At 59.4% G+C, this 54,978-nt stretch carries 59 protein-coding genes (1 of these 59 only partly in view); 29 read left to right on the top strand and 30 right to left on the bottom strand.

The window, feature by feature from the left end; translation table 11 throughout:
* Positions 1-427, bottom strand: the 5' portion of a protein-coding gene (locus ACP15K_RS17430; RefSeq protein WP_424991128.1) for a hypothetical protein. The gene continues 320 nt to the left of window position 1, outside the view; only the first 427 of its 747 coding nucleotides appear in the window; it begins with the start codon at positions 425-427; the stop codon falls past the left edge of the window.
* A gap of 149 nt (positions 428-576) precedes the next feature.
* Here ACP15K_RS17430 and ACP15K_RS17425 point away from each other — a divergent pair, with 149 nt between their 5' ends.
* Positions 577-1,218 carry a hypothetical protein gene (locus tag ACP15K_RS17425; protein WP_424991127.1) on the top strand — a complete coding sequence of 214 codons (642 nt, stop codon included), beginning with the start codon at positions 577-579 and terminating at the stop codon, positions 1,216-1,218.
* Here the strand turns inward: ACP15K_RS17425 and ACP15K_RS17420 are convergent.
* From ACP15K_RS17420 to ACP15K_RS17405, 4 genes are all read right to left on the bottom strand, one after another.
* A complete protein-coding gene (locus ACP15K_RS17420; RefSeq protein WP_424991126.1) occupies positions 1,215-1,730 on the bottom strand; it encodes a disulfide bond formation protein B in 516 nt (171 codons plus the stop codon). The two genes, ACP15K_RS17425 and ACP15K_RS17420, sit on opposite strands and share 4 nt — an antisense overlap.
* A 101-nt stretch (positions 1,731-1,831) precedes the next feature.
* Entirely contained in the window at positions 1,832-2,173 is a 342-nt protein-coding gene (locus ACP15K_RS17415) for a copper-binding protein (protein ID WP_227364362.1), read from the bottom strand.
* A 33-nt stretch (positions 2,174-2,206) separates the two neighbouring features.
* Positions 2,207-5,389: an efflux RND transporter permease subunit gene (locus ACP15K_RS17410; protein ID WP_424991125.1), complete on the bottom strand. Its 3,183-nt coding sequence runs from the start codon at positions 5,387-5,389 to the stop codon at positions 2,207-2,209.
* Positions 5,386-7,809: an efflux RND transporter periplasmic adaptor subunit gene (locus tag ACP15K_RS17405; RefSeq protein WP_424991124.1), complete on the bottom strand. Its 2,424-nt coding sequence runs from the start codon at positions 7,807-7,809 to the stop codon at positions 5,386-5,388. Before ACP15K_RS17405 ends, ACP15K_RS17410 begins: the two co-directional genes overlap by 4 nt.
* Positions 7,810-7,989: 180 nt before the next feature.
* Here ACP15K_RS17405 and ACP15K_RS17400 point away from each other — a divergent pair, with 180 nt between their 5' ends.
* The 3 genes from ACP15K_RS17400 (at position 7,990) to ACP15K_RS17390 (ending at position 11,832) form a co-directional block, all read left to right on the top strand.
* The gene (locus ACP15K_RS17400; protein ID WP_424991123.1) at positions 7,990-9,186 is read left to right on the top strand and encodes a DsbA family protein; all 1,197 of its coding nucleotides are present in this window, start codon (positions 7,990-7,992) and stop codon (positions 9,184-9,186) included.
* 101 nt (positions 9,187-9,287) lie between these two features.
* Positions 9,288-9,701 carry a rhodanese-like domain-containing protein gene (locus ACP15K_RS17395; protein WP_424991122.1) on the top strand — a complete coding sequence of 138 codons (414 nt, stop codon included), beginning with the start codon at positions 9,288-9,290 and terminating at the stop codon, positions 9,699-9,701.
* A gap of 16 nt (positions 9,702-9,717) precedes the next feature.
* Positions 9,718-11,832, top strand: coding sequence for a protein-disulfide reductase DsbD family protein (locus tag ACP15K_RS17390; RefSeq protein WP_424991121.1), 2,115 nt, complete (start codon positions 9,718-9,720; stop codon positions 11,830-11,832).
* A gap of 5 nt (positions 11,833-11,837) precedes the next feature.
* On the opposite strand, the gene ACP15K_RS17385 is transcribed toward ACP15K_RS17390, so the two are convergent.
* From ACP15K_RS17385 to ACP15K_RS17365, 5 genes are all read right to left on the bottom strand, one after another.
* Positions 11,838-12,491, bottom strand: a complete 654-nt coding sequence (locus ACP15K_RS17385; protein WP_424991120.1) for a DUF3047 domain-containing protein — start codon at positions 12,489-12,491, stop codon at positions 11,838-11,840.
* Between the two features lie 8 nt (positions 12,492-12,499).
* Positions 12,500-13,267, bottom strand: a complete 768-nt coding sequence (locus ACP15K_RS17380) for a MauE/DoxX family redox-associated membrane protein (protein ID WP_424991139.1) — start codon at positions 13,265-13,267, stop codon at positions 12,500-12,502.
* Positions 13,268-13,283: 16 nt separating this feature from the next.
* Positions 13,284-14,222 (bottom strand): DUF305 domain-containing protein, encoded by a 939-nt coding sequence (locus ACP15K_RS17375; protein ID WP_424991119.1) that lies wholly within the window; start codon positions 14,220-14,222, stop codon positions 13,284-13,286.
* 68 nt (positions 14,223-14,290) lie between these two features.
* Entirely contained in the window at positions 14,291-14,692 is a 402-nt protein-coding gene (cueR, locus tag ACP15K_RS17370) for a Cu(I)-responsive transcriptional regulator (RefSeq protein WP_424991118.1), read from the bottom strand.
* A 12-nt stretch (positions 14,693-14,704) separates the two neighbouring features.
* A complete protein-coding gene (locus tag ACP15K_RS17365; protein WP_424991117.1) occupies positions 14,705-17,215 on the bottom strand; it encodes a heavy metal translocating P-type ATPase in 2,511 nt (836 codons plus the stop codon).
* Positions 17,216-17,421: 206 nt separating this feature from the next.
* On the opposite strand from ACP15K_RS17365, the gene ACP15K_RS17360 reads away from it, so the two are divergent.
* Genes ACP15K_RS17360 through ACP15K_RS17350 form a run of 3 tightly spaced genes read left to right on the top strand, consistent with a single transcriptional unit; the run spans position 17,422 to position 18,257 of the window.
* Positions 17,422-17,715: a DUF2933 domain-containing protein gene (locus tag ACP15K_RS17360; RefSeq protein WP_424991116.1), complete on the top strand. Its 294-nt coding sequence runs from the start codon at positions 17,422-17,424 to the stop codon at positions 17,713-17,715.
* A gap of 51 nt (positions 17,716-17,766) precedes the next feature.
* Complete coding sequence (locus ACP15K_RS17355) at positions 17,767-17,979, top strand: heavy-metal-associated domain-containing protein (protein WP_299784433.1); 213 nt, start codon at positions 17,767-17,769, stop codon at positions 17,977-17,979.
* Between the two features lie 8 nt (positions 17,980-17,987).
* A complete protein-coding gene (locus ACP15K_RS17350; RefSeq protein ID WP_424991115.1) occupies positions 17,988-18,257 on the top strand; it encodes a hypothetical protein in 270 nt (89 codons plus the stop codon).
* Between the two features lie 34 nt (positions 18,258-18,291).
* On the opposite strand, the gene ACP15K_RS17345 is transcribed toward ACP15K_RS17350, so the two are convergent.
* The 10 genes from ACP15K_RS17345 to ACP15K_RS17300 form a co-directional block, all read right to left on the bottom strand.
* The gene (locus ACP15K_RS17345) at positions 18,292-18,960 is read right to left on the bottom strand and encodes a L,D-transpeptidase (protein ID WP_424991114.1); all 669 of its coding nucleotides are present in this window, start codon (positions 18,958-18,960) and stop codon (positions 18,292-18,294) included.
* 54 nt (positions 18,961-19,014) lie between these two features.
* The gene (locus ACP15K_RS17340; RefSeq protein ID WP_424991113.1) at positions 19,015-19,743 is read right to left on the bottom strand and encodes a DsbA family protein; all 729 of its coding nucleotides are present in this window, start codon (positions 19,741-19,743) and stop codon (positions 19,015-19,017) included.
* A gap of 10 nt (positions 19,744-19,753) precedes the next feature.
* On the bottom strand, positions 19,754-20,230 hold the full coding sequence (locus tag ACP15K_RS17335) for a c-type cytochrome (protein WP_424991112.1): 477 nt from the start codon (positions 20,228-20,230) through the stop codon (positions 19,754-19,756).
* On the bottom strand, positions 20,227-21,612 hold the full coding sequence (locus ACP15K_RS17330; RefSeq protein ID WP_424991111.1) for a multicopper oxidase family protein: 1,386 nt from the start codon (positions 21,610-21,612) through the stop codon (positions 20,227-20,229). Before ACP15K_RS17330 ends, ACP15K_RS17335 begins: the two co-directional genes overlap by 4 nt.
* Positions 21,609-22,475, bottom strand: coding sequence for a copper resistance D family protein (locus tag ACP15K_RS17325; protein ID WP_424991110.1), 867 nt, complete (start codon positions 22,473-22,475; stop codon positions 21,609-21,611). The genes ACP15K_RS17330 and ACP15K_RS17325 overlap by 4 nt, the downstream gene beginning before the upstream one ends.
* Positions 22,476-22,478: 3 nt before the next feature.
* Positions 22,479-22,823 (bottom strand): copper resistance CopC family protein, encoded by a 345-nt coding sequence (locus tag ACP15K_RS17320; protein WP_093454949.1) that lies wholly within the window; start codon positions 22,821-22,823, stop codon positions 22,479-22,481.
* 26 nt (positions 22,824-22,849) lie between these two features.
* Positions 22,850-23,164 (bottom strand): c-type cytochrome, encoded by a 315-nt coding sequence (locus ACP15K_RS17315; protein WP_259650590.1) that lies wholly within the window; start codon positions 23,162-23,164, stop codon positions 22,850-22,852.
* Positions 23,165-23,289: 125 nt separating this feature from the next.
* Positions 23,290-23,862 (bottom strand): L,D-transpeptidase, encoded by a 573-nt coding sequence (locus ACP15K_RS17310; protein ID WP_424991109.1) that lies wholly within the window; start codon positions 23,860-23,862, stop codon positions 23,290-23,292.
* Between the two features lie 121 nt (positions 23,863-23,983).
* A complete protein-coding gene (locus ACP15K_RS17305) occupies positions 23,984-25,435 on the bottom strand; it encodes an ATP-binding protein (RefSeq protein WP_424991108.1) in 1,452 nt (483 codons plus the stop codon).
* The gene (locus tag ACP15K_RS17300; protein WP_424991107.1) at positions 25,435-26,163 is read right to left on the bottom strand and encodes a response regulator; all 729 of its coding nucleotides are present in this window, start codon (positions 26,161-26,163) and stop codon (positions 25,435-25,437) included. The genes ACP15K_RS17305 and ACP15K_RS17300 overlap by 1 nt, the downstream gene beginning before the upstream one ends.
* Positions 26,164-26,675: 512 nt before the next feature.
* On the opposite strand from ACP15K_RS17300, the gene ACP15K_RS17295 reads away from it, so the two are divergent.
* From ACP15K_RS17295 to ACP15K_RS17285, 3 genes are read left to right on the top strand one after another with little or no spacing between them, the layout of a single operon-like run.
* Entirely contained in the window at positions 26,676-27,335 is a 660-nt protein-coding gene (locus ACP15K_RS17295; RefSeq protein ID WP_424991106.1) for a TVP38/TMEM64 family protein, read from the top strand.
* 1 nt (position 27,336) lies between these two features.
* Positions 27,337-28,359 (top strand): cation diffusion facilitator family transporter, encoded by a 1,023-nt coding sequence (locus ACP15K_RS17290; RefSeq protein ID WP_424991105.1) that lies wholly within the window; start codon positions 27,337-27,339, stop codon positions 28,357-28,359.
* Positions 28,346-28,795: a DUF411 domain-containing protein gene (locus ACP15K_RS17285; protein WP_424991104.1), complete on the top strand. Its 450-nt coding sequence runs from the start codon at positions 28,346-28,348 to the stop codon at positions 28,793-28,795. Before ACP15K_RS17290 ends, ACP15K_RS17285 begins: the two co-directional genes overlap by 14 nt.
* Here ACP15K_RS17285 and ACP15K_RS17280 read toward each other — a convergent pair.
* Positions 28,792-29,355 (bottom strand): Crp/Fnr family transcriptional regulator, encoded by a 564-nt coding sequence (locus ACP15K_RS17280; protein ID WP_424991103.1) that lies wholly within the window; start codon positions 29,353-29,355, stop codon positions 28,792-28,794. The genes ACP15K_RS17285 and ACP15K_RS17280 overlap by 4 nt on opposite strands.
* A gap of 76 nt (positions 29,356-29,431) precedes the next feature.
* Here ACP15K_RS17280 and ACP15K_RS17275 point away from each other — a divergent pair, with 76 nt between their 5' ends.
* Both ACP15K_RS17275 and petA read left to right on the top strand, forming a co-directional pair.
* Positions 29,432-29,956, top strand: coding sequence for a hypothetical protein (locus tag ACP15K_RS17275; RefSeq protein ID WP_424991102.1), 525 nt, complete (start codon positions 29,432-29,434; stop codon positions 29,954-29,956).
* 90 nt (positions 29,957-30,046) lie between these two features.
* The gene (petA, locus tag ACP15K_RS17270) at positions 30,047-30,622 is read left to right on the top strand and encodes a ubiquinol-cytochrome c reductase iron-sulfur subunit (RefSeq protein WP_424991101.1); all 576 of its coding nucleotides are present in this window, start codon (positions 30,047-30,049) and stop codon (positions 30,620-30,622) included.
* Between the two features lie 361 nt (positions 30,623-30,983).
* Here petA and ACP15K_RS17265 read toward each other — a convergent pair whose 3' ends face one another.
* From ACP15K_RS17265 to ACP15K_RS17250, 4 genes are all read right to left on the bottom strand, one after another.
* Positions 30,984-31,901 (bottom strand): cation diffusion facilitator family transporter, encoded by a 918-nt coding sequence (locus ACP15K_RS17265; protein ID WP_416616956.1) that lies wholly within the window; start codon positions 31,899-31,901, stop codon positions 30,984-30,986.
* Entirely contained in the window at positions 31,891-32,646 is a 756-nt protein-coding gene (locus ACP15K_RS17260; protein WP_424991100.1) for a transglutaminase-like domain-containing protein, read from the bottom strand. Before ACP15K_RS17260 ends, ACP15K_RS17265 begins: the two co-directional genes overlap by 11 nt.
* A gap of 95 nt (positions 32,647-32,741) precedes the next feature.
* A complete protein-coding gene (locus tag ACP15K_RS17255) occupies positions 32,742-33,320 on the bottom strand; it encodes a cation transporter (RefSeq protein ID WP_037941752.1) in 579 nt (192 codons plus the stop codon).
* A 103-nt stretch (positions 33,321-33,423) separates the two neighbouring features.
* Positions 33,424-33,852, bottom strand: coding sequence for a MerR family transcriptional regulator (locus tag ACP15K_RS17250; RefSeq protein ID WP_424991138.1), 429 nt, complete (start codon positions 33,850-33,852; stop codon positions 33,424-33,426).
* 207 nt (positions 33,853-34,059) lie between these two features.
* Here ACP15K_RS17250 and ACP15K_RS17245 point away from each other — a divergent pair, with 207 nt between their 5' ends.
* From ACP15K_RS17245 to lnt, 10 genes are read left to right on the top strand one after another with little or no spacing between them, the layout of a single operon-like run.
* A complete protein-coding gene (locus ACP15K_RS17245; RefSeq protein WP_038008468.1) occupies positions 34,060-34,626 on the top strand; it encodes an SCO family protein in 567 nt (188 codons plus the stop codon).
* 5 nt (positions 34,627-34,631) lie between these two features.
* On the top strand, positions 34,632-35,054 hold the full coding sequence (locus ACP15K_RS17240) for a disulfide bond formation protein B (RefSeq protein ID WP_009573598.1): 423 nt from the start codon (positions 34,632-34,634) through the stop codon (positions 35,052-35,054).
* The gene (locus ACP15K_RS17235) at positions 35,051-35,710 is read left to right on the top strand and encodes a DsbA family protein (RefSeq protein WP_038008353.1); all 660 of its coding nucleotides are present in this window, start codon (positions 35,051-35,053) and stop codon (positions 35,708-35,710) included. Before ACP15K_RS17240 ends, ACP15K_RS17235 begins: the two co-directional genes overlap by 4 nt.
* Before the next feature lie 23 nt (positions 35,711-35,733).
* A complete protein-coding gene (locus ACP15K_RS17230) occupies positions 35,734-36,201 on the top strand; it encodes a copper chaperone PCu(A)C (protein ID WP_038008351.1) in 468 nt (155 codons plus the stop codon).
* Entirely contained in the window at positions 36,201-36,827 is a 627-nt protein-coding gene (locus tag ACP15K_RS17225; RefSeq protein ID WP_038008350.1) for an SCO family protein, read from the top strand. Before ACP15K_RS17230 ends, ACP15K_RS17225 begins: the two co-directional genes overlap by 1 nt.
* Positions 36,824-38,197 (top strand): M23 family metallopeptidase, encoded by a 1,374-nt coding sequence (locus ACP15K_RS17220; protein ID WP_038008349.1) that lies wholly within the window; start codon positions 36,824-36,826, stop codon positions 38,195-38,197. The genes ACP15K_RS17225 and ACP15K_RS17220 overlap by 4 nt, the downstream gene beginning before the upstream one ends.
* Positions 38,198-38,200: 3 nt before the next feature.
* On the top strand, positions 38,201-38,656 hold the full coding sequence (locus ACP15K_RS17215) for a DUF411 domain-containing protein (RefSeq protein ID WP_038008346.1): 456 nt from the start codon (positions 38,201-38,203) through the stop codon (positions 38,654-38,656).
* Positions 38,657-38,668: 12 nt separating this feature from the next.
* Positions 38,669-39,451, top strand: coding sequence for a ZIP family metal transporter (locus ACP15K_RS17210; RefSeq protein ID WP_038008344.1), 783 nt, complete (start codon positions 38,669-38,671; stop codon positions 39,449-39,451).
* Between the two features lie 28 nt (positions 39,452-39,479).
* Positions 39,480-39,938, top strand: a complete 459-nt coding sequence (lspA, locus tag ACP15K_RS17205; protein WP_018001715.1) for a signal peptidase II — start codon at positions 39,480-39,482, stop codon at positions 39,936-39,938.
* The gene (lnt, locus tag ACP15K_RS17200; RefSeq protein ID WP_038008340.1) at positions 39,905-41,512 is read left to right on the top strand and encodes an apolipoprotein N-acyltransferase; all 1,608 of its coding nucleotides are present in this window, start codon (positions 39,905-39,907) and stop codon (positions 41,510-41,512) included. The genes lspA and lnt overlap by 34 nt, the downstream gene beginning before the upstream one ends.
* On the opposite strand, the gene ACP15K_RS17195 is transcribed toward lnt, so the two are convergent.
* Positions 41,493-42,005: a L,D-transpeptidase family protein gene (locus tag ACP15K_RS17195; protein WP_038008338.1), complete on the bottom strand. Its 513-nt coding sequence runs from the start codon at positions 42,003-42,005 to the stop codon at positions 41,493-41,495. The two genes, lnt and ACP15K_RS17195, sit on opposite strands and share 20 nt — an antisense overlap.
* A gap of 63 nt (positions 42,006-42,068) precedes the next feature.
* Positions 42,069-44,423: a heavy metal translocating P-type ATPase gene (locus tag ACP15K_RS17190; RefSeq protein WP_038008337.1), complete on the bottom strand. Its 2,355-nt coding sequence runs from the start codon at positions 44,421-44,423 to the stop codon at positions 42,069-42,071.
* A gap of 182 nt (positions 44,424-44,605) precedes the next feature.
* On the opposite strand from ACP15K_RS17190, the gene ACP15K_RS17185 reads away from it, so the two are divergent.
* The gene (locus ACP15K_RS17185; RefSeq protein ID WP_038008335.1) at positions 44,606-44,890 is read left to right on the top strand and encodes a hypothetical protein; all 285 of its coding nucleotides are present in this window, start codon (positions 44,606-44,608) and stop codon (positions 44,888-44,890) included.
* Positions 44,891-44,915: 25 nt separating this feature from the next.
* On the opposite strand, the gene ACP15K_RS17180 is transcribed toward ACP15K_RS17185, so the two are convergent.
* Both ACP15K_RS17180 and ACP15K_RS17175 read right to left on the bottom strand, forming a co-directional pair.
* Positions 44,916-45,581, bottom strand: a complete 666-nt coding sequence (locus ACP15K_RS17180; RefSeq protein WP_038008334.1) for a L,D-transpeptidase — start codon at positions 45,579-45,581, stop codon at positions 44,916-44,918.
* Positions 45,582-46,111: 530 nt separating this feature from the next.
* Entirely contained in the window at positions 46,112-47,182 is a 1,071-nt protein-coding gene (locus ACP15K_RS17175) for a hypothetical protein (RefSeq protein ID WP_038008333.1), read from the bottom strand.
* Positions 47,183-47,409: 227 nt separating this feature from the next.
* Here ACP15K_RS17175 and ACP15K_RS17170 point away from each other — a divergent pair, with 227 nt between their 5' ends.
* From ACP15K_RS17170 to ACP15K_RS17145, 6 genes are all read left to right on the top strand, one after another.
* The gene (locus ACP15K_RS17170; protein ID WP_424991099.1) at positions 47,410-48,294 is read left to right on the top strand and encodes a recombinase family protein; all 885 of its coding nucleotides are present in this window, start codon (positions 47,410-47,412) and stop codon (positions 48,292-48,294) included.
* A gap of 30 nt (positions 48,295-48,324) precedes the next feature.
* Positions 48,325-48,774: a DUF4143 domain-containing protein gene (locus tag ACP15K_RS17165; RefSeq protein WP_424991098.1), complete on the top strand. Its 450-nt coding sequence runs from the start codon at positions 48,325-48,327 to the stop codon at positions 48,772-48,774.
* 524 nt (positions 48,775-49,298) lie between these two features.
* Positions 49,299-50,483, top strand: a complete 1,185-nt coding sequence (gene repA / locus ACP15K_RS17160) for a plasmid partitioning protein RepA (protein ID WP_203199954.1) — start codon at positions 49,299-49,301, stop codon at positions 50,481-50,483.
* Entirely contained in the window at positions 50,483-51,454 is a 972-nt protein-coding gene (gene repB, locus ACP15K_RS17155; RefSeq protein WP_267160402.1) for a plasmid partitioning protein RepB, read from the top strand. Before repA ends, repB begins: the two co-directional genes overlap by 1 nt.
* Positions 51,455-51,694: 240 nt before the next feature.
* Positions 51,695-52,990, top strand: coding sequence for a plasmid replication protein RepC (gene repC, locus ACP15K_RS17150; protein WP_424991097.1), 1,296 nt, complete (start codon positions 51,695-51,697; stop codon positions 52,988-52,990).
* Positions 52,991-53,134: 144 nt separating this feature from the next.
* Positions 53,135-53,881, top strand: coding sequence for a Fic family protein (locus ACP15K_RS17145; protein ID WP_424991096.1), 747 nt, complete (start codon positions 53,135-53,137; stop codon positions 53,879-53,881).
* A gap of 23 nt (positions 53,882-53,904) precedes the next feature.
* On the opposite strand, the gene ACP15K_RS17140 is transcribed toward ACP15K_RS17145, so the two are convergent.
* Entirely contained in the window at positions 53,905-54,915 is a 1,011-nt protein-coding gene (locus ACP15K_RS17140; RefSeq protein ID WP_424990000.1) for an IS30 family transposase, read from the bottom strand.
* Positions 54,916-54,978 lie beyond the last annotated feature (63 nt).

Below are 54,978 nucleotides of genomic sequence, written 5' to 3'. Positions count from 1 at the left end.
CAAGCTGAAGGGCCCTATCAGCGAGAACGAGGTCATTAGGTGCTTCTGGAGTGCGCCAAGCAGCTTCAATCGGTGTAGCGGCACCGCCTGCTGGATAAGATTGTCGCGGTCCAGTGCTGTTGTCCTGGAAAAACGCTTCATAGATGCGGTCTACGCTGTTTGATGAAGGAGAGGTCTTATAGGACGCGCCCATAGGACAGCGCCAGATTTGTAGCGGCGGTTCCACCGGCCACGGCGTAATTCGTCGGATGAATTCGGCGCGGGCTCTGGCGCATGGCACGGAAGCAGGCCAGCCACCAGAAAGGCACAGGAGGATCGCGCAATCGATCGGGTATGTCTGCGCGCGGGCGGGCATCGGCAGCGAAGAACTTGTCACAGTCAAAGCGACTGCGACCGAGGGGAGGAGTTTCTTGAGTAGATGACGCATGCTGAGGACCCTCTGTGATAGAGTTCAGCATACATACGATAATATACTATCGCAACACTAAGTATGTCGGCGCATAATGAAGTTTATGTAAAATTTTAACGTTCGCGGAGAAAGTCGACTGTTGCCTCCCGACATGCCAACCTGCTCATATGCAACGGTTCTTCTCAACCAAGATGCCGGGCGTGAAATTTGTAATGAACGTCTTGGTCTTCAGCCTGATCGGGCTCCTACCGGTCTTGCTCGTTTATGTCATGCGTGCGCCTGGATTTGCTTCTGCGTTGATGGACAGTGGACCGGCATTATCACGATTTCTCAGACAGGTTCTGACGAATGGGCTACCGGTCATCTTTATCGTCAACTACGTCGGCTTCTTCCTGTTTGCGGTGTTGAATGCGAAAGACACCAATAGCCGTGATCCGGCGGTATTCATTCTCTTCGATGTGATAACTCGCGTCGCTCTTTTTCTCGTTCTCCACGCCTTCATTTACGTGCTTTCCGCCAGTTGGTTCGGCTCTTTTGGAGGCAGTCGGGCGACGGCTCTTTCAGTGGTTGCGCCCACACTGGCGCGGTCAGCACTCTTTGAAAACATATCCGGAGTCTACCTGTACGCCACTTTGGTAAGTGCACTGCCGCTCTATGTTACGGCAGCCGGAAAGTCGGCAATCCTGAGACCATTCGTTGATCTCTTCCCAAGGAAAATGGGCGCGGTTTCGGTTGCTCTCCTCGCTTTTTTGTCGGCCGCTGTGTGTCTGACGGCTATTGCCGTCGTCATCCTGCGTCTTCAGAGCTAGATTGCCGTCGCGCTCTCACGTGAGCGCGACGCGCGCCATGCTTTGGCAAAGGCCAGAACCCAGAGCCCTGCAAGAAGGAAACTCCAAAGCGCGTTCCAACTCGCCATAGACAGGCTGAAGAACTCCCAGGCGACTTGGTCGCACATGACCAAGGCTGACGGCGCGGATGATGCAGAGGGCAGAAGGTCCGCACCGGACAAGTTCGACATATCAAGACCAGAGCCGGTGCACGCCGTCGGACCTTCCCACCAACCCCGTTCGACGCCGGTGTGGAAAATCCCGATGCCTGCTGTCGTGAACGCTGCGGCAGCGCCTGCCATCAGTAGTAGTAAGATGGGCAAACCAACCATGAGGAGCGCGCCAATAGCGATGGCGATCGCGTGAGGGTATCGCTGCCAAATGCACATCGCGCATGGTGCGTAGCCCGCTGCCTGAAACAAGAAGGCAGCCAGCAAAAGAACGGCCGATCCGCCGGCAGCGATCAAACCAAGTTGTTTCGAAGACAGCGGCATTCACTTTCCTTTCGCCTACACGCAGCTCGGCGGTCGAACTCGGTGTACCTCTCCAAGTACGCGCCGCAGTTGCCGATTTCTCGGCAACTGCGCATTCGTGATCAGTTCGGCATTATGGCCCCGATTGCGTACATGCCATCCTCGCCCTTGACGAGCATCAGGGTCACCTCGTCACCATCGGTCACCTCGCCCATCATCTGCGCGTTTTCCAGAACCGTCATATCCATCGTCATTGCAGGCCAGCCGATCTCGGGAATCGGGTCATGGCTCACATTTGCAGTGCCGTCGCCGATCGAATTGATCACGGCCTTCGCGTGAACTGCGCCCTCCATTTGTTCAGCGGACATCGGCATGTTCGAATGATCCATATTGTGGTTCATTTGCGCGATAGCCCCTGTCGCAGACAGGGTCAGAAGTGCGAGACTTGCAGTCAGTATCTTCATGAGAAGCTCCATTCTTGAGGTTTGTGCGTTCGATTATTCGGCAGGCAGTGCTGCATCGACGGGCTGCTGAATTGGGGACGTGATTTCGCGGTTTACGCGTTTCAGCGCGAGCCGTTTCCAAATCACGAATATGGAAGGAATGACAAAAAGCGTCAGCAGGGTCGCTGTCACCATACCGCCGATCATCGGTGCAGCGATGCGTTGCATGATCTCCGAGCCGGTGCCGGTGCCATACATGATCGGTATCAGCGCCGCGAAGATGGTGGCCACGGTCATGACTTTGGGTCTCACCCGAAGAACAGCTCCCTCAAAGACGGCCTCCTCGATATCGTCTTGTGTCAGCTTGCGGCCTTCGGATTGACCGAGTTTGCGTCGCTTTTCCCAAGCGAGATTGAGATAAAGCAGCATGACGATGGCTGTTTCGACGGCCACGCCGGCCAGGGCAATGAAGCCAACGAGGACGGCGATCGAAATGTCGAAGTTGAGATACCACAGAAACCAGACACCGCCTGCCAACGCGACAGGAAGCGCGGCGAGAATGATGCCAACTTCGATCACCCTATTGAACGCCATGAACAACATCAGCGTGATGATCATAAGCGTGGCGGGCGCGACGATCGCCAGCCGGTCCTGCATCCGCTCGATGTATTCATACTGCCCAGACCATGTCAGAGAATATCCGGCCGGCAGGCGCACCTGATCGGCCACGACCCTCTGCGCCTCGGCGACATATCCGCCGAGGTCTCGTCCTGCGATATCGATAAACACGAACCCCGTGCGCCGCGCGTTCTCTGATCGGATCATGCCCGGACCATCGACAATTCGGACATCGGCCAAGGCGGTCAACGGCACATGAGCCCCTGATGGGGTGACAACGGGCAAGTTTTCGAGGCGTTCGGGGCTGTCGCGCCACGCCTGCGGATAGCGCAGGTTAATCGGAAAGCGCTCCAGCCCTTCAACGGATTCCGATACCTGCATCCCACCGATGGCGGTTTGCACCACATCCTGAACATCCCGCACGCTCATCATGTATCGCGCTGCGGCGTCGCGCTTGACGTCGATTTCTATGAAGCGCCCGCCTACCGGGCGCTCCGCATAGGCGGAGGCAGTGCCCTCGATATCCGACACGGCCCGTTCCACTTCGATCCCGATGTCTGTGATCACGTTCAGATCAGAACCCGAGATCTTCACACCAACCGGCGTTCGTATCCCGGTGGCAAGCATGTCGATCCGGTTCTTGATCGGCTGGATCCAGACATTGGTCACGCCCGGGATCTGCACAGTCCGATCAAGCTCATCGCGAATTTTTTCCATGGTCATGCCAGGGCGCCACTCAGCTTCTGGTTTGAGTTGGATCGTGGTTTCCACCATCGTGAGTGGTGCAGGATCGGTCGCTGTCTCTGCGCGCCCCACTTTGCCGTGCACAGTTTCAACCTCTGGGATTGTAGCGATCAGGCGATTGGTCTGCTGCAAGACCTCGCGCGCCTTACCGATCGACACTCCCGGGTAGAAGCTTGGCATGTAGAGGAAGTCGCCCTCATTCAGCTCGGGCATGAACTCGGACCCGAGCCGTTGGTAGGGATACCACATTGAAGCCACGAGGGCACCGGCAAGCAAGGTTGTCGCCCACGGCCAGGCGATGGCTGCGTCCAGAAAGGGACGATACAGGAAGACCACCAATCGGTTCAGTGGGTTTTTGCGCTCGGGCAAAATCCGGCCCCGGACAAAGTATCCCATCAAGACCGGAACCAGTGTGATTGATAGGATCGCGGCGGCGGCCATCGCGTAGGTCTTTGTATAGGCCAGCGGGGCAAAAAGCCTCCCCTCCTGATTTTCCAGCACAAAGACAGGCAGAAAGCTGACCGTGATGATTGCCAAGGAGTAAAAGAGGGCCGGACCGACCTCAGAGGCGCATTCCTGCACGATCCTCCACCTGTTTTCTGCGGTCAGCTTTTCCTTCTCCAGCCGCCTGTGCATCGCCTCGATCATCACGATCGACGCATCGACCATGGCTCCAATGGCAATCGCGATGCCACCAAGCGACATGATGTTCGCATTCACGCCCTGCGCTTTCATCAGAATGAAGGCAGCGAAGATGCCGAGGGGCAACGACAGCAGGATCACCAGTGATGAGCGCAGATGCAGCAGAAAGGCCGCACAGACGAGGACGACGACAACGAATTCCTGCGTCAGCTTCTTCTTGAGATTGTCGATTGCGCGTTCGATCACGCCGGACCGGTCATAGGTCGTGATAATCTCGACACCTTCCGGCAGGTTTGGCCGCAACTCTTCGATGCGGGCCTCCACCGCTTTGATGGTCGCAAGGGCATTGCCACCCCATCGCATGATGACCACGCCGCCAACGGCATCGCCCTGCCCGTCAAACTCTCCGACGCCGCGGCGCAATTCCGGTCCTAGGCGAATGTCAGCAACGTCGCCGAGGGTCAGAGCAGCTCCACGCTCGTTGATCATTAAGGGTGCGCTGGATAGATCAGAAAGCTCATCGATGTATCCGGACGAGCGGATCATGAATTCTGCTTCGCCCATCTCGATCACGCTTCCGCCGGTCTCTCGATTGGCCGCCTGAATCGCGTTCCTGAGTTGTGTCAGCGTGATATCGTAGGCCCGCAATTTGTTCGGATCGACGACGACCTGATACTGTTTGACCATGCCGCCAATCGTTGCGACTTCAGACACACCGTCGACAGCCTGCAGTTCGTATTTCAGAAACCAGTCCTGCAGCGTTCTCAGTTGCGCGAGATCGTGTGTGCCGGTTCTGTCGATCAACGCATATTGGTAGATCCATCCGACCCCGGTGGCATCCGGGCCAAGCTGAGGGGACACTCCGTCCGGCAGGCTCCCGGTGATCTGCCCAAGATATTCGAGGACGCGGGATCTTGCCCAATACAGGTCCGTGCCATCTTCGAAAACGACATAGACAAAACTGTCACCAAAGAAGGAAAAGCCGCGTACATCCTGTGCGCCAGGTACCGCCAGCAACGATGTGGCGAGCGGATAGGTGATCTGGTTTTCGACCACTTGCGGCGCCTGCCCCGGATAAGGGGTGCGGACGATCACCTGCACATCGGACAGGTCCGGTATCGCATCGACCGGTGTCTCGCGGATGGCCCAGATGCCTGCGACACCCATCATGACGGCAAGGACCAGAATGACAAACCTATTGGCCAGCGAGGCGCGGATGATCGCCGGGATCACTGGGTAACCCTCCCGTCACGGACAACATCGATCAATGTCATCGAGAAATCCGGGTTGCGCCGCAGGATGAGCGTGACGTCCGTTCCCAATGTGAGTTGGGAAATCTCGAGCTCCTCAGCCAAGGGAAAATCCATTGTCATTCCGGGCATGCCGATATCGGTCATCGGCCCATGGGTGATGTTCGCCGTCCGTGATTGAGCATCGATGGAGTTGATTTGACCTGAAACCTGCATGGGCGGTGCCACAGGTTCGGCCGCTGCCAGCACCATGTTCATGCCGTCCGGGCGCGCGAAAGTGAGCACCATCTCCACATCTGTCATCAAAGCGGCAGCGTCGAGTGACGGATCAATATCAAAGGCCATGGTCATGCCAGGCATGCCGATATCGGTCATCGGTCCATGGGTGATCGTGGCCTTTGAGGCGTCTGTATCGACACTATCGATCGTGCCTGAGACCACGATGGGCGGTGCCGCAGCTGCCTCAAGCTCGACATCAGACAAGATCATGTTCAAGCCATCCGGCCGTGCAAATGTGAGGGTCATTTGGACGCCGGTTTTCAGCGATGCCATGTCCAAGCCCGGATCGATGGGGAAATCCATGGTCATGCCTGGCATTCCGATCTCAGCCATGGGCCCGTGGGTGATCGTTGCGGTTCCGGAATTCAGATCCAGGTCGTCGATGGTGCCGGACACCATGATCGGCGCTGCGGCATTTGTTTCAGCCGCTTCCACCTCTTCGGGATCGGTGCCCTCGGCGCGGACCGCGACTACGGAGAAAAGGCCGCCATCACCTGCCGTGAGATCGAATTCGATCGGCGCATCGAGAGGCACGGCCTCAAGATCAACCCCCAACACCGGCAGGTCCATCGTCATTGCGGGCCAGCCAAGCTCTGGGATCGGGCCATGCTCCAGCGTTAGCTTGCCATCCGACGTCACCGCGCGTGCAATCCCAGTGCCGGTACCGGCAATTCCATCATCTGGCGCAAGTTCGGTGAGGCTCAGGAGTCCATCTGCGCCACGGGCCACGAGAAACGCGACTGCCTCCCCCTCCTTTAGCCGATCCAGGGGAACATCGGCTCTCACCGGGAAGTCGGATGTCATCGCTGGCCAGTCCAGGCTTTCCAGGGCGTCATGCTGCACGGTTGCCACCCGACTCTGTGGATCGAGAGCAACGAGAACACCGCTGCCCCGCGCCGGGTCGGCATCCGTTGGCGCCATGCGCGTGAAGCCTGCGCTCAAAGCGCTTTCGCTGTCGATCAGGAACTGTGCGGAGGCAACGACCTCTTCACCCGGACCCAGGCCCTGAAGAATTTCTGTCCGCCCGCCTTCTCCGAAACTGTCCCGGAGACCGGCAGTCACCAATCTCGGTCGGAAGGTCCCCTCCCCTGTTTTCAGGATGACGCGCTCAGCCGACCCTGTGCGTATTACGGCCTCAGATGGCACTGTCAGGACTGTACGGCTTTCGTTGGGCGTGAGACTGACACTTCCGAACATTCCGGGGCGGAGCACGCCATCGGAATTGTCAAACCTCAGTCGAACAGGAAGCGTTCGTGTTTGGGGATCGAGTTCGGGATAGATGTAGTCGATGTCGCCTTCAAACACGCGCCCTGGCAAGTGTTCGAACCGAGCGATGGCCCGCATATCCTCAGACAGCCGGGCAATATCACGTTCAAAGACATCTACAATGAGCCAGACCTTCGACAAGTCAGCGACGGAGAAGGCAAGCGTTCCAGGTTGCAGATACATGCCATCGGCCGCATTCAGGGCGATGACCACGCCGTTCTGTGGTGCTTCGATCTCGATGTTGCGAACCAATTCGCCGCCTGCCTCGATCTCCGCAACCTGGCGGGCGGACATACCGTGGCTCATCAGCTTGTTGCGCGCCGCATCCAGAATGCGGGGGTCACCATCTTCGACAGCGCGAACAAGATCACCCGTCGCGGCTGCGATGAGTGGAGAAAAGAGCTCGAAAAGAACCTGCTCCCCGGCAACGCGGTCTCCGACCGCTCGGACCTTAAGCCTTTCGACCCAACCTTCTACCCGCGTATGCACATGACTGGTCAGATGTTCGTCATACCCCACGAAACCCACAGTCTCGATCCGAGGTTGCACTTCACTCATGCGGGCGACCGCCGTGCGTACGCCGATTGCGTTGATTTCGGCCGCGTTCAGTGTGACCTCGGCAGGATCACCAGATGGTTCCTGTCCGGCATAGACGGGAATAAGATCCATCCCCATGGGCGACTTGCCCGGTCCTGGTTGACGGAAATTTGGGTCCATGGGCGCAACCCAATAGAGAATCTCGGGGCCTTCAGATCCGCCTTGCACCGCTGGATTCAGGTACAACCGCTCAACGTAAACCCCACCGCCAAGGCCGGCCGCCAAGGCAAGAACTGAAAGTGCCGCGTATCTTCCACGCATAAACATCGTCTCCTGACGGCTGCATTGGATGCAGCGATCGATTGGTCAAACAGCCCATATGCGGGCACCGAAATGTCAGGAGTGTCGGGGCGGGCGATCGGGCACGAGGGGCTCACGGGATATATGAGCCCTTGAGAATGCGGCCCGTGTTGGCGCCGTAAACGCGGTTTCTTCAGACCGATGATCCAGATGTTGCTGGTAGTCCATGACACAGCAAAGACCGGTGTGGCACCCGTCGCCGTGTCCTGCGTGAGCGTCCGTTTGCCGCTCGCCATTGTTTTCGGGGTGGTGCGCGTGAATGTGATTGGACACTTCTCCCACAGAAGCGATGTACAGGCCGCGCTCCACGCCGCTGATCTCTCCATCAAACGGCATTGCCTGCGTTCCGACGACGGTGATCGTCAGACACACACAGGCAAGACATGCCGATCGCAGGAAAAAGAACGCGTTCCAAACCATATGCGAGAAATAGCGCTCTTCAGAAGTTGCGGCAATTGGAGCGGGGCTGAAAGATTGTATCAGTTTGTAAAGTTGACCTTTTCCAAGGCTTCACACTACGAACTTAAGGGGGGACACGGTGAGATCAGGCTTCAGATGGATTCCAAGAAACGGTCAACGCTTCTGACGATCGGTGCGATCATCGCAGGGTATGCCGCCCTGCGCACAGTTCCCTCATTGTTGCCGGAAAAACTGGAATTGCAGGCGCTCGATAGACCAGAAGGATTTCGTAAGTTCGTTGCGGGTGAGACGTCAGGCGGCTTCGATCCTTTTGTAGGCTTGGGCACGGCGGACAGCACCGAAGTGGCGGCGCAGAAAGCCGCAGCCTTCGAGCGCGTCTCCGAGAATATTTGTTCGGCCCTTTACGGTGGTCTGAGTCCCACGCCTACCCAGGTCCCGATGGCGTCGTTCTCGGACTACTATTGCCCCTTTTGCAGGGTGCAAACCAAACGATTGGCCGACATGACGAGCGAGATGCCAGACAAGATCGCAGTGGCGTGGCACGAATTGCCGCTCCTCGGCGACAGCTCAAATCTTGCGGCCAAGGCAGCTCTGGCGGCGAAACGGCAAGACGCATACGTCGCGTTCCACGAACGTTTGATGACAACGCCATTCCAAGCGTCGCCAGAATACCTTGCCCGCCTCTCCGATGACATCGGCGTCGATAGCAAGAAATTGATCGCCGACATGGAGAGTGCTGAGATCACGCGCGAGCTGGAAGACAGTGCAGCGCTTGCACGCGTGTTCGCCCTTGTCGGCACGCCGGCCCTCGTGATCGGCCGTACTGTCGTCCAAGGTCAGATCAGCGACAGAATGGTTCGGGAAATCATCGAGTTGGAGCGCGAAGAGGGTTGGCGAGATGTCTGTACGGCTGCATAGGTTGCAAGTCTCGCCCCGGGAAGTCTTGGCGTTTCTCGTCAATCGACTATGGATGCAATATGGATAGGCGGTGCTTCATCCTGCTTGTTTCTTCGTGGGTCATGGAGCCCCAGGTCGTTGCGGCCGCGACGCGCGAAATCTGGTCGGCTGCCGAGACGGCCGACGCATTGTCGCGGAACAGGATATCCCTGATTGATGTTCGATCGCGCCCTGAATGGGTGGAAACGGGCGTCGCAAAAGAGGCATGGCCGATCAGTATGCACGAACCCGGGTGCGAGCAGCGCTTGTTCGCCGCACGCGATTTTTCAGGCGAGAAACCCATTGCGCTGATCTGCGCCACCGGCGGGCGCAGCGGTCGCCTTTTGAGCGCCTTGAAACGAGCCGGTTACACGGGCTTCATCGATGTGTCGGAAGGCATGCTGGGATCACCGAAGGGGCCAGGCTGGATCGCACGCGGACTGCCAGTGACGAATCTCGAGGCGGCCTTGGCAAGCCTGCCTGGCGCTTTGCGTTGACCGGATGCTCATCCAAATGACCGTCCGGGTTTCTCACCTCGGGGCTTGGCTTCCGCTCTTCCTTCTCGGTTGCATGGGCATCTTTCTTTCCGATGCCGCCAAGGCTGCCGAATCCGAGAGCTTTTCAAACCCCGCCGTCACGGCGCGTCTGATCTCGGCCGAAGACGGGATTGCGCCAGATGCCGCCTCCGTCTCACTTGGATTGGCGTTGGAGTACGGCGAGGGCTGGAAGGGATACTGGCGCACGCCCGGCGAGGTCGGTTTGGCACCGAAACTCGACTGGGCTGGTTCGACCAATCTGAAATCCGCCAAGCTCCTCTGGCCCGCGCCGGAACGTTTCGAGGCCTTCGGGATCGAGAACTTCGGCTATTCAGGTCAGGTTGTCTTGCCGATCCGCGCGAGACTTGAGGACGCCGGCCACCCTCTGGAACTGCGTGCCCGCGTGTCCTTGCTGACATGTTCGACTGTCTGTGTGCCCCATGACTTCGAACTTTCGCTCGCCCTACCGCAAGGCGTCGGGATCGATACAAACTCGGCTGGCCAGATTGCTACTTACGCCGATCGCGTTCCCGCGGTACCCGAGAACAGCGACATCAGGATATCGGTCACGGCCCTAGATACGCGCGACTCGGCTCTCATCGTTGTGGCAAAGAGCGACACACCGTTCGGTGAGGTCGACGTGTTCCCGGAATTCGGACCCCTTGTGACCTTTGGCAAACCAGATATCCGGTTGGATCGCGATAGAACGGAACTCTGGGCAGAAATACCGATCAACGCCTGGACCGAAGAGCATTCAGAGCCTTCGGTGACGATCACAGACACCGCACGTGCAATCACGGCGCCGATCACGCTTACCTCAGATCCCCCTGCCCCACCGTTTTCAAGCGCGAACCCTCGAACGAGTGTGCTGAAGGTCGTGGCGGTGGCCGCCATCGCCTTTCTCGGTGGTCTGATCCTGAATGTCATGCCCTGCGTGTTACCCGTTTTATCGATCAAGCTCACATCCGTTTTGAAGGCAACCGGTCAAACCCGGCAGATGACGCGCAACGGATTCCTGTTTTCAGCCTTGGGGGTACTGACATTTGTCTGGGCGCTTGCGGCTGCCTTAGTGTTTCTTCAATGGATCGGAGTATCCGTCGGCTGGGGTATACAATTCCAAAATCCGGTCTTCGTGACGCTGATGTTCATGGTCATCGTCGTCTTTGCCGCCAATCTCTTCGGTGCATTCGAGATAACCCTGCCCGCGGCCCTTCAAGACCGCCTGGGTGCCAGCAATGCCAGAGCCGGGTACATCTCAGACTTTGGCACCGGACTGCTTGCGGCCATCCTCGCTACGCCGTGTTCCGCCCCGTTCCTCGGCACCGCGATCACCTTTGCGCTCGCGGGTACACAACCGGACGTGATAGTGATATTCACGGCGCTCGGTCTTGGACTGGCCCTCCCCTACCTGGTCATTGCCGCACGTCCCGAGTTGGTCACGCGACTGCCCCGGCCCGGGCGATGGATGCTTCTGGTCAGGATCCTTCTTGGCGGTCTGTTGCTGGCAACAGCCGCATGGCTCTTGTTCGTTCTTGTCGGCGTGACGGGTGGGCGTGCAGCTGCCTTCATCTCGGCACTCACAGCTGTGTTCATCGTCGCCGCATCAATCCCACAGGCAAACCAATGGGTACGGCGTGCGGTTCTCAGCGCCTGTGTTTTTCTGGCGATTTTCGGGGCAGGTCTCACCTCAACCCCTGACCGCACCACAGCAGGGGTTGATGCGACGTCCCACTGGCAGGATTTCGAACCCCTCGGCATCGCGCGCCGCGTCTCTGAAGGCGAGACGGTGTTCGTCGATGTGACCGCGGATTGGTGTCTGACCTGCAAAGCCAACAAGTCTCTCGTGCTTGACAGGGATCCAGTGCGTGCGCGGTTGCGCGGCGGTTCCGTGATCGCCATGCAGGCGGATTGGACCCGCCCGGATGACAACATCGCGCGGTTTCTCGAGCGATATGACCGCTACGGCATTCCGTTCAATATCGTCTTCGGGCCAGGGTCGCCTTCCGGCATCGCTCTCCCGGAAATTTTGACGCCACAGGCAGTTCTTGACGCTCTCGACACAGCGTCTGTTCGAAGTGTCGCGTCGGAGTAACGCGTTTAATCGAGCTGAAGATCGGAAATCGACGCAACGATTCTGCCCTTGGTATCATCGCTGTCGGCCGACACGGCCAATCCAATCAGGGCACCCGGCTCGATCCCGAACGCAGTGCGATGATCTGATGCGAGATCGACCTGCTCACGATACTGCCCGATCTCTGAAGGGCGCAGGACTTTGCTGCGCAACCGGGGCGAATAGGGGCTGGGCAATATCGCATTGGTCGGGTGCGCACCGCCCCACACGTAGATCAGGGCGCGTGCGCTGTCCTCTTGAAGAATGCGCCGCGCGCTCTTTCCGCTCAGAGCGTCCACCCTCTCCGGATCGACGAACACGAAGTAGATCGCCAGATTTCTGTCGTCACCACCTTTGATCGTAAGATCGGTCGGTCGGACACCCTCGTGGACCCGCCAGACCCAACGCGCAGACTCAGCCGAACGATTGAGGTCCTCAACGGGGCGCCAGAGCAACGAGACCGTACCGTCCGAAACGATGTCCAACTGGCGTCCCCGTTGACCAAAATCGTTCGAGAAAAGGCGCAAGAAGCCCTGCTCTTTCCAGCTGCCGTCAAAAGAAATGACCTCGTTGGCGGTGCCCGCGGCTGGTGCAAACACGGCGCATGTCAGCAAGGTCAGAACTTTGGCGACATGGACCATTGCTCGTCCTATATCCAACCGAGTGCGCGCGCGGGCATCCAGACCCCCATAAAGATCATCATCAGATTTTCGGTCAGCGACACAAATCCCAGTGGCACGTTCGACCCGCCACCAACGCAAGCGCATTTCAAATCTCGCCCGTCGATATAGACCGCCTTGAACACGGAAACCGCCCCGATGGTCCCGATCACGAGGGCAATTGGGGCGCTGATCCACACTAGTGCGCCCGCGACCATGAGAACGCCCGCGATGGCTTCACCAAAGGGATAGATGTAGCCGTAACGCACCCAGCGTTGCGCGAGCAGATCGTAGTTCAGGAACATCGTCGAGAAGCCTTCGATATCCTTCAGCTTCTGGACGGCAAGGAAGCACATGGAGATCGCGATAAACCACTCGAAAGCACGGAGCGTAAGTATCGACCCAGAGAACGCCCAGCTGAGACCAAGGGCCATGAGAAACGACACCGAGAAGATCGCGATGACCGGCTGATAGGTTGTCTCGTCCGCGTCCTTAACCTCTTTCCCGAAGTGCTCGCGCAAGGCGTCATAGCCGCCGATGCGCGTACCGCTGATGAAGGTCTGGGGTGTTGTCGATACGTCGTGTTCCGCCTTGAACGCGTCCGTCTCTTCGCGCGTCGTCAGATGATGATCTTCGACCTCATACCCTTCGCGCTCCAAGAGATCTTTCGATTTCAATCCATAGGGGCAGAGGTGGTCTTCCATGACCATGCGATAAAGAACAGCCTTTCCTGCGGCCTGGTTTGTATCTTTCGGCATCATGTCCTCCATTGGTCTAGCTGTTGCAGGTCCAGTATCCCATGAAGCCAACCGCGAGCGGGGTTTCACCGGTCAATTCGAACAGAAGGGTAGAGCCTTCTCCGTTGTCAGCATCGCTCATCGCGACGGTCATCTGGCCACCATCGGCCATCAGAACACCTCCAGGGGCCACATTGCCGGTCGCTTCGAATTGCACCAGCGACCCGGAGACTTTCGCGATACCCTGCCCGTTTCCATCGGTCGCCAATACGGGGTCGGCGTTGACGGCGCGAACGAACGTACACATCGGCTCGGTGCCGAGCCCGCTCTCGATCTCCGCGTCCGAAAGAGGAGCAGGACGGATGCCTGCAATAACCGGCGTCGAGATTGCCTGCGTCAGGCTTGCCAAGCTTGCAGGTCCATCGGATTTACCCAATGGCCATTCTGGCCCAGCTTCGCCATTTGCTTCGATGTCGGCAAGCAGGAAGCGCATCTCCGCAATTTCCCGATCTTGGGCAACGACAATTTCTTCGGCGAGCGCTCTGACGCGTGGGTCAGTGATTTCCGCCCTCTTGCTGGTCATGATTGCAATCGAATGGTGCGGGATCATTGCACTCATCCAGCTTTCATCCTGCACGGATTCCTGGCTGCGCACGAGCCAGAGAGCGCCGGCGAACAGGACTGCCGAGCCTGCAAGAATGGCGACATTGGCGACGAGGTTTTTGTACATGCCCCACATGAAAAGGAGCATCACAATAGCCATCGTCGCACCCATGACAAAGGTCATATAGAACCGTGTCTCGCTCCAGTAGACATGTTCGAGAGCATAGGTGTTCAGATACATCAGACCGAACATGAGGGCCGTCGACGTTCCAACCATCGCGATGAAGCGCCCGTAAGAAGACTTGCCGTGACTGTCCGATTTGACGGAAACAGCAGAGTTGCGTTCATAATGAGATATTTCTGAATCTGACATGTGAACTCCTTTCGCTTTCCTCTGGAACGAGATTCCAGCGCTGGAGGGTTCCGAAATAGAACGCGTTTTCAGCGGATGTTCTTCAGGTCACCAGAAAGATCCTTCAAGATCGGGCAATCCGGTCGGTGGTCTCCGTGACAGGCCTTGACGAGATGGGACAGGGTCTCGCGCATCTCCTGAAGCTGAGCGATCTTGTCGTCGATTGCGCTCAGGTGCTCTTCAGCGATGGTCTTCACCTGGGCGCTTTCCCGCGTTTCATCCTCGTAAAGGCTCAAGAGATTGCGGCAATCCTCAATCGAGAACCCGAGCGCACGCGCGCGACCCAGGAATGCAAGCTTGTGCAGATCGGTCTCGCGAAACGCGCGGTATCCATTGCCGCTGCGCTGCGGTCTAACCAGGCCAATATCCTCGTAGTAGCGGATGGTTTTGGGCGGGATGCCGGACCGCTCTGCAACTTCTCCAATGTTCACGACACGATCCTCCTATTCTGCGGGTTGGGTCTGTGCACTGATCCGTGGTGCGGTGATGTCTCTGTCTTCACGCAAGGCTGGCGCGATGCGGCGCAGACGCAGGGCGTTTGTCAGAACCGATACCGACGACAGGGCCATCGCACCCGCCGCGAAAACCGGGGAAAGAAGCAGACCAAAAGCCGGATAGAGAACCCCGGCGGCGACCGGGATCAGCGCAACATTATACCCGAAGGCCCAGACGAGGTTCTGGCGAATGTTCGACATGGTGCGCCTGGAAACCTCGACCGCATTCACCACGCCGCGCAGATCGCCTGACATCAAGACCACATCGGCGGATTCGATGGCGACATCGGTTCCGGTGCCGATGGCGATGCCGACATCCGCATGGGCCAGGGCCGGTGCATCATTGATGCCGTCGCCGACGAAAGCAATCTTTTGGTCTCCCGCGCGCAGATCGTCGAGAGCTGCGACCTTGCCATCCGGCAGGACTCCCGCGATCACGTGGTCGATTCCGGTTTCGCGCGCGATGGCCTCCGCCGTCTCGCGTTTGTCTCCGGTGATCATCGCAACCTTGAAACCGCGCGCGTGCAGGGCTGCAACGGCTTCCTGGCTGGCGGGTTTTACGGGGTCCGCCACGGCGATCACGGCGGCCAGTTTGCCGTCGATCGCCGCATAAAGCGCTGTCCGGCCCCGCCCAGCCAGCTCGGCTTCGGTTTTGGCCAAAGCGGTGATGTCGATGCCTTCGCGGGACATATAACGGTCCGCGCCGACCATCACCTCCTGACCTTCGACGGTCGCGGCGACACCGTAACCCGTAATAGACCGGAAGCCCGTGGCATTCGCGACGGCGATTCCTTCGACCCGCGCGCCGCGAACAATGGCTTCGGCGATGGGATGCTCAGACTGGGCCTCGACGGCAGCGATCAGGCTCAGCACCCTGTCTCGGTCGAAACCGTCGGCGGTGACCAGATCGGTCAGCGTCGGCTGACCTTCGGTGACAGTCCCCGTCTTGTCGAGTGCGATGACATCGACTTCGGACAGGGCCTGGAGCGCATCACCCTTACGGAACAGCACCCCCATCTCTGCGGCGCGCCCCGTTCCCACCATAATCGACGTGGGCGTGGCCAAGCCCATGGCGCAGGGACAGGCAATGATCAGAACCGAGACGCCGGCCACCAGCGCAAAGGTCAAAGCTGGGTCCGGTCCGAAAAGCAACCAGACCGCCACCGTAAGCGCGGACAGCACCATGACCGCAGGCACGAACCACAGGGTCACGCGGTCAACAAGGCCCTGGATGGGCAGCTTGGCGCCTTGCGCCTCCTCGACCATGCGGATGATCTGTGCGAGCGTGGTATCCGACCCGACCCGTGCGGCCTTGAACGTCAGGCTCCCGGTGCCGTTGACGGTCCCGCCCGTTACGGCGGCACCTGCTGCCTTCTGCACGGGCACAGGCTCTCCGGTAATCATGCTCTCATCCACATTGCTGGATCCCTCGGTCACCTCGCCGTCCACAGGGATCCGCTCACCCGGGCGGACCAGGATCACATCGCCGACGGCGAGTGCATCGACATCGACCTCTACCGTGTCACCACCCCGGACGACGCGCGCGGTGCGGACCTGCAGGCCCAGCAGAGCCTGAATCGCAGCGCCGGTGCGGCCCTTGGCGCGTGCCTCGAGCCATCGGCCAATCAAAATAAGGACGACGATGACCGCAGCGGCCTCGAAATAGACCGCGCGCACACCCTCTGGCAGAAGTCCGGGAAGAAAGGTTGCGACCACCGAATATCCCCAGGCAGCGCCGGTGCCGACGGCGACGAGGCTGTTCATGTCCGGGGCGCCCTTGAAAAGCGCGGGAAACCCCTTGGTGTAGAAATGGCGTCCCGGCCCGAAGAGGACGAGTGTTGCGAGGACGAACTGGATGATCCAAGACGTTTGGAGACCAACCGTCGTCATCACCAAGTGATGAAATGCCGGAATAAGGTGGGAGCCCATTTCAAGGATGAAGACCGGAAGCGTTAGAATTGCTGCCAAAAGGACGCTGCGGCGCAGTCCGTCGGCTTCTTCTGCCTTGCGTGCGACGCGAGACTGGCTCGCCTGCGCCTCTGCAATCTCGGCCGGATAACCAATCGCCGCCGATGCCGCCATCAAATCGCCCAAGGACACGGCGCCCTCGAAATACTCGACCGTCGCCGTTTCTGCCGCCAGGTTCACGCTAACGGAAAGCACTCCGGGCACGTCCGCCAGTGCCTTGTCCACCCGCCCGACGCAGGATGCGCAGGACATGGACGCAATGTTCAAGGTGACCTTGGATGTCCGCGCGGGATAACCCAAGGAGGCAAGCGTCTGCGTGGCGTCGGCAAGCCGAGACGGATCATCCAGCGAAAGGCGCGCCGTTTCGGATGCGAGGTTGACGGCGACTTCGGAAACCCCGTCGAGCCCCGCCAAGGCCTTTTCAACACGCCCCACGCAGGATGCACAGGTCATGCCTTCGATGCTGAGCGTTGTTTGTCTGGTGTCGGTCATGGCATGTTCCCTCGATTGCGTACTCGAGGCAGATATAGGGCTTCCAGTCACTGGAAGCTCAAGGAGTTTATCGGAGATTTCTTTTTCAACCGGCACAGCATCAACCTACAGTCTCTCTAACCCCCTGTTTCCGATTGAAATGTATCGATTTGTAAACTTGTCGCACGAGCGATTGGTGCGCTATCTCCGAGGAAGGAGTATGTTCGATGAATATGTCAGATCAAGAAAAGCAGCCGCAGAATTCAAAGATGATGCACGTCGGCATGTGGGTATGCTGCGCGGTGATGCTGCTTCCGCTGCTTGTTTTCTTTGTCCGAGGCGGCTCATTTTTTGGATTGCAGGACAGTTTGGGCGTTCTGGCACCAATCGCCCTTTGCCTCGGCGCACATGGCGTGATGTTCTTCTTCATGGGGAAGTCCTGTCATGGAGGCAGCAAGTCATCGAATAGCAACGCTCCCGTCGCCATAAAAACCCCAGTTCCAACATCGACGGACGCTTGACCTTCCACCAACTGGAATCCCTATTTCCAATTGGTGAGAAAAGGATGCGCCATGAAATTTCACGTCCCAGAGATGAGCTGCGGCCATTGCGTCGCTGCAATCGAAAAAGCGGTAAAAGCCGCAGACCCGTCAGCAACCATCCGGACGGATTTGGCTGCACACGCGACAGAGATCGACTCGACAGTCTCCACGGCTGCCCTGCTTCAGGTTCTTGCGGAAGCTGGTTATCCGGCGATCGCTTTGGGAGAAGGTTCGGAGGATTGAAAATCCGGATGAACGGGACCTCTAAGGCGTTGGGCCTGATTTTTGGTGCGTATCTGTTGACCGGATGTTCCACGACACCCGTGGTCGATGCGGACGGTGCCTTCACCGAATTGCCTGAACCACTCGTCGGTCTCGCTGCGCCATACCAGAACCTCAACAAGGTACGGCTGGATCCGAATGACAGTTGCTTCTGGTATTTGCACAACGGCCCGGTCGAAGCGACCTGGTTGCCGCTCAGAACGTCACAAGGCAATCCAATCTGCCAGGCGGTAAGCTAGGTCAAGACGCTTTGAGCAACATCAAGGTGCCCATTTAGCCGCCGATCGCATCTTCGGGCGGATACAGGTGAGCGGTCTTGCGCGTTTCCACGTTGGGATAGAGATCGTTGATATGTGCCATGATCATGCGCACGCACCCTGAACTCGCACGACCTCCGATCGAACGCGGCTCAGGCGATCCATGAATACGCAGATAAGTGTCCCGGTTCCCCACGTAGAGATAAAGCGCACGGGATCCCAATGGGTTGGTTGGCCCCGCGTCCATCCCCTCCGCATGCTGTGCATATAGGTCCGGGTCGCGTTCGATCATGTCGTCCGTTGGACGCCAAGTGGGCCACTTGGCTTTACGCCGGATCGTGTAGACACCCGGCTCGTACAATGTCCCGCGTGCGATGGCCACGCCATAGCGCATCGCCGTGTTGCCGTTCGGCTCGATATGATACAAGTAGCGCGCAACGGCATCGACATGGATGTCACCCGGCACGAGGCCCGCCTTTGCCTCCACCCGAACCGGTAGGAACCGCGGATGAACCCCCCACGGATTGGAAGTTGAGGGGTCATAACCCGGAGGTGTGACTTGCGCATCCCAGACATCCCACATCGCGCGCGGGGACGTGGGCGCTGCCGATATCGACGTGGCGAGCGGCGCCGAAAAGAGCATTGCAGACCCTACCACAAAGTGCCGACGCGTCAGTTTGGCCATCAAAGTACCTCTTTCACTCGTTTTGACTGTGTCCGTTCGCCCATTGTCAGGAAACTATTGACCTGCGGCGCGTGCTTCCTGCGCAAGACGGATCATCTGATCTGCCTCGATGACCCCCGGAACCAGCGCGTCTCCGATCACAAAGGATGGCGTGCCATTGAAGCCGAGCGCGCGGCTCATCTCCATTGACGCCGCGATATGGGCATCGATCTCAGGCGCCTGCATGTCCCGTCGCAGCTGCGCAATATCCAAACCAATTTCCTGCGCGACCTGGATGACGGACGCTTCCTCGGCTCGGCCCTGCATGCCCATCAACGCCCAGTGAAATTCCTCGTATTTGCCCTGCTCTCGCGCGGCCAATGCGGCGCGCGCGGCAAAAACCGAGCCGTCTCCGAGGATCGGCCACTCTCGATAGACCAGCCTCACATTGGGATCTTCGTCCAAGAGCGCTTCGATATGCGGCTTCACGCGACGACAATAGGGGCAGTTGTAGTCGAAAAACTCCACGACCGTGACGTCGCCTTCAGGATTTCCGAGAACCGGTGCGTTCGGGTCGTTCTCGAGGAGATCGCGGTTTTCGGAGAGGACACTCGCCGCCGCGGCCGCCTGCCGTTCCTGTTCACGCCGTTCAATGATCTGAACCGCCTCGAGGACAATTTCCGGGTTTTCGCGGATGGCCTCCAGAACCAATTCCTTGACCCGGTCTTCGCTGAGCGCGTCAGCATGAGACGCGAGTGGTGCAAGCAGAAGGGCGACCAGAGACATTGCCATTGCGATCTTCATGAGAGTTCTCCTAGTTCACCGGCACGCCATTGGTGCGCGCGGCTTGCATATCCTGTATTTCCTCGGGCCAGGTCGACTTGATGTACCCGAGTATATTCCAGATTTCCTGGTCGGACAGTTGGTCGCCGAAACCGGGCATACCGCTGTCGAACTCCATGCCCTGAGCGGCCATCACCTCTCGGCCCCCAAGCTTTGTATAGTCGAACAGCACCTGGTCGGCATGATGCCAGGTGTGACCGGTTTCATCATGGGGAGGTGCCGGCAGCCGACCGTCCGCGCCCGGACTCCGCCAGTTCTCCTGACCCTCCAGATTGGCCCCATGGCACGCAGCACAGGTCTCGACATAGAGCGCTTCGCCGGCCACGAGATCGACGCTTTCCGGCATCACCCCGCTTTGGACATCACCGACAGACCCGGTCCAGACATAGGCTGCCGCCCCGAGCGCCGCCAGGACACCAATCCCGAGGATGGCAGCCATCGCTCTCATGCCACATTGACCCATGTCATCATGCCGGACGCCGCGTGTGACAGCATATGGCAATGCAGCAGCCATTTTCCTGGGTTGTCTGCCACGAAGGCAATGTCGCGCACTTCGCCCCGGTCGAGCAGCGTGGTGTCGCGCAGCGCGCCGAGGCTGCCATCGGGTGCGATCTCGTGAAAATGCATGCCATGAAGATGCATGGCATGCGGAAACGACGTGTCATTGGTGATCTTCAGCCGAACGGTTTCGCCACGCGACAGTACCGCCAGTGCTGGACCATCCATGCCACCCACCGCGCCATTGAAGGCCCAGAAGTTTCCTGTCTCCATCATGTCGCGCATCGAAGACATCCGACCGCCCATCATGGCACCGCGCATGCCGCCCATGGCCCCCCCTTCCATCAGCAATGCGATGTCCCTTGCCGATGCCAGATCGGGCATGGTATGGGCATTCGGCGGCAGGGGTAGAGGCGTTTCGCGCCGCGCGCGTGTACCGTCGCTCGTCACTTCGAAGGCCACCTGAGAAAAGCTTTCATCGCGGCTCAATTGCACGATATGGCCTGCGCTGCCGACCTCTGCGGTCACGTCGACGATCAGGTCCACCCGTTGTGCCGACGACAGCAGGAATGAACCGTCCACGGGTTGCGGCACGGCCAGCGGCATCCCGTCCATGGCCACAATCCAGCCTTCGAGCCCCTCCAGCGCGAGTTGGAAAATCCGGGCGTTCGATGCATTGATCAGCCGCAGGCGTAGACGCTCATGCCGTTTCACGGTCTTTGCGAGATTGTAGACGCCGTTCGTTGTGATGTAGTTCCCAAGACGCCCGGCATGGCTGAGGTCATGCATCGCCCCGAAGGTATCCGCAATCTGAGCTGTTTCCGGATCGATGCGCCAATCGTCAAGGATCAGGACCTCTTCCCGATCGATATCGATCGGCTCCGGCTCTTCGACGATCAGCGCACCCTGAAGACCACGTGCGACCTGCTCAAACGAGCGGTTGTGCGCGTGATACCAGTAGGTGCCCGCGTCGGGGACAACGAAATCGTAGTCAAAGCTGTCCCCAGGGCGAATGGCGTCCTGCGTCAGACCCGCCACCCCATCCATCGCATTTTCGATGCGGATCCCGTGCCAATGGGTCGATGTCGGATCGGGTAACTCATTGATAATACGTCTCTGTACCCGCGCGCCTTGCGTAACCCGGATTTCCGGGCCCGGCGCGATACCATCAAACCCCCAGATCTGCGTTTTTCCGTAGTCGTCAGGTAAAAGCTGAATATCGGCGACCCGGGCTGTCACCGTGCGCATGGCTGATTGTGCAGACAGTGCATTCGGCATGCACACCAAACCGGCAGCACTCATACGAAGAAAGTCGCGTTTTGAAAGTTTCATGATGGCACCGTTAGAATTGAGGTGAAGACAGCCGTGGCAAGCAAGATGACACCGATACAAACCCATTCGAGAGAAATCGATCTTGCAAGGTGCGGCCCAGCTTTGGGATCACCGCTCTGCAAAGCGGGCACAAGCCGTGTTTTGTTGATGGCGGCAAGGGCCAGAAGCAGCGTCACGACGGCAATCTTTGCCAGAAGTGTCAAACCATAGGCAGTGCCGAGAAGCGCGGATAACGAACCAACCAGTCGCCAGGTCATTACCACGCCAGCGAGTAGTAGGAGTGGGACCGCAAAAGATGCGACCTGTCCAAAGCGATGTCCAAGCACGGCAGCAACTCGCAATGTGTCCGCAGACCCCGAAAGCTTATGGAGCGGAAGAAGGACGCCGATCCAGAATGCGGCAACGATCAGATGACCGAACAAGACGCTCTGAAACCATAGGCGATCTTCGCTGGCGACATGACCGATCTCGCAAAAACTCCAGATTGCCAAGAAACTGCCCAAGAGCGCTAACCATAGCCACCGTCCCCCCAAGACCACACCGCTCAGGAGTGCCCCCAGACCCAAAAGCCGCAACAGCAGGGCGTCTCCGGGCGGCGTTTCCCAGAGCAACGCAAGGATCGCCAGATCAGTCATGCCTGAAGCATCATCCATGAGCACTGCGCCCCGCACGGCAAAGCCGAGGAATGACATTGCAGCCGCCAAAAGAGCAAAGAAGACGGCCCAGGCCCGTAGAAAACGGTCGAGCCCAGCCAACTGCTCGGAAAAGACTTGGCGACAGAGTATCAGCCCGGAACTCGTGAGGACGCCGAGATAGAGCAAAAACTTTGTGGCAACCGCAGCCTGTCCCCAGATATCCGGCACCGCTCACTTCACTTCAAACGAGAAGACACCGTTCATCGGGTGCCCATCAACACCAAGCCCGCGCCATTCGATGTGATACATCCCGGGCCCCATGGGCGTGAGAGGAAGCGAGAATTCTTTGACAAAACCGGATTGGGTGCCGAGGTCCAGAGCCTCGGTGTGCGTCTCAGCATGGGTCATTTCGACTTTCGTCAATCGCATTCCATCGTTGAAGCGCAATCCAATCGTCTCCGGTACGGCGTCAAGAATGGCTCCGTCTGCAGGCGTCATGCTTTCCTTTTCAGAATGGGCGAGGGCTTGCGCGCTGGTCAGCGCCAAAAAAATTGTCAGTGCGACTCTGTATATCACGGATCGTCCTTCGTCGGTTTCTTCAGTCAGTTTATACCATTCGCGCGTTGCAACTCACGCACATAGGCCACGATCATTTTCACATCGCCATCGGTGACACCTTCGACCGGCGGCATGTTCCCAAAGCGCCAATGATGCGCACGGACACCATTCTTGGCCGCCAGAAGGAAGGCGGCATCCCCATGGTGGCTGGGTTCGTAAATCTTATGCACAAGAGGGGGCGCCACACCGTCCTGCCCGGCCGCATTTGCGCCGTGACAGGCTGCACATTTCGCATCGTAGGCCAGTTTGCCGACCTCCGCGTTGGCCGACAGCGCTTCCGGCAAGGCGACATCGACCATGGGTCCGTTGGCGCGAGACGCGTCGTCCGTGGTCGTTGCCACGTCATCGTCAGTTGGTCCTGTCCACCAGAAGCCAATGCCAAGAACCACCGCAAGGGCGACGGATAAGATCGTGTAACGCCCCATCAGATCAATTTGACCTGGGTCCCAACGGGTGCGCGTTCAAACACCTCTTCAATGTGTTCATTGTAAAGACCGATGCAGCCGTTGGACGATCTTCGCCCGATCTTTCGCGTGTCCTGGGTGCCGTGAATACGGTAATACTGCCAAGACAAGTACAGCGCCCGAGTCCCGAGCGGATTAGCAGGGTCGCCCCCCGGGATCCTTGCGGGCCATTCAGGATTGCGCTCGCGCATGGAGGGCGTCGGGGCCCAACTTGGGTTTTCTCGCTTTTCCACAACCTCCGTGTAACCAAGCCGTGTCAAGTCCTCGGACAAGGGGACAGACGTCGGGTAGAGACGCATTTCCCCATCGGTCGTCCAATGCTGCAATACTTTCGAGTTGGTGTCAGAGATTATCAAGCCGACACCGAGCGCGTCGAAATGGTCCTGCCAAGCGTGCGTTCGGAACGACGATACATTGCGCCGAACCGGGTCTATCGTCTGGGCCCTGACAATTGAAGGCGCGAAGAGCACCATGGCACCAAGTCCGCGCGCAAAGCTGCGCCGGGTGAGAGAAAGTCGATTTCTTGCCTGCATGGCTCTGCCTCGTTTCCATGTCGAACGCTTTGTTTTCTATCGGAGATCAGCAAGCGGCGAAACGCAGGAAGGGCCGGAATTTTGTAAGGTTATGTATCAACCCGCCGGTTGGATGGCGGCGCTACACTTTTTTGGTCCGAGCCGAAAATCCGGTTTCGGCGCGCGCTTCGGGATGCTCTGACGGGGAAGTCATCGCGGCTTGATCCGCAGTCACGGGCAAAACAATCCGGGCACAGAGCCCCCCCTCCGCGCGGTTCGACAGGGTGATCGCGCCGCCGTGTTGCAAAACGATGCTGCGGGCGATTGAAAGGCCCAGCCCATGGCCTCCGGTTTCGCGGGAGCGCGATCCCTCAAGGCGCAGGAAGGGCTGGAAGACATCGCGCAACCGGTCATCGGGGATCCCCGGCCCATCGTCCTCGACCAAAATCTCGATGCTCTCGTCAGAGACGCCCCAGGTTAGGGTCGGGTTGCGCCCGTAGCGCCCCGCATTGTCGATGAGATTGCGCAAAGCACGACGCAGTGCCTTCGGCTTGATCTGCACAATTGCCTCGGGTCCCGGGCGCACGTCCAACGCACCGTGGGTTGCGTCCCGAATGTCGGTCAGGAACGCGCCAATCTCGGTCCGTTGCAGGGCCTCGTCCTGTCCCACACCGCGCGCATAGGCCAGCGTGGCTTCCACCATATCCTGCATCTCGTCGAGAGAGGCCGTGATGCCGGTCTTGGTCTCCGCATCCTCTACCATCTCGGCATGAACCCTGAGCGCGGTGAGTGGCGATCTCAAGTCATGGGCCAGGGCGGCCAGCATTTGCGTCCTGTCCGTGACGAAGCGAGCCAGGCGCGTTTGCATGTCATTGAAGGCCGTCGTCAGGTTCCGCACTTCATTTGGGCCGACCGGCGTGAGGGGTCCTTGCCCGCCACCGCGCCCGAACTCCTCGGCTGCCGCGGCGAGATCATTCAGTGGCCGCGTCAGGCGCGTCAGCAGAAACCAGAAGATCGCAAGCAGCAACACGGCGGCCGTCAACACGAAAGAGAGGGTGGAGGCCCAAGACCACTGTATGGGCGGCCGCTCGAAGCGGGTGGCGACGTTCAGCCATTGGCCTCCGGCAATGGCGATCGAGACCTCCATTTCGAGGGCCGCCAGCGTGCCCTGCATCATCTCGGCGTGCATTTCCGCCATTTCCGGAGAGAGGTTCGGCAGCGGCAACAGCCCCTGTTCAATCTCATGCACTTCGACCCGAATATCGCGGGTGTAGCCATCGTTCAAAAGCGCCCGCACGCGCGCCTCAACCGCTCCGTTCTCATCATGATGGGAGTGCGTCACAGCAGGCGTGTCGCCGAGTTCGAAGCGCACAAGGGGCGAGTTTGCCGCGGCCACGATATCCTCATGCAACGTCGGCGGTGCTTCCTCGATCAGACGGGCGACGTTGGCTGCGCGTCCGGCTGCCTCGCTGCCGATGGCCGCTTGCACCGCAAGCGACCGTTCATCGACGAAAAGCCACAAACCTACGACCTGAGCCACGAACAGGACCACCACCACCAAAAGGGCGATCTGTGAGCGGAACCCCATTCGCATCAGGCCTCGACCTCCACATCACAGTTCAGGCAATATCCGCCATTGCGCACCGTCGATATGATCCGAGGGCGAAGCACATCGGGTTCGATTTTCCGGCGCAGGCGCGAAACCTGATTGTCGATCGTCCGGTCAAATGGTCCGGCGACACGGCCGGCGCTCAATTCCAGAAGCTCATCCCGGCCGATCACGGCCCGGGGACGCTCCAATAACACCGTCAGCAACTTTGCTTCCGCCGTGGTCAGTGCATTGACCGTGCCATCGGGGCAAATGACATGGCTGGCGTCGTGATCGAATGTGATCCCGGCAAATACGGCCCGCTTGCCCGCAAATGTTCCGCCATGGGGTGCATATCCGTCTCCCGCACGGCGCAGGATCGCATTGATTCGTGCCAGAAGCTCGCGCGGATTGAAGGGCTTGGCCAAGTAGTCATCTGCGCCGGTGTCGAGCCCCTTGATCCGAGCGTCATCGTCGCCGAGCGCCGTCAGCATGAGAATCGGGGTATGCTGCTGCTCCCGACGCAACCGTGCACAGGCCGCGAGCCCGTCCTCTCCCGGCATCATGATATCGAGCACGATCAGATCGAATCTGTCCTCGCTCAATCGCGCATCCATCTCGCCCGCACTTTTGGCTCCCGTCGCGCGCAGCCCGTTTTTCTCCAGGTAGCGCGTCACGGAGTGCCGGATCTCGGCATGATCATCGACGACCAGAATATGCGCCGATGCCGCCATCAGCGATCGGGTCCCACACATCGGCACGTCTGGCCGATCGGCCCACTGTTCAATAGATTGAGTTCCATAACACCCAGAATAGATTGTTCTTTCGGGAAAGACCCGCACCTCGTTTGTCGCAATATGTATCAATAGACCTGACATGTCTTGACCCTCCAGCTGCTGGAAGCCCCATCTGACGCGGCATGACAGGCGCAAGACCAGACATATCGGGGCAACATCCCGCCCAATCAGTGCACCGGACCATGGCGGCGCCCGCTTGGATCGGATTTGCGCTTTTTGTGGTCACAATGCCCGCCCACCTTCTCCTGGAACAGGCAGGCTCGCTTGCCTTGGCAGCGGTCACACTGGCCCTGATCGGCGGGGCCTATATCGGGTTCGGTGCCGCCGATGGCCGTCGCTCCGTGTTCTGGTCTGAGCTGGCGGTTGCTCTCGTCTTTGGGGCGGCGGCCGTAGCGGGTCTCCTTTGGCATTGGGCAGCCTTTCTTGTGCTGCTCTATACGAGGTAGGCCATGGTGCGTGTCGTTGTTCTTGTCCTTCTGGGGCTTTTGCTTCTCGTGCTTGCGCGTCCGGACCTTGCGGGGCTCAATGCCGATCTGCCGGAGCGCGACGACCTGCGCCTTTGGATCGAGGCGGCTGGTCTTCTTGGTCCGGTTCTGGTCGTGGCGCTGATGACGCTGGCGATCGTGGCCAGTCCCCTGCCCTCGGCGCCGATCGCGCTGGCTGCCGGGGCCGCCTATGGTCACACCTACGGAACACTGCTCGTCGTGCTCGGCGCAGAGATCGGAGCGCTTGCCGCGTTTCTGCTCGCGCGCGGGCTGGGGCGCCCTTTCGTGGAACGCCATGTCGGCGAGACGATCGGACGTGGACTTCTGGGGTCACAGAATACACTGACGTTTCTGGTGTTCGGAAGCCGGCTGCTGCCGTTCCTGTCCTTCGACATGGTCAGCTACGCGGCGGGGTTGAGTGCCCTGCACCTTTGGCGGTTTGCCCTGGCGACACTCGCGGGGATCATTCCGGCCAGCTTCTTGCTCGCCCATCTCGGCAGTGAAGCCATGAATGGAGACGTGCAAACCGCCACCTGGACGGCGCTGGCGCTTGGCGCATTTACCGCCCTTTCCGTCCTCTTTGCGGTCTGGCGCGACCGCCGCACGCCGAAGAAGGAGATCTGACATGGCCACTCATTCACATGCGGGACATATGCCGTCGTCGGGAAAAGCTCTGGTCATATCTGCCTGGCTAACCGGCATCTACTTCGTGATCGAACTGGCCGTCGGGCTCTGGACCGGCTCGATCGCGGTGCTGTCAGATGCGTTTCACACCTTGTCCGCCGTGGGCGGCGTGCTCGTCGCCATCATCGCGCAGCGGATCGCGCGCCGCCCGGCGGATATGGCGCGCAGTTACGGGTGGTATCGCGCCGAGATCATTGGCGCGCTCGTGAATGGCGGCTTTCTTCTCGGCATGGCGCTTCTGGTGATCTGGATGGGGGCGATGCGGCTCGGAAATCCAATCCATCTGCCCACGGGACCGATGCTCTGGGTGGCCTTCGGTGGCTTGGTCACTGAGGTGATCTCGCTCGGCCTGATGTGGAAATCCAGCCAGGATGATCTGAATGCCCGCGGGGCACTCTGGCACATCATCCAGACCTTCGTCGGCAGCCTGTTGATCATCGTGACCGCGCTAGTCATCGAGTTCACCGGCTTTCTGGCGATCGACCCAATCCTTGGTATGGCCTTCGGGGTCGTGCTCCTCTGGGCCTCGATCGGAGTTATCCGCGAGGCGGTGCATATTCTGTTGGAAGGGACCCCGGCGGATACTGATCTCTCGGCCGTGACCGCTGATCTGCGCGCGCAGGACGGCGTTCTCGATGTTCACCATGTCCACGCCTGGACGCTGACCAGCGGCAAGCATGCCTTCTCGGCCCATCTCCGCCATGCCAAGCCTGCCGATGCGTCACGCATCCTTGAGACCGCATATGCGCAACTCACCAAGCATCACGGGTTTCACATGGTGACCCTGCAGCTTGAAACGGATTGCCTCGACGAGCGCCACGCGGAAGATTTGGACGTCACTCAATCGATGGGGCCGCAGGCAGAGCTTCATGCACCACCCGCGCACCGCGATCACCTCGACAGTGCCGCTCCTGATGCTAATCTCGACGCAATTCAAAAGGAAACCACACATGAAACGACGTAGCTTTCTGCTGACCGGCGCTGCCGCCACAATCGCGCTTCCGGCCATGGCCGATGCCGAACCCATCATAAAGGTTGCCAAAACCCCGACCTGCGGATGCTGCACGGCCTGGGTTGATCATGTCCGGCAAGCCGGGTTTCAGGTCGAGGCCCAGGATGTCGAGCAGGACGCCCTCTATGCGCTGAAAGACAGGCTCCAGATCGCGCCGGAACTGGCCGGGTGCCACACCGCTGTGGTGGGCGATTATTTCATTGAGGGCCATGTGCCGGCAGAAGACATCGCCCGGCTTCTTGCAGAGCAACCGGCGGCGCGCGGGCTGAGCGTGCCGGGTATGCCGATGAGTTCCCCCGGCATGGGCGGTCCCGGTGCCGGCGATACGTTTGATACGCTGCTTGTCGGGCCCGATGGCGCGACATCGGTCTTTGCCAGTCACAGCTAGGCCAATCGGTAGGTTCCGCGGGACGGGTTGTTGACCCGGCCCGCTTCGACAAGCGCCCGCAGCGCACGGTAGGTCGCCTCATGCGTCAGCTGGAGGCGCGCGGCAAAGTCGATGACGGTGCCATCCAGAAGACCCGCAACGATCCCCGCCATCACCCGATCCTCGGCGCGTCGGATGCCGACAATTTCCATGATCTGCCGCTGCGCCTGAACCTGTTGGGCCGCCTGGCGTCCATAGGCCCGCGCAAAGTCCGGGTTCGCGAAGCCGGCGAGAACCGCGGATTTGTCGATCCGGACCAACTCACCTGCATCCATCACGATGGCATCGCAATGATAGCGCTCCGAAAAGACCGAGGCTTCGGCAAAGCTGGTCCCGGATGTCGCCCGATGAATGGTAAGGCGCTCGCCATTCGGACCAACCCGTTCGAGATGCACACGCCCGGTCTTCAGCACATAGAGGCCCCGGGTCCGTGCACCCTGTCGAAAGAGCACGTCGCCAGCCGCAATTGTTTGCGACTGACGCGCAGTTGTCGGGAGAAGGTCGTAGGGTTCTGGCAGCATATGATTGAAATCATATTCCAGAGCAGGCCTGCGTGCTTGGAAAAACGGGTATCGTGCCGTTCAAATGGATCCCGCCATGCGCCTTGTTGCTCTCCTGCTTGCCCTGTCATTGTCTGGACCCGTCGCGGCCCAGCACAGCCATTCCGCAATCGGGCATGCGATGCCGGGTCCGCAGGAAGCCGGGCAATCGGCCTTTGCCGCCATGGCCGAGATCGCGGCGCTTTTGCGCGCCGATCCGGACACCGATTGGGCAAATGTCGATATCGCGGCTCTCAGGCGACATCTCGTGGACATGGAGCTTGTGACGATGGAGGCCGAGGTTACCCGCAGTGTGCGGCCCGCCGGTATCCGGTTCGAGATCCGAGGAGCACCGCGCGTTCTCGAGGCCATTCGCGCCATGGTGCCTGCCCATGCGCCTTTCCTTGCAGCCGAGACGGGTTGGGAGGTCACGACAGAGGATCTCGGGGATGGTGTTGCCCTCCTCGTCGATGGCGATTCCGACCAGATACAGGGCCTTGGGTTCTTCGGGCTGATGACCATCGGCGCGCATCACCAGGAGCATCACCTCATGATGGCAAAAGGCGCAACACCCCACCATTGAGCTGAAGATCCGCCACAGTTTCCCTCCGCCAGGCCCCGGGTTGCAGACAAAACATTACAAAACCCGCGTTGACGTTCCGGGGCGGGAAGGTTGCACACTCTCCATGCTGTGGATGCGACCGACGACACTGACCGCAGGGATTTCCTGTATTATGCCACTGCTGGCGCGGGCGTGGTCGCCTCCGGTGCGGCGCTCTGGCCGTTGATCAACCAGATGAACCCCTCGGCGGATGTGCGCGCCCTGGCGACAATCTCGGTGGATATCTCCGGGCTCGCAGAAGGCACGCAACTGACCGTCAATTGGCGCGGAAAACCCGTCTTCATCCGCCACCGGACGCAAGCGGAGATGGCCCAAGCGCGTGAACAGGCGGTCTCCGCGTTGCCAGACACCGATGCGCGCAATCCCAATCTTCCCGGCGAGGCCGCAGCGCGGGATGAGAACCGCGCCATTCCGGGCCATGACGCCTATCTGGTGATGATCGGTGTCTGCACGCATTTGGGATGTGTCCCGCTTGGCGATGGCGCGGGCGATTTCGGGGGCTGGTTCTGTCCGTGCCACGGGTCGCATTACGATACCGCGGGTCGTATTCGCAAAGGGCCTGCGCCGGAGAACCTACACATTCCACCCCTGGCCTTGTCCGACAACATGGTGCTGACGCTAGGCTGAATAATATGAACTTTTTGACGTAGTCGCGCCGTGTGAAACCAGACCATATTCAGACGCCTTCCGATCACCATGGATTGCGTCGCACCACATCCGAATTATTCTTTGCCCGGATATTTCGCGAAGTGGGGCTCTGGCTTCCATCCAAGCGAGGTTGCGGTTGACGGGTGCGCGCCTGTTGCCCGAAGCGATCATCGCTCCAAACACGGCCAATGTGAGTCGCCATGTGAAGTTTGGAATGACTGATCTTTCGCTGTTCGGAGACCAAATGTGCCTAGATGGGTGGAAGATTGGGCAAAGAAGCGCGCTAATCAATACCAGACCGGACAGGAGGCCAATGACCATTAGATGCTTTGAACCACCGTCATGAGCGGTGTCCGAACACCTGTGCCTCTTTATGCGCATTGTCGCTCGCTTCAAACTCAAGCGTGGAATGCTCAATTGAAAAACGTTCATGCAGCACTGATTTGACGTTTTCTTTAATTTTGTCGGCCTCACTCATCCGGTCGCGTTCGACGACAATATGGCAGTCCAATGCCGCAGCGTGCTCCTGCATTTGCCACAGGTGGACATGATGCACGTCCACAACGCCATCGACACACTGGATCGCTCTGACCACGTCGTTTCCATCCACATCCGGCGGGCTTCCAAGCATCAGGGTTCGAATTGGGCCCCCTATTTCGGTGAAGGACAGATACAGGATGTAGAGCGCGATGCCGATGGTGATGGCCGGATCAACCCAACGCATATCAAAAAGTATAATGAGCGTCCCGCCGACTATGACGGCCACTGAAGCCAACGCATCCGAAAGGTTGTGGAGAAAAAGCGCACGGATGTTCACGCTCCCCTTCTGCATCGAATAGGTCAGCATTGCGGTCAGCGTGTCGACCACAAGCGCGATTCCACCGAGAATGACGACGGTCCACCCCATGACTTCGGGTGGATCAATCATGCGCATGCCACCTTCGTAGATCAGATAGAAGCCGATCACGATGAGGGTGGTGTAGTTGATCAGGGCCGCGACGATTTCGACCCGGCCATAGCCGAAGGTCATGCGCTCATCTGCCGGGCGGCGCGCGATCTTGCGTGCGGCAAAGGCAATGACAAGCGAGGCCATATCGGAAAAGTTGTGCAGCGCATCGGCGATCAGTGCCAAACTACCCGAGAATATGCCCCCGACGATCTGCGCAACGGTAAGAAGCCCGTTCGCCCAGATCGCGATGGCAACCCGCCGATCGCCAGAATCCGGTTCGATATGCGCGTGCCCATGATCATGCGGCATTGGCAGGCTCCTCATGCGCGTGTGTCGCGCGTCGGTCAGTCTTGAGGCGGCCGCTGCGGAAACCACGTACGCGCGCATTCATCCAGTGGCGGATGATATGACGGTAAAGGGCACCACGCAGCCACCCAAAGGATTGCTCATGGGACAAATAGAAGGCGTCCGGCGTATCGTACACGCCGAAATCCTGCACGATGCCGGTTTTCTGAATGTAGGTATCTTCTCCGTTCCAGGCGACGGGAGGCGCGCCAAGGCAATCCGTGCCCGCGCCATAACCGCAGAGACTTTCTGTGTCCGAGAATGACGTTTGCAGGACATCGAGGAAAGCGTCATCCAGGATGAAGCCTTCAAGGTTGATCCAGGCACCTTGAAATTCGATCTCGACCCATGAGTGGAGAATTTCCTGCGGAGCAAGCGGATACACCAGCTCAGGGACAACACCGCGCTGCAAGCCTTTGTGGATCGTAAACCCATGCAACCGGCAACGAATGCCAACACCACGCAGCAGCGCCATCAAGAGCGTGCCTTTGGTATTGCACTGCCCGTAGCCGTCGGAAAGCACTTCGGATGCGGGGATGTCGTCAGCTCGATTGTATCCGAACGCGATTTCATTCCGAACGAAATCATAGGCAGCTCCGATCCGATCGTATTCGGATAAGCCGCGCCAGCTACGGTTCTCAATTAGATGCGCAAGAGGCGCGGCATCAAAATCCAGTAGTTTGGTGGGTACAAGTAGGGGGTCGGTCATATGCAACGGGTCGCTCCTCGAATCGTCTTGGAACAAGACTAATTGCTATAGTCACTGTAGCTTCAACCCCTTCTTTCAGAAAGAATCTCCCGCAACTATTTGCCCGTATGAACTGCTTTGTGGTGTTCGCCGTGTGCGTCGCGCAGAATGTCGATACCTCCCCAGGCCGCGATCCCGGCGACAATCACGCCGACGACGAGGTCCGGCCAGTTGGTTCCCAGCCAGGCGACGAGGCCGCCGGCCACGACGATCCCGAGGTTCGCGGCGAAATCGTTGTAACTGAAGGTGTTGGCCGCGCGGATGTTGACGTCCGGATCTTTGAGCTTAGCGAGCAGCCAGACGCAGACTGCGTTGATGGCCGCCGCAATCAGGGCCATGGCGATCATGATCGTCCCAAGCGGATCTGACCCGCCGATGTAGCGGCGCCACGCATCGTAGAGGATGCCTGCAGCGAACAGGATCAGCAGCCCACCGGAAACGTTCGCCGCCCCGCGTTTCCATTTGTCGGATCGGGACAAAGCGAAAAGGCTGATCGCGTAGACGAAGCTGTCGGAGAGGTTATCGAGCCCGTTGGCGATCAGGGCACTTGAGTCGCCGAAGGCGCCTGTTGCGAAAAAGGCCACGGCCAAACCGATATTGAGCGCCAGAACGATCCAAAGCGTCCGTCTCTCCATTGAATCTTGTCTAGCGGCCATTTTGTGGTTCCAGCTTGTGTTGTAGGACACATTAACTTCTGCGGCTGATCTGCGTTCCAGCCGGAATGTTGGCTGAATTCCTTCAGGCCCCGATTTCCTCGTGCTCGGTCAAGCATTCCGAATGGTCCCGCAACACCTCAAGCACCTTGCAATCTCCCGTCCGCCCGCCGCTGCATTCGTGAACCATGCGTTTCAGTTCCGTGCGCAGCGCCTTCAGGCGGGCCATGCGCTGCTCCACCTGTTTGAGCTGGCGACGCGCGATGGCATCTGCCTCGTCGCAGGGGCGGTTGGGATGGTCGCTGAGGTCGAGCAGCTCGCGGATCGCATCGAGCGAAAAACCGAGTTGCCGCGAATGGCGGATGAAGGACAGTCGGTCGAGCTGTGCATTGTCGTAGCGCCTCTGTCCGCCTTCGGTCCTGCCAGGTTCGGGCATGAGTCTGATCTGTTCGTAGTACCGGATGGTCTGCACTTTTGTGCCAGTCTTCTTTGACAGAGTACCGATCGTGAGCATTTTCGCCTCCATGAAAAAGATACAGTTTGTGTAGGTTTTGACGTCGGAATAAACAAGTGTCGGATTCACAGACGCGTGAGTTCAAGCTATACCATGATTTCGTGCTTGAACCTCTAGCAGCTAGAGGATGTATCCGCACAGGCAATAAGAATCAAAATCAGGCGAACAGGATTGTCCCTTACATCGGCACAGAAGTTTCTTTGGGTTTTGGCAGGCGTGGCAGCGCTTGCCTTCGTATGGCTTTTGCTATGGTCCGATTATCGTGCCGATAGCGCCCGAACCGACGCCGAACCGCCTTTTTTCGCTGAGTTCGAACTGACGGACCACCAGGGTATGGTTCGAACCGAGGAGGACTTTGCGGGGCGCTGGATGCTGGTTTTTTTCGGCTTTACCAACTGCCCCGACGTCTGCCCGACGACCCTATCCGAGGTCGCGGCGGTGATGGACGGTCTGGGCGACGATGCCGCCAAGGTCCAGCCGATTTTCATAACAATCGACCCTGAACGAGACACGCCCGCAGCACTCGCCGAATACGTCCCGCTGTTCGATGCGGGCATCATCGGGCTGACCGGCACGCCGGAACAGATCGCCGCCACATCCGAGACCTTTCCGATCTTCTTCGAACGCGTCGAAGAGGCTGCGGCGCCGGATGGTTACACGATGGGCCACACGTCGCATCTGTTCCTCTTCGATCCCGACGCGGGCTTCGCCGACTCGTGGCCCTACGGCACCTCCGCCGAAGAGATCCTCGCCAATCTGGAAGAGAGGATCTGACCGACATGAACCGTATGTCCGGAGAAACAGCCCTCGGGCTGGCGTGGATCATCGCGCTCGTCGCCTCGCTTGCCGTGCTTTTCATCGGCGAGGTGCTGGGGCAGACGCCCTGTGTGCTGTGCTGGTTCCAGCGCGCCTTCATGTTCCCCTTGGCCATTGTCCTCGGGCTCGGCCTTTGGTGGCGGGACGGCCGCGTGGGGCGCTACGGCATCGCATTGGCGCTTGGCGGCGGCGCAATCGCCCTCTGGCACATGGGGCTGTACGTCGGTCTTGTTCCCGAACGCGTCCAGCCCTGCACGGCCACCGGCCCCTCTTGCACCGATGACAACCAACTGGTCTTCGGCATCCCGATCCCGCTGATGGCGCTCGCCGCCTTCGCGCTGATCGGGGCGCTGTCGGCCCTTTCATTAAAGGACACACGAACATGAATCGACGCGGCCTGATCCTGTCCGTTCTTGCCCTCGGCGCCGCCGGTTTCGGCGGAGCCACCTGGTTTGCAAACCGCCCCGGCCCAGTGGCCGAAGCGGAGCCCGTTGCTCCGGAACTTGCGGAGGCGATGATCCGCCCCTACTCGCCCATCCTCGGGCCTGCGGATGCGCCCGTCACGATCGTCGAATTCTTCGATCCGGCCTGCGAGGCCTGTCGCGCCTTTCATCCCATCGTGAAGGACATCATGGCCGAGCATGGGGAAGCTGTCCGCGTCGTGATCCGCTACACGCCCTTCCACGGCGCGGCATCCGAGGAAGCCATCCGCGTGCTCGAGGCGGCGCGCATGCAGGACGTTTACGTGCCGGTGCTCGAGGCCGTTCTGCGGGAACAGCCGAGATGGGCGTCGCACGGTGCCCCGGCGCCCGGCCTAATCCTACAGGTCGCCGCCACGGCCGGGCTCGATGCCGAGGCCGCGCGCACGCAAATGCTGGCACCGGGTGTAGTGGCGATCCTGAATCAGGATCGTGCCGATGTAGAGACCGTGGGAATTCGCCAGACGCCCACATTCTTCGTGAACGGCAAGCCGCTCGATCCGTTCGGGGAGGCAGAACTGCGGCGATTGGTGGCTGCCGAAGTCACTTCCGCGCAAAAATGAATGGAAAGGGCAGGATCAAAACGATGAAAAAGCATATTTTGACCGGCACATTGACTGCGCTTTTGACCCTAGGAGGGCTCTCAGTGCCCGCGCTGGCCGGACCCGAGGATGTTGTCGTCGAGAACGCGTGGTCCCGCGCCTCTATCGGGATGAACCGCCCCGGGGCCGCATACATGACGATAAGCAACACCGGCGACGAGCCGGTGACGCTGATCGGCCTTACAACTCCGCTCGCGATGATGCCCGAAATTCACGAGACGAAGACAAATGCCGAGGGTGTGAGTTCCATGAGCCCGGCGGGGGAGATCGCGATCGCCCCGGGCGAGAGCGTCGCGCTCGAACCGGGGGGCCTGCACGCAATGCTGATGCGGCTACAAGAACCGATGACGGAAGGGGACACCTTTCCGCTGACCCTGCTTTTCGACGACGGAGGCGAAGTGACGGTCGAGGTGCCGATCCTCGGCATCGCCGCGCGGGGGCCAGAGGACTGATGCGGCGACGGGCGATCCTGGGGTACGGCGCGGCTGGTGTCGGGGCGGTCGCCCTGATGCTCTTCGTCGGTTGGTGGCAGGTCGATGGACCCGGTGGACCCGAACCTGTCGGGCAGCGGCCTGTGGCCCTGACCGAAATGGATTTCCGTCTGACGGATCATGAGGGCAACGCGGTCGGGCCAGAAACCCTGATCGGTCGCCCGACGATGGCGTTCTTCGGCTTCACCTACTGTCCCGATGTCTGCCCGACCACGCTCTCGGACATTTCGGGATGGCTCGACGATCTGGGAGACGAGGCCGACGAGATGAACGTGGTTTTCATCACGGTCGATCCCGAGCGCGACACTGTCGAAACGATGGCCGAATATGTCGGCTACTTCCATCCTGGGATACGTGGCTGGACGGGACCGGAAGAGCAGATCGCGCGCGTCGCGGACGGCTTCCACGCCACCTACGAAAGGGTGCCGACGGAGAGCGGCGATTACACGATGAACCACAGCGCGAGCGTCTTCCTGTTCGCAGCCTCTGGGCGGTTCGTCACCATGATCGACTATCACGAACCCAGAGAATTCGCGGTGCCGAAAATTCGCCGCGCGCTGGAAGAAGAAATGGAGGGGGCGACATGAGGCTCAGAACTTTGGCGGCTTGTGTCGCAATTGCGGGGACGGTTTCCGGGGCAGCTATCGTCATCTCCGGTGTTTTCTCGAAAGAACCCGTGCCGCCGAAACTTGCCTCGGCAGGTAATTGGATGCCCCAAGGTCCTGAAGCCCCCCAGAACGTTGACATCCTCGTGACGCTGCCCGTGACGGTATGGGCAGAAGATGCACCCGACCTCGGCCCCCTGCCCCTTCTGCAGGTCGCGTTTGCCGACAGGCCCGTGCAGGCGATCGAGCCACCCCTGTCGACATGGTCGCGCAACATTGCACCTGGCGAGACGCTCGATTTCTTGCTGTCTGAAGCTGGTCTTGCGGCACCTGACAGAGCCGAAGTTGCCCTTGCGCTTGGCGCGGAATACGATCTGCGACGGCTGCGGCCGGGGCACTCGGTCACTGTTGCTTCGACCATGGACGGCAGCCCCCGCACCGTCTCACTCGCCGTCGAGGACGGGGTTCGGATCGAGGTGGTTTTCGGCGAGCAGTTGTCCACACAGGTCGTGGCTCCGGATCCGGAGATCGTAACCCTTGCCGGCGAAGCCGTGATCGACAGCTCGATCTTCGCGGCACTCGACGAAGCCGGCATACCCGCCCGTTTTTCCGTGGACCTTGCGCAGATGCTGGGAGGGACCGTGGATTTCCGCCGCGAGATGGCCGGCGGCGAAACACTAAGGCTTCTCTGGCGTGAGGCGCGGGTCGGCGAGGACAGGATCGGACAGCCCGAACTCGCCTTCGCCGCACTGGACATCGGCGGTTCGCTCTACGAGATCGTATGGCCTGACGACGGCAGCGGTCAGGCGACGATCTACGTCGATGGCGAGGTGCTGCGCGTCTTCGCACAGCCGGTCGAGGGTGCGCGCCTCAGCTCGGTGTTCGGGCGCCGCACGCATCCGGTCTTTGGCAACGTCCGGATGCACACCGGCGTCGATTTTGCAGCGGCACGTGGGACACCGGTTCAAGCGACGGCACCGGGGCGGGTCAATTTCATCGGCTGGCGCGGCGGATATGGTCGCGTGGTCGAAATCTTGCACGGCTCCGACACCATGACGCGCTACGCGCATCTGAGCGCCGTGCCGGAAGACTTGGCACAAGGCCAACGCGTTGCGGCGGGAGACGTGATCGGCCGCGTCGGCGCGACTGGCACGGCGACAGGTCCGAACCTGCACTACGAAGTCCTCGTGGATGGGCGCCCGACTGACCCCCTCGCTGACGACCGGCTCGCCGAAGCAGCCGAGAGCGAAGCGGATGATACCGCCGCGCTCTCGCGTCTGGCCGAGGCGCGCGCGCTTCTGAATGAAAACCTCGGCAGCGAGATTGCCGAAACGACAACCGAAAGGCTCTGACCCATGAAACGCATGACCCAAGCTCTTGCCATCACGCTCGCCCTGTTCCCGGCGGCACAGGCCCTCGCAGAGGCAACGGCGATCGACGTCCGCAAGACCAACGGTTGCGGCTGCTGCCTCTCGTGGATGAACCATCTCGAAGAGAATGGCTTTGCGCCGACCGGCCAGGACATGTTCGGCGGGTTGCTGGTTCGCTTCAAGCTCGACAACGGCGTGCCGCAGCGCATGGTCTCCTGCCACACCGCGCTCATTGATGGCTACGTGATCGAAGGCCATGTCCCGGCCGCTGACATCCGCCGCCTTCTCGAGGAGCGCCCGGACGCCGTCGGCCTCGCCGTTCCGGGGATGCCCTATGGCTCGCCCGGCATGGGGCCAGAAGACGACCGCGAGGCCTATGATGTCTTCCTCATCCGCAAGGACGGGTCGACGGAAGTCTTTTCGAGCTACGCCGAAGGATAATCTGGCCCGCCCATGGAAAATCTGTCTCCGATAATGCTCGGCTTTCTCGGAAGTCTCGCCGCCGGATCGCTCACAGCAGTCGGAGCAGTTCCTGTGCTGTTCGGGCGCATCCCGTCTCGGGCCACACGCGATCTGTCGCTCGGCTTCGCTGCCGGTGTGATGCTCGCCGCTTCTTTCTTTTCGCTGATCATCCCGGCATTGGATGCGGCGGAGCCGATGTTCGAAAACGGCGCGATGCCTGCGGCCATCGTATGCGTTTCGATTCTTCTGGGCATGGGGGCTGTCGCCCTGATGAACGAAAAGCTGCCGCACGAGCACTTCAAGACGGGACGCGAAGGGCCCGAAGCGGCGTCTTTGCGGCGGGTCTGGTTGTTCATCATTGCGATCACGATCCACAACTTCCCCGAAGGCCTTGCCGTGGGGGTCGGCTTCGGATCCGGAGGTATGGAGGGCGGTCTGCCGCTCGCCATCGGCATCGGGCTTCAGAATGCGCCCGAAGGATTGGCCGTCGCTGTATCTCTGCTGGGCGAGGGATATCCGAAGCTGCGCGCCTGGGGCATCGCGGCGCTGACGGGCATGGTCGAGCCGATTGGCGGTTTGCTCGGGGCCGGCATCATCACACTGTCGGAACCGCTGCTTCCATGGGGTCTGGCCTTTGCCGCGGGCGCAATGCTCTACGTCATTAGCCACGAAATCATCCCCGAAACCCATCGCAGCGGCCATCAGAACAGGGCGACGCTCGGTCTCGCAGTCGGGCTCGTTCTGATGCTGTTCCTTGATGTCTGGTTGGGATGAGGCAATGTCACTAAACAAGGTATCTCCGATGATCGGCGTCTTCGCAGCACTTGCTGCGTTCGCGATCGATCAGATCACCAAAGCCATTGTCGTTGCGAATGCCGTCACTTTAAGCGCCGGAATTCCCGTGTTTCCGGGATTCAACCTCGTCTTTTATCGTAATGACGGCGTGACTTTCGGGATGTTGGGCGGCGCGCCGTGGTGGAGCCTCATCGCTTTCGCTCTTGCCATCTGTGTTTGGCTGGGGGTTATGCTGTTTCGCGCCGACAATGCGGTGGAAACGCTTGCCTACGGTGCGATCATTGGCGGAGCCCTAGGCAATGTCATCGATCGTGTGCGGTATCGGGCTGTAACAGACTTTCTCGATTTCTACATTGGCACAACACATTGGCCTGCCTTCAACTTGGCCGATGTATTTGTCGTCAGTGGCGTGGGGCTCTTGCTCGCCGCGCCATGGATCAGCGCGCGGCGTTCGATCAAGTCGTGAAGCCGGAAATTCTGAACCGCATCGCTCTGCGCCACCGTTTTCTTTCGCGGATGACGCTTGGTTTCGCCGCCGGGGCGATGACCGTTCTGACTTTCCCGCCTCTTTCGATTCTCCTGCTCGTTCCCGTTGCCTATTCCGCGTTGTTTGTCGGGCTTCGCGATCTCTCCTTCGGGCGCGCTTTCCTCGTCGGCTGGGCGTTTGGTCTCGGCCAGTTCGGTTTCGGGATTTGGTGGATCGCGGAAAGTTTCTACGTCGAGGCCGAGCGGTTTGGGACGATGGCGATTCCGGCGGTCGCGGGATTGTCCGCAGGTCTCGCGATTTTCCCAGCCATTGCCGCTGCGCTTTTTGCCGAAATCGCGCGGCGCGGAACCATGGGCAGTCTCTTGGCCTGCCTCCTGTTCGCGACCTCCTGGACCGTGGCCGAGTGGTTGCGTGGTCACGTTCTGACAGGGTTTCCCTGGAATCTGGCCGGTTACGCACTTGTAGACTACGCCGCCCTTCGCCAGACCGCCGCCTGGGTCGGAAGCTATGGGCTAAGCTTTCTCACCGTGTTCGTCGCGGCACTTCCCGGCGCGGCTGTCATGGCGTCCGGGCGGCAACGATTGACCGTTTCGCTCATGGCGCTGGCCGGCATCGCGGCTATGTGGGCCGTCGGCACGCTTCGCCTCCAGTCGGATGCACAACAGCCACCCAGTGTCGACCTGCGCATCGTCCAGGGCAACATTCCACAAGAGGAGAAATGGGCGCCCGAGAACCGCGAGGCGACCTTCGCGCGCTATCTTGAGCTTTCAACCCGGCACGGCGATTTCGACGTGCTTCTCTGGCCGGAGACCGCCTTTCCGGGTTTCCTCGATGAGGATACGGAGGCGCGGGCCCGCATTGCCGCTGCGCTAACGGAAGGCAGCGTGCTGCTCACCGGGGTGCCGGACCGTGTACCGAGCGACGATGGCACCCGATATTTCAACACGGTCCAGGCTTTTGGCGCGACCGGCAGAATCCTGACCGGATACGCGAAACACCATCTCGTACCCTTCGGCGAATATGTGCCATTCCGTGGCTGGTTGCCCATCGAGCGGCTCACGGCGGGTCTGGGCGATTTTACGCCCGGACCGGGCCCGCGAACGCTTGCGCTTCCGGGTGTGCCGCTGGTCGCCGTGGCGATCTGCTATGAGATCATCTTCCCAGGTCATGTAGTCGACGACCTGTTCCGACCCGACTGGATCTTCAACGCGACAAACGATGCCTGGTTTGGCAGCAGCATCGGACCTGAGCAGCATCTGGCTTCCGCACGCATGCGCGCCATAGAGGAAGGCCTTCCTGTCATTCGAGCCGCGAATACAGGCATCTCTGCGGTCATCGACGCGAACGGAGAGATCGTTGCGCGGCTCGAGACCGGCGAAACGGGCATCATCGACGCTAGTCTGCCCTCCGCGCGGCCGCCGACACTCTACGCGAGCTTCGGGGACTGGATGCTGTTGGCGCTCATTTTGGCTTCGTGGAGCTGGGCTCTGACGGCCAATGCGACGGCTCATTACCGCCGCATGAGAAAAACCGTCATGCAAAGATCTGGATAGGTGTTCCGTCCTTCACCATTGCATAGATGTCCTCGATCTGCCGATCTGTGACCGCGATGCAGCCAGCTGTCCAGTCGCGGACGTCCGTTGGGTCGATGCCCGGGCGTGGACCACCATGGATGAAGATGTCGCCGCCGGGGGAAAGGCCCTGCGCTTCGGCAAAGGCGATGTCGGCCTCATTCGGATAAGAGATGCCAACTGAAAGATGATAAGTGCTTTCAGGGTTGCGCTTATCGACTACGTAAGCGCCCTCCGGGGTCCGACCGTCTCCCTCAAATTGCTTGTGACCTTCGGGCGCGAAACCCAGCCCGACCGGATAGGTTTGCAATACCCGGTCGACTCCGTCGAGAACAAGCAAGCGCTGCCCCTTGTAGAGCCGAACACGGGTCACCTCGGGTCCGCCATAGCTGCGGAACTTGCTGGCACACCCGGACAAGAACGTTGCCAGCGCGCCTAACAGGACGGCGCGGCGGGGAAATCGGATGGTTTTCACTGCTCGATGCCTCTTTCGTGAGGTCTGATATGGACATTACGTTACCCTGCAAATGCTGCCTGATCAATGTCCGTGGGCAAGCGCGGCCTTTGTCATCTGTGGACCAACCTGTTCACCGCCGGACGGCGGCGCCTTGGCCTCTTGGCTGTTAAGCAGGCGCAGGGCGTTGGCCACCACCAGCAATGACACTCCTACGTCGGCTGCAATAGCGCCCCACATCGATGCCACTCCGAACGCAGTAGCGACGACGAAAACGCCCTTGGTCGCCAAGGAAATACCGATGTTCTGATGAATGATCGACACTGTCCGGCGCGAATGACCGATCAGCCAAGGCACCTTGCCGAGGTCGTCGGTCATCAGGGCAATATCCGCCGTCTCGATTGCCGCGTCCGAACCAACAGCACCCATCGCGATGGCGTAATGCGCACGTGCCATGGCGGGGGCGTCGTTCACCCCGTCGCCGATCATGGCCACCATGTCATGCGTTTCGACCAGTTCTTCGATGGCAGTCACCTTGTCTTCGGGCAGAAGCTCGGCGCGGACCTCGTCGATGCCGACCTCGGCGGCAACGGCGCGCGCTGTCCGCTCGTTGTCGCCCGTCAGCATGACGATGGTCTTCACGCCTTGCGCGTGGAGCTGTGCCACGATGCCCTTGGAGTCGGGGCGGATACGGTCGCGCAATTCCAGGATGCCGGTGACGCCGGTGTCGTCGCCCACGGCAACAAGGGTGCTGCCGGCCCCTTCGATGCGGTCGCGCAGATCCTTCGGAATGGCGTCGCCGAAACCCTTCTCCTCGGCAAACCGGTCGGACCCTAGCCAGATCGACCGGCCGTCTGTGCGTCCTTCAAGTCCCCTACCTGGAACGGTTCGGGTATCTTGCGCGGCGGACACATTGATGCCGTCGGCTTCTGCCCGCGCGAGAATGGCGCGCGCCAAGGGATGCGAGGAACGTGCCTCCAGCCCAGCGGCGAGGGTCATCAGATCTTGCGCCGATGCTTTGCCCAGCGGATGCACCGCCGCCACCTCCGGCTCGCCCATGGTGATCGTGCCGGTCTTGTCAATGGCCAGTGCAGTGGTCTTGCCCGGTGCCTCAACATATGCACCGCCCTTGATCAGCACCCCAGCCCGCGCTGAGGCGGTGAGTGCGGCGACGATGGAGACCGGTGTCGAGATGACCAGAGCACACGGGCAGGCGATCACCAGCAGCACGAGTGCATTGTAGAACCAATAATCCCAGGCCCCACCGAAAATGAGCGGCGGCAGCAGGGCAATTGCAATGGCGAGAGCCATGACGATAGGCGTGTAGATGCGGGCGAACTTCGCCACCCACTGCTCCACCGGCGCGCGGCGGGCATGGGCGTCACCGACCATGCGGATGATCTTGGCCAACACGGTATCCGAGGCGGCCTTCGTGGCGCGCACCGTCAGTGTGCCTTCGCCGTTGATCGTACCGGCATAGACTTCGTCGCCCCGTTCCTTTGGGACCAGCGCACTCTCTCCGGTGATTGGCGCCTGATCGACGGCCCCTGCCCCATCGACAACCTCACCATCCAATGGGATGCGGTCTCCGCCGCGCACGACGAAACGTGCGTTGATAGCAACCGCAGAAGCCGGAACGTCCGCTTCTGAGCCGTCATCATTAAGAACTCTTGCCGTCGGCGGCGCCAGGTCGAGCAGAGCTGAAACCGCATTCCTCGCACGCCCGACGCTCCAGCTTTCGAGGTAGAGCGAGAGCGAGAAGAAGAACGCGACTGTCGCCGCCTCGAAAAATTCGCCAAGCCCGATGGCACCGGCCACGGCGACCACCATGAGCAGGTTCATGTCGGGCGACAGCCGCCGAGCGGACGACCATGCCTTGGGTGCCACGAGCCAGACACCGAACAGGATCGCAACCGCGAACAGCCCTGCCTCGACCAGTGGCATCGGCGCTTCGCCGTGACCCGCGAAGAGGCCGAGCGCCCCGCCCATGCCGGTCTCGATGATGTGCCACAGAAATCCCGCGGCCCAGAAGCCTCCACTGAGCGCCGTAAACAGCCGCTGTCTTGCAAGATGGGCCGCCTGGTCGACCGACGCGTTCTCGGCATCCCAAGGCTTGGCGGTCATGCCGGTGCTTGCGACCAGTTCTGCAATTTCGCCGTCCGATAAACTCTTGGCGCTGTCGAGAATAGTCATCCGCCCATTGATCACGTCGAACGCGAGATGCTCGGCCCCGCCGATCTTCGGGCCGACCACCTTGTTTAGGATTGCTACCTCCTCGGCGCAATCGAGGCCGGACACCTGAAAACTGCGCCCGCCCGCTGGCGCGGGGGTCGCCGGAACGATGTCGCCGCACGTTCCGGCGCTCCTGCAGCAGCTGCCGCCGCTTGTCTGGGCATCTTCGGCGTGATCGTGGTCGTGACGATGGGTGTCGGGCGGCATGAATGGACCTCTGGATTCGGGTGCTTTACCATGACATAGCCCCTACAGTAGCTAGAGCTTCAAGAGCAAAATACGGTGGTATTTCAGTTTGTTTTATTGCTAGAGGATGCGGTGACTGGCTCTATCACGCCTTGAGGCATGAACAGCCGCTGCAAAGAAAAACAGTCACGAAAGGAAGCTGAATGCGGGTTTTGATGCTGAAGCAAAAAATGATAGGCGCAGTGGCGCTGTCGCTCACGGCCGGGTGCGCAGTCCAGCCGACTGGACCGGGCGACGCGGCAAAACAGGGGGGCAACGTTCCCGAAGCCGTGATTGCAATGGCTGGCCCGGATCAGGATGTTGCAACCGCGCGCTTGGTGCCGGAAGACGGCTGCTATTGGTACGAACACAGCGGCCCCGTCGAGACGACCTTGCTGCCGCTGCGCACGGCGAACGGCAATCGTATCTGCACCCCTCGCGAAACTTAGCTACGTTTGCCGACCGCTGCTTGGCTTAGCTGCGGGCAGTGACGCTGTCCTCTGCCGAGTAAAGATAGGCCGTAGAGCCGGTTTCGACGTTCGGGTAAAGGTTATTGATATGCGCCATAACCATCCGTACGCAACCCGAACTTGCGCGGCCACCGATACTTCGTGGGCTCGGAGTGCCATGGATGCGCAGAAGGGTATCGCGATCCCCGACGTAGAGATACAGCGCCCTTGATCCAAGCGCGTTTTCCGGTCCCGGTTCCATGCCATCGGCAATGTCAGCATAAAGTTCGGGGTCGCGATTGATCATGCTCTGTGTCGGTTGCCAGTGCGGCCACCTGACCTTGCGCTTGATGGTATAGACACCCGGCTCGTAGAGGTTCCCCCGCGCGATCGCCACGCCATACCGCATCGCTGTTCCACCATCTTCGATATGGTAGAGATACCGCGCGACCGCGTCGACATGGATATCTCCTGGCACGAGACCAGCCTTCGCAAGGACTCGTTGCGGCAGGAACCGCGGGTGCAAATCCCAGGGATTGGAGGTTTCGGGGACATAATTTGGAGGCGTCACCTGTGCGTCCCATTCAGCCTTCTGCGCCTCGGTGGGCCAGCTATCGGCAAACGTCACGCCGGGAACGGTCGCAGAAAATAGCGCCGTTGTTGTTTGAATGAAGTGTCGTCTTGTCAGCATGTCGTACCCTTTCGGTTCTCACCGGCGATTGATGGCAAGAACGGTATGTGTTCTCCTTGAACAGATAGGACTTCTAGTGGCTAGAGGTTCAAGGGCAAATTTTCGTAAGTAAACATGCGATCCTTGCAGTTTCCAGTTTGCTAGGGAGGAGAAAACTGCTCGCACGATACCTGGTCCGAAGTTGCGCAGCGACAATTCGTTAAGTCGCAGATTGTCTGGAAATTTAGGCACAGCGGCTTCGATATCGCGACCATGAGATCGGGAACGTCACGGCACAGGGAACTTACGCCACTCGCAAATGCTACGATGCCATCTCTGGCTCCGGCTCTCATTCCGTTATTTCGCCCGTTACAACCTTCACCCACTGGAGCTTCAAGCGATCAATTGTCACAAAAACGTGAGACGAATGGCTAACGAACGCTTTGGGCTGGAAAAGCCTTTTCGCATTCGAACGGAAAGTGGCTTAAACGATCATCTGGGGCGGCACTAAAGCGTGCCAGGTCAAGCCGGTGTCAGCCTCGACAAATGACCTATATTAGGTCAGCTTTCCACATGCGATACCTCCCGTGCCCCGTCACCTCGCGGATCAAACCGCTTGCCTCCATCCATGCGAGATTGCGCTGAACGGCGGCGCGGCTGGCTCCGGTCATGGCCTCAGCCATCGGGGCGGAGACCAAGGGCCATTCCGTGAAAACCTTTCGCAAGGCAACCGGCGTGCGGCCAGATAATTGCGCCATGACGTTTTCTGCCCGCCCGATCCACACTTCAATATCATCAAGTGTTCGCATCGCCGTAAGAATTGCGCTGTTCATCCCATCCAACCAGCGGGCCAAACGCTCGGGTGGCAAGCCCGAAACGCGCAGCCCCCCGGCCCCGGCCATAGCGAGCGGCGCGAAGATGGCACCGCTTCCATCGCTGGTCGCGATCCTGGACGCGGTGACGGCAGCTTCGATCTGGTCGCCGTGGCGTCCGAGGCCCGCCAAGCTCCACAGGTGATACCCCATGCACGCCCGCGTGATCGGGTGGAGACCCTTTGCGGCTGCCATGACGTCCAGCCACCCACCCGCGCGATCCTTGAAACGCTCAGCGCTGTCTTCAATGTTCTCGGGATCGCGGCGATCCAGGAAGGCGGCCAAGTCAGCTTTCGGTCCAGGACCGCCTGTTAGGCGCCGAACAGCCCATCCAACTCTTGCCAGTGCATTTGGGTCATCCTGTGCACCTGACAGCCGCATCGATATCCAGAGCGCCAGACGATCAGAACTCACCCGATCCCCTGCGAACCAGCTGAGATCCGCTGCCTCGATAAGAGCGAGGCGATGCCGCCAGCCTTCCGGGCCACGCAGCAGCCGGTCATCCAGAGCTCCCAGGCGTCCAGCCACTCTTGCCAGTCGCGCAGCGTGAACGCCTTCTGCTTTTGCCCAGTCTTCGACGACAGCAGTGTCGGGCGGTTCCGCCCGTGGCCCTGGAGGCAAATCATCCGGTTCTTCTTCAAGTGACCTAGGTAGAAACCAGAGATCGTCTTCGTGAGCCTCTTCATCCTCCTCGATGGTGATAAGGGGGTCGTCGTAATCATCAGTCAAAGAAGAGGCTTGCGTCATCATGTGTGCAAAATACTGATTTTTTGCACATTGCCCAGGCGTTTTTGTAGCCGCTGCCTGCGCCCTTTATATAGTACGAGCGCGCGACTGCAGGTGAAACCTCTCAGATCGCTTTCAGCGCAAGGAAACCAAAGGTTTTTGGACGAGCACGACGAGAGAGCACCTACTTGCATTTGTTTACAAACGGTCGTTTAATCGCGATACCTTAAATTGCAAACGGCCCCGTTTTCATGCCCCTGATAGGCTATGCGCGCGTATCCACAGAGGATCAGACCCCCCTGCCCCAGTCAGAGGCCCTTCAATCTGTGGGATGTTCCGAGATTTTCGAAGAACACGCCTCAGGTGGAAATCGTGCGCGGCCTGTGCTTGCCCGCGTACTAGAGCGAGTTGCCAAGGGCGACACGCTGGTTGTCGTTCGGATCGATCGGCTTGCGCGATCTCTGTCGCACTTGCTGGAGGTGATCGAGCGCCTGGAGGCGAAGGGGGCTTTCTTCCGCTCGCTGCAGGACCCCATCGACACCGCCTCCCCTCAAGGAAAATTCACATTGCAGGTTCTGGGCGCCGCGGCCGAGTTCGAACGTGCCCTGATCCGCGAGCGTACCAAAGCCGGGCTTGCCTCGGCACGCGCCAAAGGGCGCGTTGGCGGCAACCCTGGGCTTCGGGCCAAAGACCCGTCCGCGTTGCGCAAGGTGCGGCTTGCGCGACAGGACGGCTACATGGAGCGCCTGAACGAGACCGCGCAGGACTGGGTGCCCCATGTGCGCCGCTTACGCCCCGATATGGCTTGGGAAGACGTCCTGCGGATTATCAATGGCTCCCTGCCCCCAGATCGCCATTGGACCCAAAGCCGCTTGCTGCGCGCCGTTAAGGCCTACGTCCGCGACGGCTTTCTGTCCGCTGATGTGCTGGGCCGTGCAGGACGCCGCGAAACGGACGACCGCCTCCCCGCGATCGTCGCCGGCATCAAAGGAGCGGACCCAGACATCACGTTGCAGGCGATCTGCGACCGATTGGAGGCAATGCGCGAGCGCACCCCTCGTGGGCGAACCAGTTGGCAGCCATCCTCGGTTAAAATGTTGCTTGAACGAGCGGAAAGGCTGGGGCTGTTGGGGTGAATTTCGGCGCAAAGCCTGCTCGTCGACCTTATGCTAGTGCGGCAACTAAAACCTTGGCATGAAAATGTCGGGAAGCTCCTTGTGAAATTCCCAGAGGTCTATGTCCGGGACAGCGGGATCGTGCACGCCCGATTGAATATCGGAACTTCGGCGGGCGTACTTGGGCACCCGGTCCTTGGCAGCAATAGGGAAGGCTTTTGCATCGAAGTTCATCTTGCCACAGTGCCTTCTGATCCAGAACAATTCTTCTATCGCTCCTCTGCCGGGCTCAACTTGATTCGGTCCTTCGCCCGCCGGATGGCGACATCTGGGCCATCGAAATCAAACGTACGACGACACAGAAGGTCACTCGCGACTTGTAACCGAAGGCATTCGGGCAATGTCTCGCGAACACGGAATCGAGGTGCTGAGAAGACTTTATGGCAGCGCAGGTTCTCCCCATTGGGTGCTTGTCTATGGTGTACCAGCCTCAGCACTTGAATGAGTTTCCGCTACTCAGCAAGATGGCCGAATGAATGGCAGTCGCTCGTGGACGGTAGCCTGGTCTTCGGTGTGTCTTCCGATGTAGCTAGGGCGCATCATTTGCATGTGGCAGCAGTCGACACTTCCTAGTCAATTGTCGTCGACTCCCCTCCCCTCCCCTGCCCCGCGGCGCTTCGTGTCCGGTGTGGCTCATGTTTACTCAGCTACCTGGCTGCTCAACGTCGACCTGGAACCGATGTGCGACCAGGTCGATGACAGAAGGTGGATAGATCGTTTTCACCACGTTTGGCGTCTGCATCTCGATGCTGATCTCGAGGAAGGGAGCATAGGATAAGGTACGAATGCTCGTTGTCACCACGTTTACAGCTGTAAACTCGGCCTAGATTGCGTTCGTGGATATAGTTCCCTACCGTATGTTTAGACACTAAATAGAGGAAAAATCTTGACTTAGCCGCGTGAATCGCTGCTTTTATCCTCAAGTGGCGTGAAAAAGGCCACATTTTGGAAATTGAGGCAACCAGATGATTCCCGTGACACCATTGGCAAATGAGCGCCCATCGGCACTTGCGACCGAGATATCCGAACGGCTTAACGCTGCGATCAGAGAGCACCTACTATCTGCTTTTGCCCCAGACAATTCAAAAACGCTACGTTCTTTTTCAGCCCCAGAAACTGCTGAACTCTTGGGTGTGTCCGGGCAATTCATGCGAAAGGTCCACGCCGAAGGGACACTTCCGGAGCCCGAAGACATCCGGGGTGGCAGGCGCTACTACACAGCCCAAGAGATATGGAATGCCCGCGAAATCCTGGAAAAAACCTCTCGGAAGAAGGGGCGGTATATGCCTCGCCGCTCCGGCGAGGAAAAGCTGCAGATTTGGCAGTTGATGAATTTCAAAGGCGGTTCAAGTAAAAGCACAACGAGCGTCCACCTCGCTCACTACCTTGCTCTTCGGGGCTACCGGGTCTTGGCGTTGGACCTGGATCCACAGGGGTCGCTCACATCAATGTGTGGGATTAGCCCCGAGATCGAGTTTGATGGACTGACCGTTTATGATGCGATCCGCTACGACGATCCGGTCAGCATGGCGGACGTTGTTGTTCAGACATACTTTCCCGGGCTCTCGATTGCGCCTTCACGCTTGATGTTGTCGGAATTTGAGACGGAGTCGGCCGTTCATTCGAACCCGGACCAACCATTCTTTACCCGCATCCGGAATGCCTTGGCGCAGGTCGAGGATGATTTTGACATTGTACTCATGGATAGCCCGCCACAACTGGGTTTCTTGACCATCGCAGGGATGGCTGCCGCCAGCTCCCTTATCGTTCCTCTAACTCCATCGATGTTGGACGTTTCTTCAACAGCTCAGTTTCTCGAGCTGGCTGGGGCTTACATGGGCGTGATCGAAGATGCTGGCGCATCTCTGCAGTATGATTTCTTTAAGTTTCTCATCACCCGCGACGAACCAACCGACGTACCTTCTCAACAGTTGACCTCTTTCATGCGGGCTCTGTTTCAAGACCGGGTCATGTCGGCAACTGCTTTGAAGAGCACAGCAATCAGTGATGCCACCATGCTTAAGCAGTCGATTTACGAAGTGGTGCGTTCGGAGATGACACGCGCCACATATGATCGGGCCAAGGGCTCGATGGATGCGGTCGGGCTCGAAGTGGAAACGATGATCCATCATTCGTGGGGGCGTAAGTAATGGCTAGGAAATCTCTTCGCGATATGTCGGGAATTGCCAACACAATCGCCCGTTCCGGCGGATCACAGCCAGAGAGACCGCCAAAGACCAGCGCTCCGGCTTTGGGGGCTCTTCAAGGCTCTCTGGCATCTATCCGTGAGATTGATCCCAATCTGATCGACGATTGGGGGCCAGTAGACCGGCTTGAGGAGTTTACAGCTGTAAACGTCGAAGACGACGACGAGAGCTTCGAACGATTAAAGAGCAGCATTCGCGAAGGCGGGCAGCAAGTGCCTATACTCGTTCGGCGGTCAAAAGTCGCTGACGGGCGCTTTGAAGCAATCTACGGGAGGCGCCGCTTAAAGGCCTGTCGCGAACTCGGCATGAAGGTACGTGCAAACGTCCAAGATATTGATGATGCTACGGCCTTGCTGGCGAAAGGATTGGAGAATGCAGCGCGCCGCAACCTGTCTTTCTACGAGAAGGCAAGGTTCGCCGAGGCCATCCAAAATGCCGGCCACGATGGAGCAACTGTTCGGCAGGTTCTAAACCTGTCGGCGTCAGGTCAGTCACACCTTACGAAGGTGACGCAGAATGTCCCAGTCAAGATCGGTGACCTCATTGGCGCGGCGCCAAAATCCGGCCGCCCGAGGTGGACGGAGTTGGCCGAGCTCTTTCTCTCTAGGAAGCTCACTGAACGTACGGCTCTCGATATCTTGGCTAAGATCAGGGCAACATCGAATTCAGACGAGCGCCTTGAATTGCTCATTAAGGAAGCGACTAAGCGCGGCGCGAAGAACTCGCGCGAAACTCGGGAGATCACACCCTTAGAGGGAGTGACGATCAAAGCTGGTCGCGCAACACTGTCACTTTCGGTGAAGAAGTCTGGCGCAAACGCTGAGTTTGCAACCTGGCTTGAGAGTAATCTCGCGGAAATAATCAAGCAATCCTATGCTGAATTTACGGATGTAAATTCAGTGGATGACAACTGAGGACGAGCAGAAAGGAGGAACGGCAAACAAAGAAAACCCCCGAAACCGGAGCTTCGAGGGCTGCTGCGCAGAGCGCAATTCTTAGATTAGACACCTAGAATCTAGCAGCCAACGAATCACCACACAAGAGAAAACGCTTCTGAGCGAACGGGATTTCTTTGCCGCTTACATAAAATGACAAAATTGAGTGATGCTCCGCATGGAGCGACTGGGACAGTCATGCCTCAGAACGGCGGAGGTATGTCCAATATCAGCCAACCCTCGGGGTGGCGCAAAGCGACGGCCGGACTGGCGGTTGCTGAACAGCACGCACAAGCTGGTGAAAGAGCAGCCGTGCCCAAAACACAGGCCTTTGTCGCCGTGAAACGCGTTGGTGCGCATATAGGCCTCAAGGCTGGCGACATGCTGCTTCTCGACACGCTTGGGGCATTCACGCAAGCCCAGGACTGGGAAGAGGGACAGCGTCCGATCGTCTGGGCGTCCAACTCTTATCTGATGGAGCGAACAGGCTTCTCGCTCTCGGCGCTCAAGCGCCATTCCCGGCGCCTGACCGAGATCGGCGTGATTGCCTTCAAGGACAGCCCCAATGGCAAGCGGTGGGGCCACAGGGACGCTGACGGCCGTATCATCGAGGCCTATGGCTTTGATTTATCGCCGCTTTCGGCTCGCGCCGAAGAGTTTGAGCGGTTACATGCTGAACTGCAGTCTGAACGTGAACTATGCCAGCGCCTGAAGCGCCAGATCACAGTTGCGCGCCGAATGATCCGCGCGAGGATCGAAGCGGCCCAGGGCGGCGCTCTGAGAGGCCCCTGGACACAGCTCTCAAGCCTCTTTGAAGATCTTCTGGACCGCCTGCCACGCCGGAACATGGCCTCTGAGGCGCTTGCGCGGCTTCTAGAATGGTTCAGAGAACTTCAGGAGCGTGTCGAGGCGACCTATCTCAAGGCATCTCGAGCGGATGACCTTGTGGAAAACACCGCCGAATCCACCGAACAAGTCAGTGAAAAGACTCTAGAAATGGACCCCAGGGAGGTCATTTTTGAACCTCATATACTAACTACAAATCAACTTAATCCTGTAATCCGTAAGTCCTCTGAAAAAGAGAACGCGGCGGGCGTGGTGCCAAATGCGCCACCGGAAGAGAGGGTGGATAGGAAGCTAGAAGACTGGGTAGCTGAAACACGTAAGAAACGAGGTGCAGCGCTTGATTTGCCGACTGTGATGCAGGCTTGTCCTGAATTCGCGTCCTGGGCACGCAATATGGGCGGGTATTTGAAGGATTGGGGCGATCTTCATCGCGTTGTCGGGCAGCTCAGGCCCATGATCGGTGTCTCAGAGCACGCTTGGAACCTCGCACAGGACCGTCTCGGTCCCCAAATCGCGACAGCAGCGCTCGTTCTCACGTTTGACAAGCATTGTGCCGGCGAAGTGGCGTCTCCGGGTGGATATCTGCGGGGTATGGTCGAGAAGGCCGGGGCAGGGGAGCTGCATCTCGAGCGCAGTTTCTATGGCCGGTTGAGCGGACAGGCGGCGTAATGGGAAGTGAAGCAGTTGTCCTGCGTTTGACCTTCCAGATCGGGTATGCGGAGATTGTCGCCCTTATTCTCCGCACCCTCTGCGGTGTTTGTTGTTGTCTTGCGGAGATTGTGCCGTATAATCTCCGCAAGGAATGCGTAAAATATGACTTACATTCACGAACTCCCTGATTGGCCCCAGTTTACCTGGGATAAGGCCAAGCTGTCGTCACAACTTGCTGCGGTCCGTCACCGCCAAGGCAAGCTCTTGGGGCGCATGGAGGGACTTGGCTTCGATCTTCGCAACGAGGCGATGCTCAGAACACTGACCAGTGATGTCGTCAAAAGCAGCGAAATCGAGGGGGAGACGCTCGACAAGGATCAGGTGCGCTCGTCCATCGCGAAGCGGCTCGGGCTCGAAATTGGCGGACTGATCCCGTCTGATCGCCATGTTGATGGTGTGGTCGAGATGATGCTGGACGCGACCCAAGCGTATGACCAGCCACTGGACGCGGAGCGTCTGTTTGGCTGGCATGCGGCTCTCTTTCCGACCGGGCGAAGCGGAATGACTCGGATCAGGGTAGGGGGGTGGCGTGATGGTCCCATGGAGGTTGTGTCAGGACCCTATGGCCGCGAACGCGTGCATTTTGAGGGGCCTGCGGCCAACCGGCTGGAAGCCGAGATGGCGCGGTTTTTGGAATGGTTTTACCAGCACCCGGAAACAGATCCCGTCATACATGCCGCCATCGCCCATCTTTGGTTTGTCACCATCCACCCATTCGATGATGGCAATGGGCGCATCGCACGCGCGATCGCAGACATGGCCTTGGCGCGATCGGAAGGCAGCGCCCAGCGGTTCTACAGCATGTCGACGCAAATTCGGCAGGAGCGGAGCGATGTGAGCTCACGGTGAAGTGCAGTTCCTGATATGTCGTTTTACTCCAGCCGGTTCTGTAACTCCATCAGCTCGCTTTGAAACACCTCAGCGGGCGTTCGGTAGCCGAGGCACTTGCGCGGCGTGGAATTGACGCGGTGGCAAATCGACCTCAAGTATCGATTTGTCAGCGCCGTCGGTTCGGTGGATCTGGGGAGATACTTCCGCAGCCTGTTGTTCGTGTTCTCGACTGTGCCTTTCTGGTACGGAGCTTGTGGGTCACAAAACCATGCATCTGCACCTATCCCGGCTTTCAGGTGCCGCCAGGCGGAGAACTCGGTGCCGCGATCAAAGGTGATCGACTGGCGTGCATCGGCGGGCAGGGGAGCTAGCCCCTGGATCAGCGCCTCCATGATCGGTTTGGATTGGCGATCCTCATTGCGCATGACAACGGCGAAACGACTGACGCGCTCGACCAGAGACGTCACGTTCACCTTTCCATGCTCCTTGCGGAACATCATCAGGTCGCACTCCCAATGGCCGAACTCGGCACGCTCAGAGATGCGCTCAGGCCTGTGGGACAGGCTTTGAACGTCGAAGATGTGGGTCCGGTTATGCTTGCGATAGCCACGCGGCCTGCGGCGGCGGCGATGTTCGGGAAGGTGCCGATAAAACTGCTCCTCGCGACCGTCCTTGGAATAGGCGAAGCGATAGATCGTCTCGTGGCTCACGCGGATCGGATGACGTTCCAATCGCATGCGACCGGCTATCTGCTCTGGCGACCAGCCAGCCTTCAGCCGATCCTCGATGGCGGCCTTGAGTTCAGGATGAGCGATCATCTTGCGATGGACAGCACGGCGCTGCTCGTATTTGTCTTGAGCGACGAGAGCGTGATAGCCGTTCAGCTCCGGTATTTCTTCGTCAGTATATCGGTTCCGCTTAATGTCCCGGTAGATCGTCGAGGGGTCGCGGCACAATCTATCCGCAATCTCTGAGACCGGCATTTTGGCTTCCAGCCACTTTGCGAGCTTGCGCCGTTCGTCCAGCTTCAGGTGACAATAGTGGGTTCCCATTCTTCATACTCCATGCAACTCTCTGTATTCGTACAAAATTTGCACTTCGTTTGTGAATCCACC

The organism is Fluviibacterium sp. S390, from assembly GCF_049800695.1.
Lineage (GTDB): Bacteria > Pseudomonadota > Alphaproteobacteria > Rhodobacterales > Rhodobacteraceae > Meridianimarinicoccus.
Note: the sequence above shows the minus strand (reverse complement) of the source record. Positions and strands in the feature narration are given on the sequence as shown.

Excerpts from the sequence above, each read along its gene's own strand:
- ACP15K_RS17175 (WP_038008333.1), bottom strand. The coding sequence starts at position 47,182 with ATGATGACGCAAGCCTCTTCTTTGACTGATGATTACGACGACCCCCTT.
- ACP15K_RS17255 (WP_037941752.1), bottom strand. The coding sequence starts at position 33,320 with ATGGAGAGACGGACGCTTTGGATCGTTCTGGCGCTCAATATCGGTTTG.
- ACP15K_RS17265 (WP_416616956.1), bottom strand. The coding sequence starts at position 31,901 with ATGCCGCATGATCATGGGCACGCGCATATCGAACCGGATTCTGGCGAT.
- ACP15K_RS17365 (WP_424991117.1), bottom strand. The coding sequence starts at position 17,215 with ATGACCGACACCAGACAAACAACGCTCAGCATCGAAGGCATGACCTGT.
- ACP15K_RS17305 (WP_424991108.1), bottom strand. The coding sequence starts at position 25,435 with ATGCGAATGGGGTTCCGCTCACAGATCGCCCTTTTGGTGGTGGTGGTC.
- ACP15K_RS17375 (WP_424991119.1), bottom strand. The coding sequence starts at position 14,222 with ATGTCAGATTCAGAAATATCTCATTATGAACGCAACTCTGCTGTTTCC.
- ACP15K_RS17425 (WP_424991127.1), top strand. The coding sequence starts at position 577 with ATGCAACGGTTCTTCTCAACCAAGATGCCGGGCGTGAAATTTGTAATG.
- ACP15K_RS17185 (WP_038008335.1), top strand. The coding sequence starts at position 44,606 with ATGCGGGTTTTGATGCTGAAGCAAAAAATGATAGGCGCAGTGGCGCTG.
- ACP15K_RS17220 (WP_038008349.1), top strand. The coding sequence starts at position 36,824 with ATGAGGCTCAGAACTTTGGCGGCTTGTGTCGCAATTGCGGGGACGGTT.
- ACP15K_RS17235 (WP_038008353.1), top strand. The coding sequence starts at position 35,051 with ATGAATCGACGCGGCCTGATCCTGTCCGTTCTTGCCCTCGGCGCCGCC.
- ACP15K_RS17140 (WP_424990000.1), bottom strand. The coding sequence starts at position 54,915 with ATGGGAACCCACTATTGTCACCTGAAGCTGGACGAACGGCGCAAGCTC.
- ACP15K_RS17420 (WP_424991126.1), bottom strand. The coding sequence starts at position 1,730 with ATGCCGCTGTCTTCGAAACAACTTGGTTTGATCGCTGCCGGCGGATCG.
- ACP15K_RS17230 (WP_038008351.1), top strand. The coding sequence starts at position 35,734 with ATGAAAAAGCATATTTTGACCGGCACATTGACTGCGCTTTTGACCCTA.
- ACP15K_RS17280 (WP_424991103.1), bottom strand. The coding sequence starts at position 29,355 with ATGCTGCCAGAACCCTACGACCTTCTCCCGACAACTGCGCGTCAGTCG.
- ACP15K_RS17390 (WP_424991121.1), top strand. The coding sequence starts at position 9,718 with ATGACCGTCCGGGTTTCTCACCTCGGGGCTTGGCTTCCGCTCTTCCTT.
- ACP15K_RS17180 (WP_038008334.1), bottom strand. The coding sequence starts at position 45,581 with ATGCTGACAAGACGACACTTCATTCAAACAACAACGGCGCTATTTTCT.
- ACP15K_RS17295 (WP_424991106.1), top strand. The coding sequence starts at position 26,676 with ATGGTGCGTGTCGTTGTTCTTGTCCTTCTGGGGCTTTTGCTTCTCGTG.
- ACP15K_RS17330 (WP_424991111.1), bottom strand. The coding sequence starts at position 21,612 with ATGAAACTTTCAAAACGCGACTTTCTTCGTATGAGTGCTGCCGGTTTG.
- ACP15K_RS17275 (WP_424991102.1), top strand. The coding sequence starts at position 29,432 with ATGCGCCTTGTTGCTCTCCTGCTTGCCCTGTCATTGTCTGGACCCGTC.
- ACP15K_RS17345 (WP_424991114.1), bottom strand. The coding sequence starts at position 18,960 with ATGGCCAAACTGACGCGTCGGCACTTTGTGGTAGGGTCTGCAATGCTC.
- ACP15K_RS17145 (WP_424991096.1), top strand. The coding sequence starts at position 53,135 with ATGACTTACATTCACGAACTCCCTGATTGGCCCCAGTTTACCTGGGAT.
- ACP15K_RS17315 (WP_259650590.1), bottom strand. The coding sequence starts at position 23,164 with ATGGTCGATGTCGCCTTGCCGGAAGCGCTGTCGGCCAACGCGGAGGTC.
- ACP15K_RS17170 (WP_424991099.1), top strand. The coding sequence starts at position 47,410 with ATGCCCCTGATAGGCTATGCGCGCGTATCCACAGAGGATCAGACCCCC.
- ACP15K_RS17385 (WP_424991120.1), bottom strand. The coding sequence starts at position 12,491 with ATGGTCCATGTCGCCAAAGTTCTGACCTTGCTGACATGCGCCGTGTTT.
- ACP15K_RS17290 (WP_424991105.1), top strand. The coding sequence starts at position 27,337 with ATGGCCACTCATTCACATGCGGGACATATGCCGTCGTCGGGAAAAGCT.
- ACP15K_RS17190 (WP_038008337.1), bottom strand. The coding sequence starts at position 44,423 with ATGCCGCCCGACACCCATCGTCACGACCACGATCACGCCGAAGATGCC.
- ACP15K_RS17285 (WP_424991104.1), top strand. The coding sequence starts at position 28,346 with ATGAAACGACGTAGCTTTCTGCTGACCGGCGCTGCCGCCACAATCGCG.
- ACP15K_RS17310 (WP_424991109.1), bottom strand. The coding sequence starts at position 23,862 with ATGCAGGCAAGAAATCGACTTTCTCTCACCCGGCGCAGCTTTGCGCGC.
- ACP15K_RS17250 (WP_424991138.1), bottom strand. The coding sequence starts at position 33,852 with ATGCTCACGATCGGTACTCTGTCAAAGAAGACTGGCACAAAAGTGCAG.
- repA (WP_203199954.1), top strand. The coding sequence starts at position 49,299 with ATGATTCCCGTGACACCATTGGCAAATGAGCGCCCATCGGCACTTGCG.
- ACP15K_RS17165 (WP_424991098.1), top strand. The coding sequence starts at position 48,325 with ATGCTAGTGCGGCAACTAAAACCTTGGCATGAAAATGTCGGGAAGCTC.
- ACP15K_RS17340 (WP_424991113.1), bottom strand. The coding sequence starts at position 19,743 with ATGAAGATCGCAATGGCAATGTCTCTGGTCGCCCTTCTGCTTGCACCA.
- ACP15K_RS17360 (WP_424991116.1), top strand. The coding sequence starts at position 17,422 with ATGAATATGTCAGATCAAGAAAAGCAGCCGCAGAATTCAAAGATGATG.
- ACP15K_RS17350 (WP_424991115.1), top strand. The coding sequence starts at position 17,988 with ATGAACGGGACCTCTAAGGCGTTGGGCCTGATTTTTGGTGCGTATCTG.
- repC (WP_424991097.1), top strand. The coding sequence starts at position 51,695 with ATGTCCAATATCAGCCAACCCTCGGGGTGGCGCAAAGCGACGGCCGGA.
- ACP15K_RS17260 (WP_424991100.1), bottom strand. The coding sequence starts at position 32,646 with ATGACCGACCCCCTACTTGTACCCACCAAACTACTGGATTTTGATGCC.
- ACP15K_RS17210 (WP_038008344.1), top strand. The coding sequence starts at position 38,669 with ATGGAAAATCTGTCTCCGATAATGCTCGGCTTTCTCGGAAGTCTCGCC.
- ACP15K_RS17415 (WP_227364362.1), bottom strand. The coding sequence starts at position 2,173 with ATGAAGATACTGACTGCAAGTCTCGCACTTCTGACCCTGTCTGCGACA.
- ACP15K_RS17240 (WP_009573598.1), top strand. The coding sequence starts at position 34,632 with ATGAACCGTATGTCCGGAGAAACAGCCCTCGGGCTGGCGTGGATCATC.
- ACP15K_RS17225 (WP_038008350.1), top strand. The coding sequence starts at position 36,201 with ATGCGGCGACGGGCGATCCTGGGGTACGGCGCGGCTGGTGTCGGGGCG.
- ACP15K_RS17395 (WP_424991122.1), top strand. The coding sequence starts at position 9,288 with ATGGAGCCCCAGGTCGTTGCGGCCGCGACGCGCGAAATCTGGTCGGCT.
- ACP15K_RS17335 (WP_424991112.1), bottom strand. The coding sequence starts at position 20,230 with ATGAGAGCGATGGCTGCCATCCTCGGGATTGGTGTCCTGGCGGCGCTC.
- ACP15K_RS17215 (WP_038008346.1), top strand. The coding sequence starts at position 38,201 with ATGAAACGCATGACCCAAGCTCTTGCCATCACGCTCGCCCTGTTCCCG.
- ACP15K_RS17405 (WP_424991124.1), bottom strand. The coding sequence starts at position 7,809 with ATGCGTGGAAGATACGCGGCACTTTCAGTTCTTGCCTTGGCGGCCGGC.
- lnt (WP_038008340.1), top strand. The coding sequence starts at position 39,905 with ATGGATCAGCGCGCGGCGTTCGATCAAGTCGTGAAGCCGGAAATTCTG.
- ACP15K_RS17300 (WP_424991107.1), bottom strand. The coding sequence starts at position 26,163 with ATGGCGGCATCGGCGCATATTCTGGTCGTCGATGATCATGCCGAGATC.
- lspA (WP_018001715.1), top strand. The coding sequence starts at position 39,480 with ATGATCGGCGTCTTCGCAGCACTTGCTGCGTTCGCGATCGATCAGATC.
- repB (WP_267160402.1), top strand. The coding sequence starts at position 50,483 with ATGGCTAGGAAATCTCTTCGCGATATGTCGGGAATTGCCAACACAATC.
- ACP15K_RS17400 (WP_424991123.1), top strand. The coding sequence starts at position 7,990 with ATGATCCAGATGTTGCTGGTAGTCCATGACACAGCAAAGACCGGTGTG.
- ACP15K_RS17380 (WP_424991139.1), bottom strand. The coding sequence starts at position 13,267 with ATGCCGAAAGATACAAACCAGGCCGCAGGAAAGGCTGTTCTTTATCGC.
- ACP15K_RS17355 (WP_299784433.1), top strand. The coding sequence starts at position 17,767 with ATGAAATTTCACGTCCCAGAGATGAGCTGCGGCCATTGCGTCGCTGCA.